Origin of the sequence: Porphyrobacter sp. LM 6 (assembly GCF_001720465.1) — a bacterium.
Lineage (GTDB): Bacteria > Pseudomonadota > Alphaproteobacteria > Sphingomonadales > Sphingomonadaceae > Erythrobacter.
This window is the reverse complement of sequence record NZ_CP017113.1, coordinates 902,248-959,918: the sequence shown is the minus strand read 5'-3', so window position 1 is coordinate 959,918 and position 57,671 is coordinate 902,248. Positions and strand designations below refer to the sequence as shown.

At 64.8% G+C, this 57,671-nt stretch carries 46 protein-coding genes and 1 tRNA gene (2 of these 47 only partly in view); 20 read left to right on the top strand and 27 right to left on the bottom strand.

Annotated elements, in window-relative coordinates; genetic code table 11:
• Positions 1–162, bottom strand: the beginning of a protein-coding gene (locus BG023_RS04610; RefSeq protein ID WP_069309414.1) for a sulfite exporter TauE/SafE family protein. Its footprint begins 600 nt before the window's first position; the window shows 162 of its 762 coding nt (coding positions 1–162); its start codon is at positions 160–162; its stop codon lies off the left edge, out of view.
• 19 nt (positions 163–181) lie between these two features.
• Positions 182–1,462: a metal-dependent hydrolase family protein gene (locus BG023_RS04605; RefSeq protein WP_069309413.1), complete on the bottom strand. Its 1,281-nt coding sequence runs from the start codon at positions 1,460–1,462 to the stop codon at positions 182–184.
• A 177-nt stretch (positions 1,463–1,639) separates the two neighbouring features.
• Between BG023_RS04605 and BG023_RS04600 the strand changes: the two genes are divergently transcribed.
• Positions 1,640–2,383 (top strand): DUF2059 domain-containing protein, encoded by a 744-nt coding sequence (locus BG023_RS04600; protein ID WP_069309412.1) that lies wholly within the window; start codon positions 1,640–1,642, stop codon positions 2,381–2,383.
• A 19-nt stretch (positions 2,384–2,402) separates the two neighbouring features.
• Here the strand turns inward: BG023_RS04600 and BG023_RS04595 are convergent, their stop codons facing one another.
• Positions 2,403–3,356, bottom strand: a complete 954-nt coding sequence (locus tag BG023_RS04595; RefSeq protein ID WP_190315810.1) for a MipA/OmpV family protein — start codon at positions 3,354–3,356, stop codon at positions 2,403–2,405.
• Between the two features lie 147 nt (positions 3,357–3,503).
• Between BG023_RS04595 and crtY the strand changes: the two genes are divergently transcribed.
• From crtY to BG023_RS04555, 8 genes are all read left to right on the top strand, one after another.
• Complete coding sequence (gene crtY / locus BG023_RS04590) at positions 3,504–4,766, top strand: lycopene beta-cyclase CrtY (RefSeq protein WP_069309411.1); 1,263 nt, start codon at positions 3,504–3,506, stop codon at positions 4,764–4,766.
• A gap of 11 nt (positions 4,767–4,777) precedes the next feature.
• Complete coding sequence (locus tag BG023_RS04585) at positions 4,778–6,325, top strand: phytoene desaturase (protein WP_190315833.1); 1,548 nt, start codon at positions 4,778–4,780, stop codon at positions 6,323–6,325.
• Complete coding sequence (locus tag BG023_RS04580; protein WP_069309410.1) at positions 6,322–6,738, top strand: hypothetical protein; 417 nt, start codon at positions 6,322–6,324, stop codon at positions 6,736–6,738. The genes BG023_RS04585 and BG023_RS04580 overlap by 4 nt, the downstream gene beginning before the upstream one ends.
• A complete protein-coding gene (locus tag BG023_RS04575) occupies positions 6,735–7,316 on the top strand; it encodes a TIGR00730 family Rossman fold protein (protein ID WP_069309409.1) in 582 nt (193 codons plus the stop codon). The genes BG023_RS04580 and BG023_RS04575 overlap by 4 nt, the downstream gene beginning before the upstream one ends.
• 11 nt (positions 7,317–7,327) lie before the next feature.
• Positions 7,328–8,293, top strand: coding sequence for a phytoene/squalene synthase family protein (locus BG023_RS04570; protein ID WP_069309408.1), 966 nt, complete (start codon positions 7,328–7,330; stop codon positions 8,291–8,293).
• A 116-nt stretch (positions 8,294–8,409) separates the two neighbouring features.
• On the top strand, positions 8,410–8,883 hold the full coding sequence (locus BG023_RS04565; RefSeq protein WP_069309407.1) for a nuclear transport factor 2 family protein: 474 nt from the start codon (positions 8,410–8,412) through the stop codon (positions 8,881–8,883).
• Positions 8,880–10,775: an acetyl/propionyl/methylcrotonyl-CoA carboxylase subunit alpha gene (locus BG023_RS04560; protein ID WP_069311128.1), complete on the top strand. Its 1,896-nt coding sequence runs from the start codon at positions 8,880–8,882 to the stop codon at positions 10,773–10,775. Before BG023_RS04565 ends, BG023_RS04560 begins: the two co-directional genes overlap by 4 nt.
• A gap of 117 nt (positions 10,776–10,892) precedes the next feature.
• Entirely contained in the window at positions 10,893–12,449 is a 1,557-nt protein-coding gene (locus tag BG023_RS04555) for an acyl-CoA carboxylase subunit beta (protein ID WP_069309406.1), read from the top strand.
• Here BG023_RS04555 and BG023_RS04550 read toward each other — a convergent pair.
• Positions 12,446–13,087, bottom strand: coding sequence for an NUDIX hydrolase (locus BG023_RS04550; protein ID WP_069309405.1), 642 nt, complete (start codon positions 13,085–13,087; stop codon positions 12,446–12,448). The two genes, BG023_RS04555 and BG023_RS04550, sit on opposite strands and share 4 nt — an antisense overlap.
• 103 nt (positions 13,088–13,190) lie before the next feature.
• On the opposite strand from BG023_RS04550, the gene BG023_RS04545 reads away from it, so the two are divergent.
• Together BG023_RS04545 and BG023_RS04540 are read left to right on the top strand one after the other, a co-directional pair.
• Complete coding sequence (locus BG023_RS04545) at positions 13,191–14,255, top strand: bifunctional nicotinamide-nucleotide adenylyltransferase/Nudix hydroxylase (RefSeq protein ID WP_069309404.1); 1,065 nt, start codon at positions 13,191–13,193, stop codon at positions 14,253–14,255.
• A 61-nt stretch (positions 14,256–14,316) separates the two neighbouring features.
• Positions 14,317–15,702 (top strand): nicotinate phosphoribosyltransferase, encoded by a 1,386-nt coding sequence (locus BG023_RS04540; protein WP_069309403.1) that lies wholly within the window; start codon positions 14,317–14,319, stop codon positions 15,700–15,702.
• A gap of 27 nt (positions 15,703–15,729) precedes the next feature.
• Here the strand turns inward: BG023_RS04540 and BG023_RS04535 are convergent, their stop codons facing one another.
• A complete protein-coding gene (locus tag BG023_RS04535; protein ID WP_069311127.1) occupies positions 15,730–16,974 on the bottom strand; it encodes a multidrug effflux MFS transporter in 1,245 nt (414 codons plus the stop codon).
• A 127-nt stretch (positions 16,975–17,101) separates the two neighbouring features.
• On the opposite strand from BG023_RS04535, the gene dinB reads away from it, so the two are divergent.
• The gene (gene dinB / locus BG023_RS04530) at positions 17,102–18,235 is read left to right on the top strand and encodes a DNA polymerase IV (RefSeq protein WP_069309402.1); all 1,134 of its coding nucleotides are present in this window, start codon (positions 17,102–17,104) and stop codon (positions 18,233–18,235) included.
• 110 nt (positions 18,236–18,345) lie between these two features.
• Here the strand turns inward: dinB and BG023_RS04525 are convergent, their stop codons facing one another.
• Genes BG023_RS04525 through BG023_RS04500 form a run of 6 tightly spaced genes read right to left on the bottom strand, consistent with a single transcriptional unit; the run spans position 18,346 to position 24,952 of the window.
• On the bottom strand, positions 18,346–18,819 hold the full coding sequence (locus BG023_RS04525; RefSeq protein ID WP_069309401.1) for an NUDIX hydrolase: 474 nt from the start codon (positions 18,817–18,819) through the stop codon (positions 18,346–18,348).
• The gene (locus tag BG023_RS04520; protein WP_069309400.1) at positions 18,819–19,472 is read right to left on the bottom strand and encodes a 6-phosphogluconolactonase; all 654 of its coding nucleotides are present in this window, start codon (positions 19,470–19,472) and stop codon (positions 18,819–18,821) included. The genes BG023_RS04525 and BG023_RS04520 overlap by 1 nt, the downstream gene beginning before the upstream one ends.
• Before the next feature lie 59 nt (positions 19,473–19,531).
• Positions 19,532–20,092 (bottom strand): hypothetical protein, encoded by a 561-nt coding sequence (locus tag BG023_RS04515; protein ID WP_069309399.1) that lies wholly within the window; start codon positions 20,090–20,092, stop codon positions 19,532–19,534.
• A gap of 11 nt (positions 20,093–20,103) precedes the next feature.
• On the bottom strand, positions 20,104–21,462 hold the full coding sequence (locus BG023_RS04510; protein ID WP_069309398.1) for an alkaline phosphatase PhoX: 1,359 nt from the start codon (positions 21,460–21,462) through the stop codon (positions 20,104–20,106).
• A 10-nt stretch (positions 21,463–21,472) separates the two neighbouring features.
• Positions 21,473–22,525, bottom strand: coding sequence for a phytase (locus BG023_RS04505; protein WP_069309397.1), 1,053 nt, complete (start codon positions 22,523–22,525; stop codon positions 21,473–21,475).
• Between the two features lie 24 nt (positions 22,526–22,549).
• Positions 22,550–24,952 carry a TonB-dependent receptor plug domain-containing protein gene (locus tag BG023_RS04500; protein WP_083234530.1) on the bottom strand — a complete coding sequence of 801 codons (2,403 nt, stop codon included), beginning with the start codon at positions 24,950–24,952 and terminating at the stop codon, positions 22,550–22,552.
• 236 nt (positions 24,953–25,188) lie between these two features.
• On the opposite strand from BG023_RS04500, the gene BG023_RS04495 reads away from it, so the two are divergent.
• The 4 genes from BG023_RS04495 to BG023_RS04480 all read left to right on the top strand — a co-directional run bounded on the left by BG023_RS04495 (position 25,189) and on the right by BG023_RS04480 (position 30,602).
• Positions 25,189–25,983, top strand: a complete 795-nt coding sequence (locus BG023_RS04495; protein WP_069309396.1) for an SDR family oxidoreductase — start codon at positions 25,189–25,191, stop codon at positions 25,981–25,983.
• A 35-nt stretch (positions 25,984–26,018) separates the two neighbouring features.
• A complete protein-coding gene (locus BG023_RS04490; protein ID WP_069309395.1) occupies positions 26,019–27,089 on the top strand; it encodes an NAD(P)-dependent alcohol dehydrogenase in 1,071 nt (356 codons plus the stop codon).
• 183 nt (positions 27,090–27,272) lie between these two features.
• Entirely contained in the window at positions 27,273–28,202 is a 930-nt protein-coding gene (locus BG023_RS04485; RefSeq protein WP_083234529.1) for a TorF family putative porin, read from the top strand.
• Between the two features lie 114 nt (positions 28,203–28,316).
• Positions 28,317–30,602, top strand: coding sequence for a penicillin acylase family protein (locus tag BG023_RS04480; RefSeq protein ID WP_233993076.1), 2,286 nt, complete (start codon positions 28,317–28,319; stop codon positions 30,600–30,602).
• A gap of 3 nt (positions 30,603–30,605) precedes the next feature.
• On the opposite strand, the gene glgX is transcribed toward BG023_RS04480, so the two are convergent.
• From glgX to BG023_RS04450, 6 genes are read right to left on the bottom strand one after another with little or no spacing between them, the layout of a single operon-like run.
• Positions 30,606–32,387: a glycogen debranching protein GlgX gene (gene glgX, locus BG023_RS04475; RefSeq protein WP_083234528.1), complete on the bottom strand. Its 1,782-nt coding sequence runs from the start codon at positions 32,385–32,387 to the stop codon at positions 30,606–30,608.
• Positions 32,384–34,018 (bottom strand): alpha-D-glucose phosphate-specific phosphoglucomutase, encoded by a 1,635-nt coding sequence (locus BG023_RS04470; protein ID WP_069309394.1) that lies wholly within the window; start codon positions 34,016–34,018, stop codon positions 32,384–32,386. Before BG023_RS04470 ends, glgX begins: the two co-directional genes overlap by 4 nt.
• On the bottom strand, positions 34,015–35,475 hold the full coding sequence (glgA, locus tag BG023_RS04465) for a glycogen synthase GlgA (protein ID WP_069309393.1): 1,461 nt from the start codon (positions 35,473–35,475) through the stop codon (positions 34,015–34,017). The genes BG023_RS04470 and glgA overlap by 4 nt, the downstream gene beginning before the upstream one ends.
• 3 nt (positions 35,476–35,478) lie before the next feature.
• A complete protein-coding gene (gene glgC / locus BG023_RS04460; protein ID WP_069309392.1) occupies positions 35,479–36,738 on the bottom strand; it encodes a glucose-1-phosphate adenylyltransferase in 1,260 nt (419 codons plus the stop codon).
• 34 nt (positions 36,739–36,772) lie between these two features.
• A complete protein-coding gene (gene glgB / locus BG023_RS04455; RefSeq protein ID WP_069309391.1) occupies positions 36,773–38,935 on the bottom strand; it encodes a 1,4-alpha-glucan branching protein GlgB in 2,163 nt (720 codons plus the stop codon).
• Positions 38,932–41,346 (bottom strand): glycogen/starch/alpha-glucan phosphorylase, encoded by a 2,415-nt coding sequence (locus tag BG023_RS04450; RefSeq protein ID WP_069309390.1) that lies wholly within the window; start codon positions 41,344–41,346, stop codon positions 38,932–38,934. The genes glgB and BG023_RS04450 overlap by 4 nt, the downstream gene beginning before the upstream one ends.
• Before the next feature lie 230 nt (positions 41,347–41,576).
• On the opposite strand from BG023_RS04450, the gene malQ reads away from it, so the two are divergent.
• Positions 41,577–43,544 carry a 4-alpha-glucanotransferase gene (gene malQ / locus BG023_RS04445; RefSeq protein WP_069309389.1) on the top strand — a complete coding sequence of 656 codons (1,968 nt, stop codon included), beginning with the start codon at positions 41,577–41,579 and terminating at the stop codon, positions 43,542–43,544.
• 12 nt (positions 43,545–43,556) lie between these two features.
• On the opposite strand, the gene BG023_RS04440 is transcribed toward malQ, so the two are convergent.
• The 7 genes from BG023_RS04440 to BG023_RS04410 form a co-directional block, all read right to left on the bottom strand.
• Positions 43,557–44,387 carry a 23S rRNA (adenine(2030)-N(6))-methyltransferase RlmJ gene (locus BG023_RS04440; RefSeq protein ID WP_069309388.1) on the bottom strand — a complete coding sequence of 277 codons (831 nt, stop codon included), beginning with the start codon at positions 44,385–44,387 and terminating at the stop codon, positions 43,557–43,559.
• Positions 44,384–44,932 (bottom strand): pseudouridine synthase, encoded by a 549-nt coding sequence (locus tag BG023_RS04435; protein WP_069309387.1) that lies wholly within the window; start codon positions 44,930–44,932, stop codon positions 44,384–44,386. The genes BG023_RS04440 and BG023_RS04435 overlap by 4 nt, the downstream gene beginning before the upstream one ends.
• Before the next feature lie 925 nt (positions 44,933–45,857).
• On the bottom strand, positions 45,858–46,763 hold the full coding sequence (locus tag BG023_RS04430) for an EamA family transporter (RefSeq protein ID WP_069309386.1): 906 nt from the start codon (positions 46,761–46,763) through the stop codon (positions 45,858–45,860).
• 205 nt (positions 46,764–46,968) lie between these two features.
• On the bottom strand, positions 46,969–50,064 hold the full coding sequence (locus tag BG023_RS04425) for an efflux RND transporter permease subunit (protein WP_069309385.1): 3,096 nt from the start codon (positions 50,062–50,064) through the stop codon (positions 46,969–46,971).
• Between the two features lies 1 nt (position 50,065).
• Positions 50,066–51,178: an efflux RND transporter periplasmic adaptor subunit gene (locus BG023_RS04420; RefSeq protein ID WP_083234527.1), complete on the bottom strand. Its 1,113-nt coding sequence runs from the start codon at positions 51,176–51,178 to the stop codon at positions 50,066–50,068.
• Positions 51,172–51,585: a hotdog fold thioesterase gene (locus tag BG023_RS04415; protein WP_069309383.1), complete on the bottom strand. Its 414-nt coding sequence runs from the start codon at positions 51,583–51,585 to the stop codon at positions 51,172–51,174. The genes BG023_RS04420 and BG023_RS04415 overlap by 7 nt, the downstream gene beginning before the upstream one ends.
• The gene (locus BG023_RS04410; protein ID WP_069309382.1) at positions 51,582–52,469 is read right to left on the bottom strand and encodes an alpha/beta fold hydrolase; all 888 of its coding nucleotides are present in this window, start codon (positions 52,467–52,469) and stop codon (positions 51,582–51,584) included. Before BG023_RS04410 ends, BG023_RS04415 begins: the two co-directional genes overlap by 4 nt.
• Before the next feature lie 74 nt (positions 52,470–52,543).
• Here BG023_RS04410 and BG023_RS04405 point away from each other — a divergent pair, with 74 nt between their 5' ends.
• Positions 52,544–53,017 carry a MarR family winged helix-turn-helix transcriptional regulator gene (locus BG023_RS04405; protein ID WP_069309381.1) on the top strand — a complete coding sequence of 158 codons (474 nt, stop codon included), beginning with the start codon at positions 52,544–52,546 and terminating at the stop codon, positions 53,015–53,017.
• 320 nt (positions 53,018–53,337) lie between these two features.
• Here BG023_RS04405 and BG023_RS04400 read toward each other — a convergent pair whose 3' ends face one another.
• The 3 genes from BG023_RS04400 to BG023_RS04390 all read right to left on the bottom strand — a co-directional run bounded on the left by BG023_RS04400 (position 53,338) and on the right by BG023_RS04390 (position 55,922).
• A complete protein-coding gene (locus tag BG023_RS04400) occupies positions 53,338–54,528 on the bottom strand; it encodes a tyrosine-type recombinase/integrase (RefSeq protein WP_069309380.1) in 1,191 nt (396 codons plus the stop codon).
• Between the two features lie 211 nt (positions 54,529–54,739).
• Positions 54,740–54,813 (bottom strand) — tRNA-Gly (locus BG023_RS04395).
• A gap of 137 nt (positions 54,814–54,950) precedes the next feature.
• Positions 54,951–55,922 carry a zinc transporter ZntB gene (locus tag BG023_RS04390; RefSeq protein WP_083234526.1) on the bottom strand — a complete coding sequence of 324 codons (972 nt, stop codon included), beginning with the start codon at positions 55,920–55,922 and terminating at the stop codon, positions 54,951–54,953.
• Positions 55,923–55,965: 43 nt separating this feature from the next.
• Between BG023_RS04390 and BG023_RS04385 the strand changes: the two genes are divergently transcribed.
• Together BG023_RS04385 and BG023_RS04380 are read left to right on the top strand one after the other, a co-directional pair.
• Positions 55,966–57,390: a M24 family metallopeptidase gene (locus BG023_RS04385; RefSeq protein ID WP_233993075.1), complete on the top strand. Its 1,425-nt coding sequence runs from the start codon at positions 55,966–55,968 to the stop codon at positions 57,388–57,390.
• Positions 57,391–57,491: 101 nt separating this feature from the next.
• On the top strand, positions 57,492–57,671 hold the beginning of the coding sequence (locus tag BG023_RS04380) for a CoA-acylating methylmalonate-semialdehyde dehydrogenase (protein WP_069311120.1). The gene runs 1,314 nt beyond the window's last position; the window shows 180 of its 1,494 coding nt (coding positions 1–180); it begins with the start codon at positions 57,492–57,494; its stop codon lies off the right edge, out of view.

The window sequence follows — 57,671 nt, the reverse complement described above, 5'->3', positions numbered from 1 at the left end:
CGCCGCTGCCGAGGTGCCGATCGCCACATGGGTATCGGCAACGCCGACGATGTAGATCAGCCACGGGGTCGCCAGCACCGATCCACCCCCGCCGAACAGGGTCAGCAAAAGCCCGACCAGCGCCCCGCCGAGCGCCGCCAGCGCAAGAGCTTCTGGTCCCATGCCGGCTGCCCCCTGTCCGCTATTCGATCACCCGCCCGCGCACCATCACGAAGTCGACATCCTCCAGCACAGTAACATCGGCGAGCGGGTTTCCGTCGACCGCGATGATGTCCGCCGAGAAGCCCGGCGCGAGGCGGCCGATCTGGCTGTCCATGCCAAGCACCTTGGCAGCGCCCGTCGTGGCCGAGGCGAGCACTTCGCGATCGGTCATGCCCTGCTTCTTCATCAGCGCCAGTTCCTCGGCATTGCGGCCATGCTGGTACACGCCCGCATCGGTGCCGAAGGCCACCGTCACGCCATATTGCCGCGCGCGCTTCACCAGCGTCGCCATCAGCGGCTGCACAGCGCGGATCTTGGCTTCCACCGTCGGGGTATAGACACCCTTACCCAGCCCTTCCGACACGCCTTCGAGCGCCATCAGCGTCGGTACCAGCACCGTGCCGTTTTCGCGCATCGCCTTGGCGGCAGCTTCATCGAGATAGGTGCCGTGCTCGATCGAATCGAACCCGGCCCGCGCCGCCTGCTCGATCCCGCGCGCGCCGTGGGCATGGGCCATTGCCTTGAGGCCGAGCGAGTGTGCGGTATCGGCGATCGCCTTCATCTCCTCAAAGGTGAAGTGCGCCTCGAGCCCGCGGCCCTGCTGGCTCAGCACCCCGCCGGTGGCGGTGATCTTGATCACGTCCGATCCGTTCTGGCTGGCGAGCCGCACCTTGGCCGCGCATTCGACCGCGCCGGTGCAGGTAAAGCCCGAGTCGAGCAGTTCGTTCACTTCGGAACGGAAGCCGTTGACGTCGCCGTGTCCGCCGATGATCGCCAGCGCCGGGCCGGCGGCGATGATGCGCGGCCCCGGAACGAGGCCCTCGGCGGTGCCGCGGCGCAGCGAGAAGGCGGTATCCTGACCGCTCCCTGCCTCGCGCACCGTGGTGAAGCCCGCCAGCGCAGTGAGGCGCGCGTTCTTGGCCCCCACAACCACGCCCCATTCGTCAGGCTCGGTCGCTTCCTTCCAGAAATCGCCGCCCGGATCGCCGGTCAAGTGGGTGTGGAGATCGATCAGGCCCGGCAGCACGGTCTTGCCCGAGAGGTCGATCTGGCGGTCGGCCGCGACGGGCGCGGTGCCGGGGGTTATCGAGACGATCTTGCCGTCTTCGATCAGGATGGTCGCCGGGCCGCTCGGCTCGCTCGCGGCATCGGTGATGACGCTGCCCGCGCGGATCGCCACGGTCTCGGCAGCAAGTGGTGCCGATAGCATCGTGCCGGCCAGCGCCAGCCCCGCAATCAGCCTGTTGTGCAATGCCCGCATGAACGTCTCTCCCTTTGCCTCTGGTGCTCTGGCAGGATTGATGGCCCTCCCGCGCGCCGGAGGCAAGCGCGCCTGCAAAAATCGCGCGCGATCATACATTTCGCTTGGGTGGCACCGGTGCGGAGGTTATGCTTCGGGCTAGAAAACCAGCGCCGGGGGTGCTCCGCAATGATCCGAATGTCCGCTCTGCGCCGCTACGGCGTTGCTCTTGCCCTGACGCTGGCTGCACCGGCGGTGTTCGCCCCCGCCGCACAGGCGCAGGACAAGCCGCCAGCCGCCCTTACGCAGCGTGATCACCCCGCCTACGCCGATCTCTACGCGGCGATGGAAGAGGCCGTCGATCAACGCCAGGTGATCGAAAGTGCGATGTCGGCCATGTCGGCCCAGTTTGCCGCCACGCCCGAATTCGCCCAGGCCGAGGCGGCCAGCCCCGGCGTGATCGAGGAGATCGTTAGCGGCCTTCGTCCGGTCTTCACCGCGCAGAGCGAGCGCGTACGGCTGCTCTACCGCCCGGCCAATATCGCGCTGTTCGCGCGCACCTTCACGCCCGAGGAAGCGACCACCGTTGCGGCGTTCTATCGCTCCGATCTGGGGCGCAAGCTGATGGGCAACCTGTCGCGCACCTATGTGCCGACCGATACGCTCGCCGCAGCCGGTTCGACCGGCACGGTCTCGCGCGACAATGTCGATGCCGATCTCGACCGCGCGGTCAATGCCGCAGTCGGCGGGATGACCGAGGAGGACATGATCGCAATGGGCAAGATGGCGCTCGCCAATCCGGCGCTGCTCAAGCTCAACCGGCTGACCGGCGCGGTGAAGGAAATCCGCGTTCAGATGGAAAACGAACAGCTCACCGCAGACGAGCAGAAGCAGATCGAAACCGTCATCATCGATGTGCTGACCCGGCGCTTCCAGAAGTAACGCCGGGTCCCGCGCACACTCAGAAGGTGTAGCCCACTCCCAGTCCGGTGATGAACTGGTTGGCATCGCCGCGCAGCGACGTGAACGGGGTGTCGGCGCTGTCGCCTACCAGCCGCGAATAGCCGCCCACGCCGTAAATGCTCCACCCGCCGTTGAGCGGATTGCGATCAAGATCGTAGGACAGGATCGCGGTGGTGCCGACGCGGTTCAGCCCGCCAGCGGCATTGAACTGCGGCAGGCCGGTCGCCAGCGCCTGCGCCGGGTTTACGGTGAAGTAATAGCGCGCGAAATTGTCGTCGACGAACTCGGCGCTCGCCTGCGCCTGAAGCACGAAGGCGCGGCCAATCGGGGCGCGGTAGCTCACCTGCGGCTCGACGATCATGCCCTCATGCGCGCCCAGCACATCCCAGCGCGCCTGCACCCCGATGGTGAGCTGATCGAACGGCTTGACCACGCCGGGGAAGCTGACCGCGACATTGCCGCCCACTTCCAGCGCCGCATCAAGCTTGCCCGCCCGCGCCACCACATCGTCGCTGATGCGGTTGTTGCGATCATTGCGGAAGCGGAACGCCGGGCCAAAGGCGATGCGCGCGCCCTTGCGCGGTCCGAAGGCGGGCTTGGGCGAATTGAGATCGAGCACAAAGCCCGGCCCGTTGGGGCTGATGCCAACGCCGCCCACCCGGCCCGCGATCAGCGGCAGCGGGAAGGCGATATAATCATCCGACCCCGCATAGCTCGGCACCATGCCCACCCCGAGACCGATGGTCGCCCAGGTCTCGTCGAACACCGGCTTGGCGAGCGTGAAGGGGCGCGGCGGCGCGGCAGGAGCAGGCGCAGGCTGGCTGTCCAAGGCGACCTCGGCAGTCTCGATGGAAGTTTCGGCATCCTTGCCCTCCCCCTCGGCCAGCGCCGGAGCGGCGGCAAATACGGTGAAGCCAAGGGCAAGCGACGCAGCAACGATGCGGGAGGTCATGATGCGATCCTGTGTTGTGGGGCCAGTCGGGAGGGGGTTTGAACAAGCCAATGCGTGCATCCCATATTGGTTTCACGATATGTTGCAACATTCTTTCGCAACCGCGAAGATTGCCGTTCGCCTCGCCCTCGCCTAGGGCACGAAACAATGGTCGATTCACCGACAAACCCCGGCACGCCCGAAGCTGCGCCCCACGACGTGATCATCGTCGGCGGCGGGCTCGCGGGCGGGCTGATTGCGCTCGCGCTGCACCGCCATGCACCGGACTGCCGTTTCCTTGTGATTGAGGCCGGACGCACCTTCGGCGGGCATCACCGTTGGAGCTGGTTCGAAACCGACATTCTCGCACACGAACGCGATCTGATGGCGGGCTTCACGCTGAACGGGTGGGACGAAGGCTATGACATCACCTTCCCGCGCCTCTCGCGCACCCTGCCGACGTCCTATCGCTCGCTCGCCAGCGCGGAATTCCACCGTGCGTTGACCGAAGAGCTTCCCGCCGATCGCGTGCGGCTGGGCACTAAGGTTGCCAGCCTCGATGCGGGCGGGGTCACGCTGGCGGATGGCACGCGGCTGGCTGCACGCAATGTGATCGATTGCCGCGCGTTCAAGTCGTCCAAGGCATTGAACGGTGGCTGGCAGGTATTCCTCGGCCAGCAGTTCCGCTGCGAAGAGCCGCATGGCCTGACCCGTCCGGTGATCATGGATGCGAGCGTCGATCAGGTCGCGCCCTATGGCAACGAGGCTGCCTACCGCTTCGTCTATGTCCTCCCCCTGTCGGAAACCGATGTGTTCATCGAGGACACCTATTACGCCGATCAGCCCAAGATGGACGCCGAAGTGCTCAAGGGCCGGGTCGCCGAATATGCCCGGCGCAACGGGTGGAAGGGCGAAGTGGTCGATCAGGAAGCGGGCATCCTGCCAGTGGTTTCCGGCGGCGATTTCAATGCCGCCCTCGCTGAAGTGGCGATCCCCGGCGTGGCACTGGCAGGCGCGCGCGGCGGATTCTCGCACCCGCTCACCAGCTACACCCTGCCCTTCGCGGTCGATAACGCGCTCGCCATCGCGCGGCTGATTGCAGCCCGGCCCGATGTTTCGGGCGCGGAGCTCGCCGCCTTCTGCCACCGCCGCGCCAAGCGCCACTGGCGGGCGACCGCCTATTACCGGGTTCTCAGCCGGATGCTGTTCCAGGCCGCCGAACCGCACAAGCGGGTGGTGGTGTTCGAACATTTCTATGCACTGCGCGGCGCGCTGGTGGAACGGTTCTACGCCGGTCGTTCGACCTGGCCCGATCGCCTGCGCATCCTTACCGGCAAGCCGCCCGTAGCTATTCCACGCGCGATGCGTGCGCTGTTTTTCCCGGGCAAACCGCTCGACACCAAGCCTTTCAAGATGGAGACTCCGGCATGAACGCCGACGTGATGATCAACACCGCCGGTGCAAAAGGAATCCACCCCGCCAATGCCGAACGCTATGCCGGTCGCAGCGCCTGCGTGATCGGATCGGGCTTCGGCGGCATGGCACTTGCCATCCGGCTGCAATCGGTCGGCATCGCCACCACCGTGATCGAAGCGCGCGACAAGCCCGGCGGCCGCGCCTATTTCTGGGAGCGCGACGGCTTCACCTTCGACGGCGGCCCGACCGTGATCACCGATCCGCCCTGCCTTGAAGAGCTCTGGCAGCTCACCGGCCACGACATTTCCGAAGATGTCGAGCTGATGAAGGTCATGCCCTTCTACCGCCTCAACTGGCCCGACGGCACCAACTTCGACTACTCGAACGACGAGGCGAGCCTCAATGCCGAGATCGCCAAGCTGAACCCCGCCGATGTCGCGGGCTATGCGCGCTTCCTCGAATATTCCGAACGTGTCTACCGCGAGGGCTATCTGAAGCTCGGCACCGTGCCGTTCCTCGATTTCAAGTCGATGCTCAAAGCCGCGCCCGCGCTCATCAAGGAACAGGCCTGGCGATCGGTCTATTCGATGGTGTCGAGCTATGTCGAACATCCCAAGCTGCGCGAGGCACTGAGCTTCCACACGCTGCTGGTGGGCGGCAACCCGATGAACACCTCGTCGATCTACGCCCTGATCCACAAGCTGGAGAAGGACGGCGGCGTATGGTGGGCGCGCGGCGGCACCAACCGCCTGATCGCGGGCATGGTGCGCCATTTCGAACGGCTCGGCGGCACGATGCGCGTCGGCGATCCGGTGGTGCAGGTACACACGCTCGGCGCCAAGGCCACCGAGGTCGAAACCAGGAGCGGCTTCCGCCAGCGGTTCGATGCGGTCGCCTCCAACGCCGATATCATGCATTCCTACAAGGACCTGCTGTCGGGCAGCGAACGTGGACGCCAGATGGCGAAGTCGCTGAACCGCAAGAGCTACTCGCCCTCGCTGTTCGTGGTGCATTTCGGGCTGGAGGGCACCTGGCCCGGCATCCCGCACCACATGATCCTGTTCGCCAAGCGCTACAAAGGCCTGCTCGACGACATCTACAAGAACGGCGTGGTGCCGGAAGATTTCGCGATCTACCTCCACCACCCGACCGTGACCGATCCGAGCATGGCCCCGGCAGGCAAGAGCACGTTCTACGCGCTTGTGCCGGTCAGCCACATGGGCAAGATGCCGCTCGATTGGGACGAGGTCGGGCCGAAGCTGGAAAAGATGATCCTCGACGAGCTGGAACGGCGCCTGATCCCCGACATCCATTCGCGGATCGTCACCAAGTTCAGCTACGCGCCCAAGGACTTCAAGGCCGATCTCAACGCCCACATGGGCAGCGCCTTCAGCCTCGAACCCGTGCTGTGGCAAAGCGCCTGGCTGCGCGGCCACAACCGCGATGACGTGATCGACAACTACTACCTCGTCGGCGCAGGCACCCACCCGGGCGCAGGCATCCCCGGCGTGGTGGGCAGCGCCAAGGCGACCGCCGGGCTGATGCTGGAGGATCTGGCGAAGGTGGGTGCGTGAAACGCCTTGCTTTCGCTTGCGGTTCGGCCCTGCTGCTGGCCTCGGGCGCCGTGCTGGCCGAGGACAAGACCGCGTGGTCCGAAATCGTCACCGCCGAAACGGGCGATGTCTATCTGCTCGACCCGGCCAGCATTGGGTCGAGCGACTATCTCGGCAATCCGGTGCGGAAGGCAACGATCCTCGTGCGGCAGTTCACCGGTCACCACGAAGTTGGTGAATTGTGGGGCGTCTATCTGGTCGATTGTGATGGGCACGCCTGGCGCCATGTCATGGCGATGGGCGAGAAGCGGGATAAATCGGGCTTGCTGGTGATGCCCGCTTTGCCCGAAGGCGAATTCCGGGTTGCGCCGGAGGCTTCGCCCATGCGCGCAGTGCTCGACAAGGTTTGCAGTTCAGAGATCAAGACACAATGAAACGTCTCGCCGTCTATTGCGGTTCGGCCTCGCCCGAAGATCCGCGCTATATCGAACTGGCCTATGAGGTCGGCGCGGAGCTGGCCCAGCGCGGCATCGGCCTCGTCTATGGCGGGGGCAAGCTTGGCCTCATGGGCGCGGTTGCGCGCGGGGCCAAGGAAGCGGGCGGCGAGGTCATCGGCATCATCCCCGAGCATCTGGTGAAGGCCGAAGTCGCCAACCACGATTGCGACGAACTCGTCACCGTCTCGGGCATGCACGAACGCAAGCAACGCTTCACCGACCTTTCCGATGGCTTCGTCACCATCCCCGGCGGGGTCGGCACGATGGACGAGCTGTGGGAGGCGATGAGCTGGTCGCAGCTCGGCTATCACACCAAGCCCGTCGGCCTGCTCAACGCCTTCGGCTTCTACGACCACCTGCTCGCCTTCAACGCCAAGATGGCCGAAGTCGGCTTCGTCCGCCCCGCGCACCAGAACATCCTGATCGCGGCCGATACCTGCGCCGAACTGCTCGCCAAGATGGAGGCCTATGTGCCCCACACCCCTATCTTCCACATGAAGGCCGAGGAGCTGTAGGGTCCCGCGCAATGGCCGTCGATGCAGCAACCCGCGCGGCTTTGGTCGAACACGCCCGCCTGACGATCAAGAAGGGCTCGCAGAGCTTTTCCGCCGCCTCGCAGCTGTTCGACAATGCCACCCGCGAACGCGCGTGGCTGCTCTATGCCTGGTGCCGCCGCGCCGATGACATTGCCGACAATCAGGACATGGGCGGGGTGCTGGGCGACCAGTCCGATCTCGGCCAGCGGCTCGCGCTGATCCGCCGCCTCACCGCGCTCGCCTTCGAAGGCAAGCCGACCGGCGATCCGGCTTTCGATGCCTTGGGCGTGGTGGCGCGTGAAGTGGGCCTTACCCCGCAGATGGCCGAGGACGTGATCGCCGGCTTCCAGCTCGACGCCGAAGACTGGCGCCCGCGCACCGAGGCCGACATGCTGCGCTATTGCTACCACGTGGCAGGCGCGGTCGGCGTGATGATGGCGGTGGTGATGGGCGTCTCGCCCGACGACCAGGAAACGCTCGACCGCGCGAACGATCTCGGCCTTGCCTTCCAGCTTTCGAACATCGCGCGCGATATCGTCGAGGATGATGCGGCGGGGCGGTGTTACCTGCCGGAAATCTGGCTGGTCGAACAGGATATCGAGCCCGGCCAGCACACCAAGCCGCACCACCGCAAGGAGCTCGCCGAAATGGCAGCGCGGCTGGTGGCGCTGGTGGAAAAGCACGAGGCGGCGGCGCGCGTGGGGGCGGCGAAGCTGCCCTTCCGCAGCCGCTGGGCAGTGCTCTCGGCTGCGCGCATCTACGGCGCGATCGGGCGCAAGGTGCGCGCGCGCGGGGCCGATGCATGGAACACCCGCACCTATGTGCCGAGGGGCGAGAAGGCGCTCTACGGCGTGCGGGCGTTCCTCTCGGCGGTGATCAACCGCGAGAAGATGCCCAAGGGCGGGATTGACTGGGGGATTGCGGACTATCGCCCTCCTTCTCCGCCCCGGGCCTGACCCGGGGCCCCGCTTCTCGGAGCGAGGGGAAAGGGAGCTGGGTCCCGGATCAAGTCCGGGACGGGGGGAATGTGAGACGGTTTCCTTTGCAACCAAGTCGGGCTAATCCCACTGGCATGAAAGCCATTTTCGCAATAGCCGCCGCGTTCCTCGCCGCCGCGCCGCTCGCCGCCGAACCTGCGCCCGCGCGCACTCCCGAAGAAACCGCCGTGCTCGCCACGGTCGAGGCCTTCATGCGCGGCCTTGCCGCCAGAGATGCCGCCGCGATGGAGGCGCAGGTTACCGAACCGGGTCTGCTCGCCATGGTCGAAGAGCGCGACGGAGCCGACCATGTCGAACTCGCGCCCTTGAGCGAAGCCATCGCCTCGATCGCCAGCATCCCCGTGCCCGTCGCCGAGCCGCTGCACGGCGAAGTCGTGACCGTCGATGGCCCCGTCGCAACCGTCCGCGCCGATTTCGACTTCTTTATCGACGGCAAGCGCAGCCATTGCGGGGTCGACATCTTCACGCTGATGCGGATCGATGGCGCGTGGAAGATCGCGACCATCACCTACAGCCACCTCACCTCCTCGTGCGGAGCGGCGCAATGATCACCAAACTCCTGATCGCCAATCGCGGCGAGATCGCCTGCCGGATCATGCGCACCGCGCGCGCGATGGGCGTGGCGACGGTCGCGGTCTATTCCGATGCCGATGCCAAGGCGCTGCACGTGCGCTCGGCTGACGAGTCGGTGCATATCGGCCCCTCGCCTGCGGCCGAAAGCTATCTGGTGGGCGCGAAGATCATCGCGGCAGCGCAAGCGACCGGCGCGGATGCAATCCATCCGGGCTATGGGTTCCTGTCCGAGAACGCCGACTTCGCGCAGGCGGTGATCGATGCGGGCCTGATCTGGGTCGGCCCCAAGCCCGCCAGCATCCGCGCGATGGGTCTGAAGGATGCGGCCAAGCAGCTGATGCGCGCCGCGGGCGTGCCGGTGACGCCGGGTTATGACGGCGCGGACCAGTCGGTGGAGCGCCTCACCGCAGAGGCCGAGGCCATCGGCTACCCCGTCCTCATCAAGGCGGTCGCGGGCGGCGGCGGCAAGGGGATGCGCAAGGTCGATGCGCCTGCCGATTTCGCCGCTGCGCTCGAATCCTGCCGCCGCGAGGCCAAGGCCTCCTTCGGCAATGACGAGGTGCTCTTGGAGAAGTGGATCACCTCGCCCCGCCATATCGAGGTGCAGGTGTTCGGCGATGCCCACGGCAACGTCGTCCACCTGTTCGAGCGCGACTGCTCGCTCCAGCGCCGCCACCAGAAGGTCATCGAGGAAGCCCCCGCCCCCGGCATGGACGCCGCCACCCGCGAGGCTATCTGCGCCGCCGCCGTGCGCGCCGCCAAGGCAGTCGATTACGAGGGCGCGGGCACGATCGAATTCATCGCCGATGCGTCCGAGGGCCTGCGCGCGGACCGCATCTTCTTCATGGAGATGAACACCCGGCTTCAGGTGGAACATCCCGTGACCGAGGAGATCACCGGCGTCGATCTGGTCGAATGGCAGCTGCGCGTCGCGAGCGGCGAGCCGCTGCCCAAGCGGCAGGAGGAGCTGTCGATCAACGGCCATGCCATCGAGGCGCGGCTTTATGCGGAGGATCCGGCGAAGGGGTTTCTGCCGAGCACGGGGCGGTTGGAATGTTTTACTCGTCGCGCGGCGGGCGCCCGGGTAGATACGGGCGTTGCGGAAGGCGATACCGTCTCTCCCTTCTACGATCCGATGATTGCCAAGCTCGTTGTCCATGAAGCAAACCGCCTCGCCGCCATCGATTCACTTCTCGAAACGCTGGCTGACATTAATGTCTGGCCTATCCGTTCGAATGCAGGCTTCCTTTATCGCGCTGCGAACGATGGCGACTTCAGGTCGGGTAGCATCGAAACGAGCTTCATTGAGCGCAAAGGCGCAGAACTGATCCCACCCGCCATACCCTCGCAGGAGGCATTGGGTGAAGCGCTCCATGTCCTCCAGTGGAATAGCAATAACTGGGAGGACGAACCGTGGAACGGCGGGTTGCACGGCTTTAGAGCGAACGCCGAGAGACGACGAAGCGCGCATGTTATGGTCGATGGCCAGCTTACGACTGCGCCTTTGGATCATGATGTTCCATCGGGCAGGCGAACAGACGAACCGATGCGGCATCTCGCTTTGGTCAACGAATTCGGACAAACATACGCTGTAACGGTTCCGCGCCACGACGGCACCGGCCAAGCCTCCGCCGCCGATGGCGCGATTATCGCGCCGATGCCGGGCAAGGTCATCGCGGTCGATGTTGCCGAGGGTCAGGCCGTCACCGCCGGGCAGCGGCTGATGGTGCTCGAGGCGATGAAGATGGAACACGCTCTTGCCGCGCCCTTCGACGGGGTGGTCGAGGGGCTGACCGTCAGCGCGGGTGGGCAGGTGCAGGTCGAGGCGGTGCTGTGCCGCGTGGTGCCTGCGGCTTCCGAAGAGTAACCCGTCACCCCAGCGAAAGCTGGGGCCTAGGGCCTGTTGGTGCGGTGCTTGCCGCACTAGGTCCCAGCTTTCGCTGGGATGACGAATGGCTTAGGTTTGCGCCTGAAGGGAGAGGGAATGACCTGGGCCAAGGAACTCGAAGAACTGCGCCAACGCGAGGCGCTGGCCGAACAGATGGGCGGCGCGGACAAGGTGGCGCGCCAGCATGGGCGCGGGAAGATGGACGCCCGCGCGCGGCTTGCGGCCTTGTGCGACGAAGGAAGCTTCCGCGAGATCGGCAAGATTGCGGGCAGCGCCAAGTATGACGCGAATGGCGACCTCCAAAGCGTAACCCCCGCCCCCTTCCTGTTCGGCAAGGCGCTGATCAACGGCCGCCCTGTCGTCGCCACCGCCGACGACTTCACCATCCGCGGCGGCGCGGCGGATGCGGGGATTGCGCGCAAGATGGTGCAGGCCGAGATGATGGCGCATCAATTGAAGATGCCGATCATCCGCATGATCGACGGCACCGGCGGCGGCGGCTCGGTCAAGACGCTCGAACAGATCGGCGCGACCTATATTCCCGCCGTGCCCGGCTGGGGCGATGTGGTGACCAATCTCGACACCGTGCCGGTGGTGGCGCTGGCGCTTGGCCCCACCGCAGGTCTCGGCGCGGCGCGCACGGTAGCGAGCCACTATTCGATCATGGTGAAAGGCCTCAGCCAGATCTTCGCCGCTGGCCCCGCCGTGGTCGATGGGCTGGGCGAGGCCTATAAGGACGGCTCCACCAGCCACGAGGAAGCCAAGGAGCGGCTCGGCGGGTCGGAGATCCACACCCGCAACGGGGTGGTCGATGACGAGGTCGCCAGCGAGGCCGAGGCCTTCGCCCGCGCGCGGCATTTCCTCAGCTTCATGCCCGAATATGTCGGCCAGCCCGCCCGCCGCTCGCTCTGCACCGATCCCGTCCACCGCAAGGAAGAGGCGCTGCTCAGCCTCGTCCCGCGTGACCCGAAGCAGGTCTATTCGATGCGCCGCTGCATGGAGATGGTGTTCGACAGCGGCACGGTGTTCGAGATCGGCAAGCACTGGGGGCGCGCGGCGATCACCGCGCTGGCGCGATTGGATGGCTGGCCGGTGTGCGTCATCGCCAGCGATCCGAGCTACCTCGGCGGATCGTGGGAGGCGAAGACCAGCGAGAAGGTCGAACGCTTCGTCCGCCTCGCCGATCAGTTCCGGCTGCCGATCGTCCACCTCGTCGACAACCCCGGCTTCATGATCGGGCGCGAGGCGGAAATGGCAGGGACGATCCGCTACGGCGTCAACGCCATGAACGCGATCTACCGCGCCACCGTGCCGCTCGCGTCCATCGTGCTGCGCCGCGCCTATGGCATCGCCGGAAGCGCGATGAGCAATGCCGAGCGGTATCAATACCGCTATTGCTGGCCGAGCGGCGACTGGGGGAGCCTGCCAATCGCGGGCGGGCTGGAGGTCGCCTACAAATCCGAGCTGGAGGCTTCGGACGATCCGGCGGCGCTGCTGGAGGATATCCGGGCGCGGCTGGCGAAAGTCACCTCGCCGTTCCGTTCTGCCGAGCGCTTCAACGTCGAGGACATCATCGACCCGCGCGACACGCGGCCCTTGCTGTGCGAGTTTGCGGGGCTGGCGTGGCGGCGGCTGGAGGCGGATCAGGCCTAGAGCTTGCGGCGGTAAAGCTCGGCCGGGCGGAAGTTCGTTTCGGTCTCGCGCTCGCCGGTCGCTGCGATCCAGCCGGTGTCGATCATCCGGCGGCGGAAGGCGGGCTTGTTGAAGCTCACGCCCATGATCGCCTCGTGCACAGCCTGGAGATCGCGCAGCGTGAACAGCTCGGGCAGCAGCGCAAGCGCGAGCGGCACGTAATCGAGCTTGCCCTTCAACCGGGCGTGCGCGGCGGCGATAATCGCGGCGTGATCGAAAGCGAGCGGGTCGGGCAGATCGATGACCGGGCCGAGCGTCAGATCGGCTTGCGCGGCCACCGCCGCCATCAGCCGCGCCGCGGGAAGCAGCGCGAAATAGGCGACGCTGACCGTGCGCATGCGCGGATCGCGCGACGGATCGCCGAAGGTGTAGAGCTGTTCGAGCCAGCCGCCTTCGCCGGCGGCGAACCCGGCCTTGTCGGCCAGCACCCGCCGCGCGGCGGCATCAAGCGGCTCGTCGATCCTCACAAACCCGCCCGGCAGCGCCAACGCATCCGCAAAGGGTTCGGCGGCGCGGCGTTGCAGCAGCACCATCAGCTGCTCGCCGATCACGGTCATCAGCACCAGATCGACGGTCACGGCAAAGGGCGGATGATTCATGGGGCAAACCTTATAGCTTGACTGCTTATATGCATATTAGATATATGTATCCCAACGAGTCGGGGAGTCCGCCTCGTCACGCACTTTCGAGGGAGCCTCGGACATGGACAAAATCGATTTCGGCGTCTTCATCGGGCGCTTCCAGCCGCTGCATCTTGGGCACGAGCATGTCATCGCACGCACGCTCGATCAGGTCGAGCGGCTGATCGTGCTGGTCGGATCGGCCAACGTGGCACGCGATCCGCGCAACCCCTTCACCTATGCCGAGCGCGAGGCGATGCTGCGGGCCGCCTTCCGGCACGAGGTGGCGCAAGGCCGGCTGATCATCGCCCCGCTCGACGATCACCTCTATTCCGATACCGCCTGGGTGGCGCAGGTGCAGCGCAACGTGCGCGCGCTGGTGCTGGAGCATGGCAATGGCCACGGCTTCCAGAACCACGGCCTTGCGGATTTCCGCGTGGCGCTGGCAGGCTATGGCAAGGATGCCTCGTCCTATTACCTCAAGCTGTTCCCCGAATGGGAGAGCCTCCAGGTCGACAGCCAGTATGGCACCTTCTCTTCGACCGACGTGCGCCAACGCTATTTCCAGCGCATCCCGGATGTGCCGCAGACGATCCTCTCGGCTGGCGTGGCGGAGTTCCTGCGCGCGTTCGCACTTGGCGAAACCTTTCGAGGATTGCTTGAAGAGGCGGAATACCTCGCCGCCTATCCGGCGCAGTGGGGCGCGGGACCGTTCGTCACCGCCGATGCGGTGGTGGTGCAGTCGGGGCACATCCTGCTGGTCGAGCGCGGACAGGTGCCGGGCAAGGGCCTGCTCGCGCTGCCCGGCGGCTTTGTGAACCCCGCCGAGCGCATCCGCGATGCGGCGATCCGCGAGCTGCGCGAAGAAACCGCGATCGGCGACGGCAAGGGCCAGATCCCGCCAGCCATGCTCGCCAGCTTCATCGAGGATGCGCGCACCCGCGTATTCGATGCCCCGAACCGCAGCTTGCGCGGACGGATCATCACCCACGCCTTCCTGTTCCGTCTGCCCGAACGGCGGAAGCTGTTCACGGTGAAAGGCGGCGATGATGCCGCCCATGCCCGCTGGTACCGGCTCGGCGAGATCTCCCCCGATATGCTGTTCGAGGATCACTGGGCGATCATCGAAGCGATGGCCGACCTCTGAAAACGCCCCCGCCGCGCAGGGGAGCCCTGCAAGCGGCTACCCATGTGAGGAGCTCACAGACATGACCGACAATCTCATTCTCGCGACCGACAGCTACAAGCACAGCCACTTCCTGCAATACCCGCCCGAAGCGCGCGCGATCAGCGCCTATATCGAGGCGCGACCCAATGATTTCGCCGAGGAGGTGCTGTTCTTCGGGTTGCAGCCGTTCCTGCTGGAGCGGCTCGGACGACCGATCACGCAGACCGATATCGACGAGGCCGAAGCGATCTGCGCCGCACACGGCGTGCCGTTCAACCGCGTCGGCTGGCAGATCATTCTCGACGAACACGGCGGGTTCCTGCCGATCGAGATCCGCGCTCTGCCCGAAGGCATGATCGTGCCTGCCGGCGTGCCGCTGGTCCAGGTCGAAACCACCGACCCGCGCCTGCCGTGGCTTGCGACCTTTATCGAGACCGCGCTGCTACGCGCGGTGTGGTATCCCACCACCGTCGCCACGCTTAGCCGCAAGTGCCGGTTGATCATCCGCGGAGGGCTGGAACAGACCAGCGAGGACCCGGACGGCCAACTTCCCTTCAAGCTCCACGATTTCGGCGCGCGCGGGGTTTCGAGCGGGGAGAGCGCGGCCCTTGGCGGGATGGCGCACTTGGTCAACTTCATGGGCACCGACACCATGGAGGGGCTGATAGCGGCACGGCGCTTCTACGGGGCCGATATGGCGGGCTTCTCGATCCCGGCAGCGGAGCACAGCACCATGACCAGCTGGGGCCGCGCACGGGAGACCGAGGCCTATGCCAATATGCTCGATGCCTTCGATGGCGAAGGGCGGCTCGTGGCGGTGGTCTCGGACAGCTACGATCTCGATGCAGCGCTGACCGGCATCTGGGGCGGGAGCCTTCGCGACAAGGTGCTCAGCCGGAAGGGCACACTGGTGGTGCGGCCCGACAGCGGCGATCCGGTCGAAACCCCGCTGCGCGCAGTCAAGGTGCTGTGGGACGCGTTCGGCGGTGCCATCAACGCCAAGGGGTTCCGCGTGCTCGACCCGCATGTCCGCGTGATCCAGGGGGACGGCATGACGCCGGGCACCATCGCGCGGCTGGTCGACCGCATGATCGAAGAAGGCTTCGCCATCGACAACATCGCCTTTGGCATGGGCGGCGGCCTGCTCCAGCTGGTCAACCGCGACACCCTGCGCTTCGCGATGAAGGCCAACGCGATGCGCGATGCGGCGGGCGTGTGGCACGATGTCGCCAAGGCCCCGGCGACCGATCCAGGCAAGGCAAGCAAGGCCGGGCGGCAGGCTGTCGTGCGGCAGGGCGACCGGCTGATCGCGCTGCGGCAGGACGCGCTTGGCGCAGCGGAGGACCTGCTTGTCCCCGTCTGGCGCAATGGAGCGATGCTGGTGCGCCACAGCTTCGAGGAGGTGCGGGCGCGCGCCGCAGCCTGATCCGGCCGGCGGCGGGTTGCAGTCAGCTCAACGCTGCAACTCCGCATCGCTCGGGCCGAACAGCTTGCCCTTCTCGCTCCACAGAACCAGCACGAGGCAGGCAAGGCCCGAGGCCAGCAGCGCAAGTGCGAGGGGGCGTGCGGTGCCGTCGTAGGCATAGCCGATCGCCCCGCCGAGCAGCGCGGCCATCGTCATGCGCACAAAGCCGTGGGCCGAGCTTGCCGCGCCCGCGATCGTGAAGAACGGGTTCATCGCGATTGCGCCGAAGTTGCTGCCGATAAAGCCGAGCAGTGCCATGTTGGTCGCCATCAGCGGGACGAAGTGCCACAACTCTTCGTGCGGCTGGAACGCGAACATCACCTGCACCGCGCTGACGATGATGAAGGCGAACATCGCGGTGTGGCTCACCCGCCGCGCGCCGAAACGCTCGACGATGCGCGAGTTCGACCAACTGGCGAGCGCCATCGATCCGGCGCAGATGCCGAATACCAGCGGGAAGATCTCGCCCGCGCCGAAGGTCTGGGTGATGAGCTGCTGCGAGGAATTGATGAAGCCGAACAGCGCGCCGAACACCAGCGCCGAACCGATCACATAGCCAGACACGCTCGGCAGGGTCAGCGCGCGGGTCATGTTGGCGGCGATGGTGCGTACCTCGATCGGCTGGCGGTTTTCGGGCGCAAGGCTTTCGGGCAGGCGAACGTGCACCCACACCGACATCGCCACGCCCAGCACCGCCATCACACCGAAGATCGCGCGCCAGCTGCCGAGCTGGAGGATCGCCTCGCCGATTGTCGGCGCGACGGCGGGAACCATCAGGAATATCACGAAGATCACGCTCATCATGCGCGCCATCTTGTCGCCGCCCACGCGGTCACGGATGATCGCGGGCGGCAGGGCAACGATACCCGCAGCAAAGAAGCCCTGCGCGGCGCGCACCGCGATCAGCGCGTCGTAGCTGGGCGCGAGCGCGCTCAGGATCGAAAGCACGATATAGACGAGGATCGACCCCAGCAGGATCGGCCGCCGTCCGAAGCGGTCGGCCAGCGCGCCCGGCACCAGCGATCCCATGCCGGCGGTGAGCAGGTAGACCCCGATCACGAACTGGCGATCATTGCCCGACACCGAAAGGTCAGCCGCGAGCGCATCGAGCGCAGGCAGAATCGCGTCGATTCCGAAGGCATTGAGCGCCATCAGCATCGCCATCATCCACAACAGCTCGGTCTCACCAAGCGCCTTGCGGGCAGGAACGGAAGGGGCGAAGGTCGTGGCCATCGCGGGGCCCTTGCCCATCGGTTCGCCGGAAGACCACTGTTCTTTTCGCATCTGCACAAAATGGCAGGACGGGTGAATTGTTCCAGCAACAGTTCCTTCCCGCGCGCCAAGGTTCTATTTCCCGTTCATGGCCATCCCGCCGCCCCTTGCCGATGATGAAGCGGCCCCGCGCCCGAGCGAGCTGGGCCTGCGGAAGATCATCCATGTCGATATGGATGCCTTCTTCGCCAGCGTCGAACAGCGCGACAATCCCGAGCTTAAGGGCAAGCCCGTCGCCGTCGGCGGGGCGGGCGGGCGCGGGGTGGTGGCCGCCGCCAGCTATGAAGCGCGCAAGTTCGGGGTGCGCAGCGCCATGCCCTCGATCACCGCGCAGCGGCTGTGCGCGGACCTCATTTTCGTGCGCCCGCGCTTCGATGCCTACAAGGAAGCCAGCCGCCAGATCCGCCGGGTGTTCGAGCATTATACGGCCGTGATCGAGCCGCTGAGCCTCGATGAGGCCTATCTCGATGTCACCGAGGACCGGCTCGGTATCGGCAGTGCCACCCGCATTGCCGAGCTGATCCGGCAGGAAATCCGCGCCAAGACCCGCCTCACCGCCAGTGCGGGAGTGAGCTACAACAAGTTTCTCGCCAAGCTCGCCAGCGACCAGAACAAGCCCGACGGGCTGTGCGTGATCCGTCCCGGTGAAGGCGCACAATTCGTCGCGGGGCTGCCGATCCGGCGGTTCCACGGGGTCGGCCCCAAGGCCGAGGAACGGATGCACAAGCTCGGCATCGCCACCGGCGCTGACCTCGCCGCCAAGGACATCGCCTTTCTGCGCCAGCACTTCGGCAGCATGGCCGATTACCTTTATCGCGCCGCGCGGGGGATCGATCTGCGCCCCGTCGCCGCGCACCGGGTGCGAAAATCCGTGGGCGGGGAGCGGACGTTCTCGGAAGACATCGGCAGCGGCGCGGCCTTGCGCGCAACGCTGGAGAACATCATCGATATCGTGTGGGAACGGATCGAAGCGAGCGGAGCCAAGGGCCGGACGGTGACGCTCAAGCTGAAGTTCACCGATTTCCGCATCATGACCCGCGCTGCATCGGTGCCGCACTGGGTCAGCGGCAAGGACGAGTTCGCCAGCCTCGCCCGCGGCCTGCTCGAAGCCGAATTGCCCTTGCCCAATCCGATCCGGCTGATGGGGCTAACGCTCGGCAACCTCGAAGGGGCCGAGGATGACAAGCCCGCGCGGGATGAGGCGCAGCTCAGCCTATTGTGAGCTCCGTTCGTGCTGAGCTTGTCGAAGTACCGTCCTCTTTCTCAAGCCTGAAAAGAGAAAAGCAGCCCTTCGACAAGCTCAGGGCGAACGGGCGTTGGTCGACGAGCGGCCTAACCCCTACCCCGCGCGCGCCAGGCGTCGATCCTCACGCGGGTGACGCGGCCCAGCGGTTCGGGCAGCGAGTGCGACGGGAAGAAGCGCGCCACCATCACCTCGCGCTGATCGGGACGGGGCAGCTGGTCGCAGGTCGCCGCAAAGATATGCGCGGTATGCGGCGCGCCCGACAGCACCTCCTCGATCACCGCCACCGGCTCGATCCGGGCCAGCGTTATGCCCAGTTCCTCGCGCACCTCGCGCTGGGCGGCGGCGATCGGGTCTTCGCCGGGGCGCAGGCCCCCTCCAGGCAGGCACCACACCTTGGGGCCATAGGAATGCTTGAGCAGCAGGACATCGCCCGAAAGGTTGCTCACCACCACGCTCACCCCCGCAATCGGGGTCTTGCGCCAGCGCCGCCAGTAATGCCGCACGCCATGCGCCAGCGGCATCAGCGCGCGGTGGAGCGGGGCGGGCAGGAAGGCGGACATCAGGTGAACACGGTGACCGGAATGTCGCGCGCCGCAGCCGCTTTCAGCAGGCGGGCGACGGGAAGATCATGCTCGCCGCGCATCGCCGCTTCGAACAGGGCGCGCTTTTCGTCCCCGCGGATCACGAACATCAGTTCGCCGGTGTCGAGCAGGGTCGGCAGTGTCATCGTCACGCGGTCGAACGGGGCGTGCGGAGGCAGCGGATCGGGGGTCAGCACCTTGACGGTCTGGGGATCATCCACCTGCGGATCGGTATTGGGGAACAGCGAGGCGATATGCCCGTCTTCGCCCATGCCGAGCCACACCAGATCGAAATGCGGCACGCCCATATCCTCGGCCAGGTCGACGACATGCGCGCCGCTGGGTTCGAACAGCGCACGGATCTTGCCGGTGTTGGAAGCCTCATGATCCTCGGGCACGATGCGGTCGTCATTCGGCCAGACGATCAACCGCGCGAAATCGACATCGCGGGTGAGCAGTTCGCTGAAGATCGGGAACGGGGTCGAACCGCCCGGCACAGAAATCACTACGGCATGGTGGCGCGGATCCTTCGGCGTCAGCGCCTGGCGCGCCAGCGCGGCGTTAAGGCTGCGCGCAAGCCAGTCGGCAATCGCTGCGCTGTCGGCGCCTTCGATGATGGAGACCTTGTGCATTGCCATAGGCATAGCAAACGCGCCGCTTCCGGCAAATGGGCGCCGCTCGCTGTGGATAGCTATGCGGCGGTGCGCGCATCGATCCCGATGAACAGCGCCGCCACCAGCAGCCCGGCGGCGAGCACGCGGCGCAAGGTCGGCAGCGGCCAGCGGCTGAGCACGCCTGTCCCCAGCGACCAGCCGAGCGCCATCGCTGCGGCTCCCCCCATCGCCCCGCCGAGACCAGCCGCGAAGGGCAGATGCGCCCAGGCGGCGAGCGCGAACACCACGAACCGCGCGCCGTCACCCACCTGCCGCGCCAGCAGCACGATCGCGAGCGCGCCGTGCGAACGGGTCGGCTCGCGCGGAGGCTCGGTGCGAACCGGCCATGCCAGCTCGCCCGCCGCCAGCAGCAGCGCGGCGGCGACCAGCATCTGTGCGGCGCGATGGGGCAGCTGCGCCGCTAGGGCTGCGCCGGCCCATGCCATCAGTGACGCAGCAATCACCGCGCAGGCCACGCCGAGCATCAACAGTCCCGCGCCGCGGCCCAGCGCATCAGCCCAGCGCGCGATCAGCCACTGATCACGCCCGCCCAGCGCAAGCGCGAAGACCAGCAGCAGCGATAACAAAAAGCCGTCCATCGGACCGCTGCCTAGACCGACCAGGGCCCCGTGATCGCCAGCGTCTTGGTCGGCGAATAGACATTCACGAACAGGACTTTGCCATCGGGCGAGAAGCATCCGCCCGCCAACTCGGTCTGGGCGGTCAGGCGCGCCAGATCATAGGCCTCACCCGCCGGCGTGATCCCGCGGATGTGGTTGTTGACCACGTCGGTGTACTGGTCCTCGCACACGATAAGATGGCCGTTGGGCGCAACGGTGAGGTTGTCGCCATAGTTGAACTGATCGGTGCTCTCGCTCTCGAACAACAGCTCGACCCTGTCGGACAAACCGGCAACGCCGGGCGTGAGCTTGAGGATCTGGCCCAGTTGCTTGACCCCGCCGCTGGTGCAGCACGCGAACACCGCATCGTCGCCCATGTGCAGCCCCTCGCCCCGCGCGACCAGCGCCGCGCCCTTGGCGACCGCGCGCTGGCGCAGATCGTCCTTGGGGGATTCCACGTCGTCCAGATCGACCCAGCTGACGCGGTAGGATTGGCGCACCGGCATCGCTGCGCCGTTCCAGTTGCGGGTATCGGTTAGCCCCTCGACCACCATCGCCTGCAAGCGCCCGCCCTCGGCCAGCTTGCCCGGCACCTTCGGCAGGAAGCGGTAAAGCACCCCATCGTCGCGGTCTTCGGTCATGTAGACGATGCCGGTCGCCGGATCGACCGCTGCCGCTTCATGGTTGAAGCGGCCCATCGCCTTCAGCGGCACGGCATCCACCAGCCCGCGCGCGCTGGCGGGGACTTCGAACACCCAGCCGTGGTTCTGCTCCAGCCCGTCACCATAGGGCTGTCCCGGCCCGGTCGGCGCTTCCTCGCAGGTCAGCCAGGTGCCCCACGGCGTAATCCCGCCCGAACAATTGCGGATCGTGCCGCCAAGACTGCGGAACTCGCGCTTCACCGCCAGAGTTTCGGCATCGAGGACGATGGTGGTGGTGCCGCCCGGCACGAAAGCGCCATTGCGTTTGCCGAAGCCCTTGGCAATCGGCCCGCCTGCATCATGGCGCGGTTGCAGTTCGTGATTGCGAACCAGCGCGATTTCGCCGTTGCCGAGGTCGAAACAGCCCATGCCGTCCGCGCGGTCGGGCACAGTGCCGCCGTCACCCATCGGCTGGCCGAGCCGCGAGATCACGCGATAGGAAAAGCCTTCCGGAAGGTCGAGCAGGCCAGCAGGGTCGGCCACCAATGGCCCATATCCGGCGAATGCGGCCCGTGCATCACTGGGGCCTTTGCTTGCGCCGGAGCTGCTGCGGAACGAACACCCGCTGGCGGCGAGAGCAGCAAAGGCGGTGGCGGTAGCGCCCAGGAAGCGGCGGCGATCGGGGGTGATGGCGATGGGATTGGTCATAACGCCAACCCTACTGCCGCTCCCCCAGCGCGGCAAGGATCGCATCCCAACGCGCAAACTTGAAGTTCTGCGCATCGGGCGCATTCACCCCGTCCTGCGCGATGAACAGCCCGCCGGGGAAGTCCGGCCCGAAATCGCGGTTGTCGAGCGTGATCCCGTCGGTTTCCTCGGTGCTGCCGAAGGCGCCAGCCGCGATCCGGAACCGGCCCACCGGCGTCATGTCGGGCAGGCGGAACACGGCATAAGCATTGTCGCCCTGCGAGGAGGCGACGAGGTAGCCGCCGTCTTCGCCTTCGGGCGCGATGGCGAGCCCTTCGAGATCGGCAACGAGCATGGTGTTGTCGATCGGAGCAACCAGCTTGCGGTTCTCCGGCCCGCCTTCGAATGTCCCGAACATCGCCCAGATGCCGGCGCGTTCCTCGCCGATATAGAGCATTCCGGTGCGCGGATCGTAGACGCAGCCTTCGGGCTGGGTCGGCACGCGGCCCAGCGGTTCGGACTGGTCGGCCAGCTCGCTGCCCATAAATTGCAGCGCTGTGCGGTAGATCACCCCGTTCTTGGGCACGCTGTAGACGGTGAACGATCCATCCGCTGCGACCTCGCCGGTGCAGATGCCATAGCCCTCGCCCGCGCCCACCGTCACGCGGGTCACGAAGGACAAGGTCGCGGTGCGGGTATCGAGCCGGCTGACATGGATTTGCGCCATCGCCAGATTGCTGCGGTCGCTCGCCAGCGCCAGCACGGTGCCATCGGGCAGTTCGACCAGATCGACATTGTTGAGCCCTGGCGCAGGCAGAAAGCTCTTCTGCGCGCCCTTCAGGTCATAGACGTAAAGCCCGCTCTTCTTGTCGGTGCCGACCACAAGGCTCGCCCCCGGATTGGCCGCGTTGCGCCAGATCGCCGGATCATCGGCCGCGTCCGCGTTGGCGGTGCCGACCGGAGGCGTCTGCGCGGTTGCGGTCACGCTGACCGCCGGACTGCCCGTGATCGCCGGCGGCACTGTCTCGCAGGCCGCGGCGATCACGAGTGGAAGCAGGCAAGCCCCCTGAAGCAGTCGATTCATGGCAGCACCGCCTCCTCAGCCCGATTAGAACGCGTAGCGCGCGACAACCTGGAACACCGGCCCGGCGCGTTCGCTTTCGAGCTCGTATTCGTCGAAGTCGCGGGCCACCTGTTCCCCGACCGTGTTAAACTTGTTGAAGTCCTCGTCCTTTGTCCCGTCAAGCAGGTTCGATCCGACCGCACGGATGGTGAAGCTGTCGCCGAAACGCTTTTCGATGAACACTTCAAGGTCGGCGCCGTAGCGGGTGAAGACCTCCTGACCGACCACACGACCAAACGCCTCGCCCTGCTTGCGGTAAGTCGCGCCGAAGGCTGCGCCGAAATCGGGCAGGTTCTGGATCGCGCCGAAGTTGTAGACGTACTTCGACTGGTCATTGAAGCGCCGCTCGCCGAATTCGTCGGTGATCTTGCTGTCGAGCAGCGCGACGTTCCCGAACACGCCCGTATCGGGCAGGCCGATAAAGGCGAGGCTGAACGAAGCGTCGAATTCGATCCCGTAGACTTCGCCGTTGCCGGTGTTGCGCGGGGTGAGGATGAAGGTGCCCGGCCCTTCCGATCCTTCGACCGGTGCCCCGGTTGTATCGAGGACGGTAGCGAGCTCGGTCAGGTTGCTGACATCGCGGTAGAACACATTGACCCCGACGATGCCGGTCTTGCCGATCTTGTGTTCATAGCCAAGATCACCGCCCCACGCGGTTTCCGGCAGCAGCAGCGGATTGCCCAGGAAGTCGTTGTCGCCGAATTCCGCTTCGAGCAGGCCCGGGGTGAGGAAATCGAAGCGCGGCCGGCGCAGCGTGCGCGCGCCTGACAGCGTGACCCGCCCCTTGCCCAAGTCGAGCTTCACCGAGGCCGAGGGCAGGAACTCGTCGTAGTCATTGGTGAAGGCGGTCGCGCCCGGCGTGAACAGATCGAGGATCCGCACATCGGTGTTTTCCCAGCGGATGCCGACTTCGAAGGTCAGGCTGTCATACTCGCCTTCGACCAGCGCGTAGAGGTCGCTGCGCTGTTCGCCGATGCGGGTGGTGATCGCGCCCAGCGGGGGGAAGGTGGCGGGTGCGAATTCGCCCGGATTGCGGGTGAACTGGTTATACCCCTCGCGCGCGGCAGCGGTCAGATTGAACCGGCTGCGGACGGTTTCGAGGATGGTGTCGCGGTCCTTGTCCTGGATGAAACCGCCGATCGCGAATTCGAGGTTTTCGCTCAGTTCGAATTCGTGTTCGAGGTTGAGGAACATTTCCTTGTCGCTGATATCGAGCACCGTCAGATCGCCGGTGAAGCGCGGCGTCGTCCGGTCGAAATCGACTTCGTATTCGAGCTCGTCCTGGAAATCGCTGAAGCTGGAATAGCCCACGCGCAGCTGGGTTTCCCCAAGGCCCCATTCGTGATCGAGCTTGCCGATCAGCGACCAGCTGGTGGTGGTGATGTCGTTCACGTTGGCATTGTCGGTCAGCAGATTGCCGGCCGGCGTGGTCGTGGTCCGCACCGGGCCGTTGATCGCGGTCTCGTCGTTGTATTCGAAGGAACGCTCATCCTCCACACGCTCGGTGCGGACGAAGTTGGCGAGGATTTCGACCTCGGTGCTCTCGGTCTCGATCCCCCAGCTGGCGTTGAAGGCATAATCGGTGCCGTCGCGCACGTCGGTCTGGTCTTCGCGGTTATCGAAATCGTCGGCAGCGAAGTTGGGGTTGTTCTCGGGGCTGTCGCCGTAGCGCAGGCTCGACTTTTCCTTGGGGTTGTAACGGCCCTGCACGTTGGCACCGATCAGCACGCGCCCGCCGGCCAGTTCGCCGCCGTAGTAGAAACCACCCGAAGGCTTGATCTCGCCATCGTCGAAGAACAGCCCGCCTGCGCGCAGATAGCCGCCATCGAGCGCGAAGCCATCGCGCAGTTTGATGTTAAGCGAACCCGCCACCGCATCACCGGTGCGGCGGGCGGAGGAGGAGCGCACGATTTCGACCTGTTCGATCAGTTCGGCGGGGATGCGATCAAGGAAGAAGGAGCGGTCGGACTGGCCGCCCGGGACGCGCTCGCCGTTGATGAGGATCTGGGTGTAGCCCGGATCAAGCCCGCGCAGCCGCGCACCATCGCTTTCGATCACGTCCGACAGGAAGGTTACGCCCGGCACCCGCTTGAGCGCATCGCCAGCCGTCAGCGGCTCGAAGCGCTGGAAGTATTCCTCGTCATAGACCAGCACCGGCTCGGCCGCGTCGGAGCGGTTGCGGAAGCCGATCGATCCCTGCACCACGATTTCCTTGGCGCTCTGGACCTTGTCGTCCTCGCTCTCCTCGGTCTCGGCAATCGCCCCGCCCGATTGCACGCTGGCGGCGAGCGTCTGCGGATCGTTGGTTTCGGCGGCGAAAGCAGGCATGGCGATGGTCGCGGTCAAGGCCGATGCGGCGGCGCCAAGCAGAAGTCGGGTGCGGATCATGGCTGTGGTTCCCCTGTGGTGCGCCGCAGTTGGGCGGCGCGTTCCCGGGGCGGTTAGACAGCAGCCATGACATGCCGACGACCGCGAGATGACCCGCACGCGACCGGGGCATGACGATTGCGTGACGGTTCGTCATACGGCCCACAGGCCTGCGCCAATTGAACAGGTGGCGCGGCGGCGGCGAAGCGCCTAGCAATCGGGGAAACAGGCACAAAAGTGTACAGGAGAGTGATCGCATGAAAATCGAACCCGGCATGGCAGCGGTGGTGACCGGCGGGGCGAGCGGACTGGGCAAGGCCAGTGCCAAGGCCTTTGCCGATGCGGGCATGAAGGTCGCCATTTTCGACATCAACGACGAAGCGGGCGAGGCCCATGCGCGCGATATCGGCGGCACCTTCCACCATGTCGACATCATGGACGAGACCAGCGTCGAGGCCGGCTTTGCCGCCGCCCGCGCCGCCCATGGTCAGGAGCGCGTGACGCTCCACTGCGCGATGGCCTCCCGCCGTGGCAAGACGCTCGGCTGGGACAAGGAAATCGGCCAGTACAAGCGCCTCTCGACCGAGGATTACGCCTTCGGGGCCGAGGGCATTCTGGTTGCCAGCTACCGCGTTGCCTCGATCTCGGCGCTGGGGATGGCGAACGCCGATCCAGTCAATGACGATGGCGAGCGCGGGGCAATCATCCTCACCGCCAGCGTCGCCGCGCAGGACGGGCAGATCGGACAGGTCATCTACGGCAGCTGCAAGGCCGGGGTGAACGGCCTCGTCCTGCCGATGGCGCGCGACCTGATGGACTTAGGGATTCGCGTGAACTCGGTCATGCCCGGCATCTTTGCCACGCCGCTGATGCTCGGAATGAAGGACCGCAACCCGCCGATGTGGGCGCAGCTCAATGCCAGCGTGCCCTTCCCCAAGCGCCTCGGCGAGCCAGAAGAATTCGCCTCGCTGGTGCTCGAAATTGCCCGCAACAGCTACATCAACGGCCACCAGTTCCGGCTTGACGGGGCGATCCGGATGCCGCCCAAGTAAGCACCATCACGCCGCCAACTGCGAGGAGAGAGCGCATGGCCACTGCTACCAACGAGTACCCCACCAAGGCCTATGGCGCGACCGCGCCCGACAGCGGCGTCGGCCCGATGCAGATCACCCGTCGCGGCCTGCGCCACGACGATGTGCTGATCGAGATCACCCATTGCGGCATCTGCCATTCCGACCTGCACTCGGCGCGTAACGACTGGGGCTTCACCACTTATCCGATCGTGCCGGGCCACGAGATTGTCGGGATCGTCAGCGCGATTGGCGAGAGCGTCACCCGCCACAAGGTCGGTGACCGGGTGGCGATCGGCTGCATGGTCGATAGCTGCCTCGAATGCGCGCATTGCGATGCGGGTTACGAACAAAGCTGCCTCGATGGCGGGATGACCGGCACCTACAACGGCAAGGATCGGCGCGACGGCAGCCTCACCTTCGGAGGCTATTCCGAACGGATCGTGTGCCGCGAAGAATTCGTCCTCAAGGTGCCCGACAGCCTGCCGATGGCCGAGGCCGCGCCGCTGCTGTGCGCGGGGATCACCTCCTACAGCCCCTTGCGGACGTGGAAGGTCGGCCCGGGCAGCAAGGTCGCGGTCGCAGGGCTAGGCGGGCTCGGCCACATGGGGGTCAAGCTCGCAGCAGCGATGGGCGCGGAGGTGACGGTGCTTTCCCGCTCCGAAAGCAAGCGCGCCGATGCCGAGAAGCTCGGCGCCCACGCCTTTCTCAACACCGACGACAAGGCGGCGATGAAGGAGAAGCGCGGCTATTTCGACATGGTGCTCAACACCATTCCGGTGCGCCATGACGTCACGCCTTATCTCCACATCCTCAAGATCAACGGCGTGCAGGTGCTGGTCGGCATGATCGACATGATGCCCGAGATGCACACCGGCGTGTTCCTCGGCCGCAAGGTGCTCACCGGCAGCGGCATCGGCGGGCTCGCCGAAACGCAAGAGATGCTCGATTTCTGCGCCGAGAAGGGCATCCTGCCCGATATCGAGATGATCCGGATGCAGGACATCCAGACCGCCTATGAACGGATGGAAGCAAGCGACATCAAATATCGCTTCGTGATCGACATGGAGAGCCTGCGCGACGGGTGAAGCGACTGATGCAAGTTTGCAACGCAATAAACGCAATGCACGCGCAGCTTGTCGCAAAAGATTTGTGCCAAAAGGCCGAATCTGCCACGTCATGATCCGATTGTGACGGATGCCCGCTGATAAAGAGAGGCGCCGCACAACACGCAGGTGGAACGATCCAAACCTCTCAATGGAGCGTTCCTTATGAATATTCGTTTTGTCTCGGCTGCCTCGGCCGTTGCCCTCATGGCCTGCCTTTCCGCGCCCGCATTCGCTGCCGAGTCGGAAGGCGCCGAGATCACCGTCACCACCGAAACCGAAGATGCTGTCGCGCTGCGCGCGATCGAGCCGATCGATCTCGAGAAGGCCAACCGCGCCGAGGAAGAAGAAACCCCGGCCATCACCATTTCGGGCGCTGCCACGCTGACCTCGGACTACCGTTTCCGCGGCGTGTCGCAGTCGGATGAAGGCATGGCCGTCCAGGGCGGCATCACCATCAGCCACGAAAGCGGCCTGTATGTCGGTGCCTGGGGTTCGAACCTCTCGGGCTGGGGCACCTTCGGCGGCGCCAACATGGAACTCGACCTGATCGCCGGCTTCAAGCTGCCGGTCGGCGAAGGCACGCTCGACACCGGCGTGACCTGGTACATGTATCCGAGCGGCGCCAGCGAAACCGACTTCGCCGAACTCTACGCCAAGCTGTCGGGCACCGTCGGCCCGATCGGCCTGACCGGCACCGTCGCCTACGCCCCGCAGCAGCAAGCACTCGGCAACTGGTTCCCGGTCGGCGCCCCGGCTGATCCGGGCGACAAGGAAGACAACCTCTACCTCGCCGGCGATGCAACCTACGCCCTCGCGGAAACCCCGCTGACCCTCAAGGCCCACATCGGCTATTCGGACGGCAACCCCGGCCTTGGCCCGAACGGCACCAGCGTGGCTCCGACCGGCACCTATTTCGACTGGTCGATCGGCGCAGACCTCGTCCCGACCTCGGGTCTGACCCTGTCGGTCGCCTATGTCGATACCGACATTTCGGAAGCCGAAGCCAACCTGATCCGTCCGAACTTCGCCACGCTCGATGGCAATTCGATCTCGGATGCGACCGTGGTGTTCTCGATCACCGCGTCGTTCTGATCGGCTGATTTAAGCAGGAAGGGGCGCTCCGGCAGGTTGTCGGAGCGCCCTTTTCTTTTGCCCACCCGCCCGATAGGTTTCACCCTACAACCCGAAACGGGTGACGGGAGAGAGATGATGAAGCGGATTGCGGTTCTTGCGGCAGCCGCCGCTGCGCTGGTGGCGGTTCCGGCAAGCGAGGCACTGGCGGGCAAGCGCTATTCCGCGACCATCACCCGCACAACCTTCGGCATCCCGCATATCGAGGCGCGCGACTGGCGCGGCGTGGGCTACGGGGTCGCCTATGCCTATGCCGAGGACAATTTGTGCCTGCTGGCGGAAGAGTTCGCCACGGTGGCGGGCGAACGCTCGAAGCACTTCGGGCCCGAGGCCAAGGCCGTGCTCGGCTTCGAGGAGGTCGACAATCTCTCGTCGGACGTGTTTTTCCGCGCGGTGATTGATCTCCCCGCCTTGCGCAAGGGCATGAAGGCTCAGCCTGCGCGCGTAACCGATCTGATGGCGGGCTATGTCGCGGGCTATAACCGCTTCCTCAAAGATGCCGGCGCGGATGGCATCCCCGCCGAGTGCCGCGGCAAGGCGTGGGTGCGACCGATCACGGCAGACGATATGCTGCGCCTCAATGAAAAGCAGATGCTGCTCGCAAGCTCGCTGAACCTCGCCCCGGCCATTGCCAATGCCGCCCCTCCCGGTACTGCTGCGCCCAAGGTCGCGATCACCCTGCCCGATCCCAAGGAACTGGGCATGGGCAGCAACGGCTGGGCGTTTGGCGGCGATGCCACTGCGAACGGGCGCGGGATGGTGATCGGCAATCCGCACTTCCCGTGGAAAGGCCCCAACCGCTTCTGGCAGATGCACGTCAAAGGGCCGGACGGTTACGAGGTGATGGGCGTTGGCCTTGCGGGCACGCCGATGCCGACGCTCGGCTTCAACAAGGATGTCGCCTGGACCCATACCGTCACCGAGGCGCGTCATTTCACGCTCTACCAGCTGGCGCTCGATCCGGCTGATCCGACCCGCTACATGCTCGACGGCAAGAGCGAGGCGATGACACCGCAGACTGTCACGGTCCCGATGCCCGAAGGCACGCCTGCCGTCACCCGCACGCTCTATACCACCCGCTTCGGCCCCGTCTTCGTGGTGCCCGCACGCGGGATCACCTGGACCGCACAGAGCGCCTTTTCTCTGAAGGATGCAAACCGCGGCAACCAGCGCGGGATCGACACCTGGCTGCGGATCGGATCGGCGAAGAACGTCGGCGAGATCAAGGCTGCCGTCAGCGAGACCCTGGGCATTCCGTGGGTCAATACCATCGCATCCGACCGCTTCGGCGACGCGCTCCATGCCGATGTTACCGCCGTCCCCAATGTCTCGGCAGAGAAGGCCAAGTCTTGCGCCACGCCGATCGCGGGACTGTTTGCCGAATTTGCGATCCTACTCGATGGCAGCAAATCGGCCTGCGACTGGAATGTGGCGTCAGACACCCCCGCGCCCGGACTGATGCCGGCGCGCGATCAGGCGGCAACGATCGTCAAGAGCTGGCTCACCAATTCGAACGACTCTTACTGGATCAGCAATCCGGCGATCCCGCACCGCGAGCTGTCTCCGGTGCTCGGCAAGTATGCGACCGCACGGAGCCTTCGCACCCGCTCGAACTTCACAGAAACAGCAGCGATGCTGGCGGGCGGCAAGGTCGATCATGCCCGCGCCAAAGCACTCGCCTTCGCCAACAAGAGCCTCGCGGCAGACATGGCGCTGGACGAGATCAAGGTGCTGTGCGTGATGGCCGAGAGCCCCGCAGACGCGCTGGTGCGGGGCTGCGAGGCGATGGCGGGCTGGGACCGCCGCTTCGAGGCCGACAGCCGCGGCGCAGCGCTGTTCCGCGCCTTCTGGGCCAAGGCCGGACGCTTGCCCGGACTGTGGCAGGTGCCGTTCGATCCCGCAGACCCGGTCAACACACCGCGCGCACTGGCGATCGATGGGACCAAGGGCGAGAAACTACTCGCCGCGTTCACCGAGGCGGTGGCCGAACTCGACAAGGCGGGCATCGCGCTCGATGCGCCGTGGGGCGAGGTGCAGCGCGTCATGGCGGGCAATGAAGCTATCGCCATTCACGGCGGCCCGGGCACGCTCGGGATCCTCAATATGCAGGAATCGCGCCCTGCACCCTGGGGCGGGCTGATGCCGATGCATGGGACGAGCTACATCCAGATCGTCGGCTTCGACGAGAACGGTCCGGTCGCCGACGCGATCCTGAGCTACTCGCAATCGACCAACCCGGCCTCGCCACACTTCGCCGACCAGACCCGCGCCTATGCCGCCAAGCAATGGCACCGGCTGCCGTTCCACGCGGCAGAGATCGCCGCCGAGCGGATCGGCGAGCCCAAGCGTATCAGGGAGTAAAGCTCAACCGCCGGTCGAAACGCTGGGCGCATTCCGGTCGACGCGCAGGACGGGCCAGTCCCCGCCCGGCGGCGGTTCATGGATGAAGCCAGAGGACGCAGAGTTCTCCCAAGCCCCCGCATCGAGCGGCTCGCCGCCGAGCGACAGCCAGCGCCCGCCCTCGGGGAAGCGCGTGAACCTGTCGAGCCGCCGGGCACGCTCGGCCGACAGGCTCGCGACGTGATCCTCCAGCGCCGCATCACGCGCAGCCCAATCGATCGGAAAATCCTGACAATAGGCATTGTTGTTGCCGTGCTGCGTGCGCCCGAATTCGTCGCCGGCGGTCAGCATGATCGTTCCGGTCGAAGCGAACAGCGTGCCGAGCAGCGCGCGGGCATCGGCGGCGCGGCGCGCCAGCACTTCCGGATCGCCTGACGGCCCTTCAGCCCCGCAATTCCACGAATGATTGTCGCTGTGCCCGTCGCGGTTGTCTTCGCCATTGGCCTCGTTGTGGCGCTGTTCGTAAGCGAGCGTGTCAGCCAGCGTGAAACCATCGTGGGCGGCGAGGAAATTGACGCTGCGGCAGTCGTAACCGAACAGATCGGATGAACCGGCCATCCTCGTCGCCAGCACATTGATCCCCGCATCGCCCCGCCAGAAGCGGCGGACATCGTCGCGGAAGCGGTCGTTCCATTCGAGCCAGTTCGGCGGGAAATGGCCGAGCTGGTAGCCGCCGGGGCCGATATCCCACGGTTCGGCGATCATGATCCGGTCGGCCAGCAGCGGCTCGGCGGCAAGCTCGGCGAAGATCGGGGCCTGCGGATCGAAGCCCGGGCCGCGTGCGATGACGGGGGCGAGGTCGAAGCGGAAGCCGTCGATCCCGCAATGGCGCACGAAATGCGTCAGAGCATCGATCATCAGTCGCCGCACATTGGGGCTGGCAAAGTCGAGCGTGTTGCCGCAGCCGGTATCGTTGATCAGCGAGCCGTCCGGTGCGTGGGCATAGGCTGCGGCATCCAGCCCGCGCAAGCTAAGCGTCCCGCCGTGCACGTCGCTTTCGCCGCTGTGGTTGAACACCAGATCGAGGATCACCCCGATCCCGGCCGCGTGGAGCGCGGCGACGGTTTCGCGCAGTTCTGCGACCCCGCCCGGACACAGGCCCGGATCAAGCGCCATCATCGCCACCGGATTGTAGCCCCAGTAATTGGCAAGGCCGAGCGGGGGCAGGTGCCGCTCGTCGATCCAGGCGATGATCGGCATCAGCTCGATGGCGCTCACATGGAGCTTCCTGAAATGCGCGATCACCGCCGGATGGGCGAGTGCGGCGATGGTCCCGCGCTGCGCTTCGGGCACATCGGGGTGGAGCGCGGTGAAGCCCGCGACATTCAGTTCATAGATCAGCCCGCCGCGCTGAAATCGGGGTGGCTGTTGCGGCACCTGCGGCAACGGCCCCGGCACGATCGCGCGCGGAACGATGTCGGCGGTGTCCTCGCCATAGGCGGCAAGGCGCGGATGCTGGATGAAACGGCGATCGAGTTCCAGCGCGTAAGGATCGACCAAGAGCTTGGCGGGATCGAACCACAAGCGCTTTCCAGGGTCGTAGGTTCCATGGGCGCGGTAGGCATAGCGCGCGCCGGCCAAATCGCCGGGCAGTTCCGCTTCCCAGACCTCGCCGGCACGGGCCATGGCATGGCGGGTTTCAACCTCGCCATCGAACAGGCACAGCGCGACACCATCCGCCAAGGGCGCGCGCACGGCGAAGCGGGTCACCCCGTCCGCGACATGGGCGCCCAGTCTTCCGGTCACGTCACCACATCGGGCGCGGTGCGGCCCGTGTGTGCGGCAATTCCGGCAATCGCTTCGGCGGCAGCGACCAGATCGGCGAGCATCGCGGGCGTCTCGGCATCAAGCACGCCGTCGGCGGCTTCGTAACGCTCCAGATAGACCCGCAAGGTCGCGCCTTCCGTGCCCGTGCCCGACAGCCTGAAGACGATCCGCGAACCGCAGGCGAACATCACCCGCACGCCTTGATTGCGGCTTTCCGACCCATCCACCGGATCGATATAGGCGAACTGGTCGGCGGCGCTCACGACGAGCGTGCCGAAGCTCTGCCCCGGCAGCCCCGCGAGCGAGGCTTCCAGCGCTGTCATCAGGGCGTTCGCCCGCGCGGTTTCGATCGCTTCGTAATCGTGGCGGGCGTAGTAGTTGCGCCCGAAGCGCGCCCAGTGCTCGGTGGCGATCTGCAGCACCGGCTTGCGCGTCACGGCGAGGATATTGAGCCACAGCAGCACGGCCCACAGCCCATCCTTTTCGCGCACGTGATCGCTGCCGGTGCCGGCGCTTTCCTCGCCGCAGATCGTGGCCTTTCCGGCATCGAGCAGCGTTCCGAAGAACTTCCACCCCGTGGGCGTTTCCCACGCGGGAATGCCCAGCGCTTGGGCCACCCTGTCTGCCGCAGCGCTGGTCGGCATCGAGCGGGCAATGCCTTTGAGCCCGCCGGCATAGGCAGGGGCGAGGTGCGCGTTCGCCGCCAGCATCGCCAGCGAATCCGAAGGCGTGATGAAGACCCCCTTGCCGATGATGAGGTTGCGGTCCCCGTCACCGTCCGACGCCGCGCCGATCGTGGGCGCATCAGCCGACATCATCAGGTCGTAAAGTTCCTTCGCGTGGACGAGGTTGGGATCGGGGTGATGCCCGCCGAAATCCTCAAGCGGCATGCCATTGCGAACCGTGCCAGCCGGAAAGCCGAGCCGCCCTTCGAGAATGTCGCGCGCATACGGCCCCGTCACCGCATGCATCGCGTCAAACGCCATGGTCAGCGCGCGGCTCGCCACGGCTGCGCGGATCGCGGGGAAATCGAACAGCTCTTCCATCAGTTCGGCATAGTCGGCGACCGCATCAATCACCTCGACCACCATGTCGCCGACCTGCGCGGTGCCGATGCGGTCAAGATCGACCTCGTCCCCGCCTTCGACCATCATCCAGCGGTCGATCGTACAGGTGCGCGCGTAGATCGCCTCGGTCACGCTCTCGGGCGCTGGGCCGCCGTTGGCGATGTTGTACTTGATGCCGAAGTCCTCGTCCGGCCCGCCGGGATTGTGGCTGGCCGAGAGGATCAGTCCGCCGCTTGCGCCATATTTGCGGATCACGTGGCTGGCCGCCGGGGTGGAGAGGATGCCGCCCTGCCCCACCAGCACGCGGCCATAGCCATTGGCAGCCGCCATGCGGATCGCTTTGCGGATCACCGTGCGATTGTGGAACCGCCCGTCGCCGCCGATCACCAGCGTCGATGCGGGCGGACGCTCGGCGACGTCGAACACCGATTGGATGAAACTCTCGGCATAGCCCGGCTGCTGGAACACCCGCACCTTCTTGCGCAGGCCCGAGGTGCCGGGCTTCTGCCCGTCAAAGGGCGTGGTGGCGACAGTCGTGATCATCCCTGTTCCTCAAGCAATTGGCGGTAAAGCGCGGCATAGGCAGCCCCGCTGGCGCTCCACGAGAAATCGGCTTTCATGCCGTTGGTCTGAAGCCGCTTCCATTCCTTCGGGCGGTGATAGAGCGCGACCGCCCGGCTCACCCCCATCGCCAGCGCACTGGCGTTGACGGCGTTGATCTGGATGCCAGTCGCGACCCCTGCGGCGAGCGCCGCCGGATTGGCATCGATCACGGTGTCGGCAAGGCCGCCTGTGCGCGAGACCACCGGCACGCAAGCGTAGGCAAGGCCGTAAAGCTGGGTCAGGCCGCAAGGCTCGAACCGGCTGGGGATGAGGATCGCATCGCCCCCGCCCTGCAAACGGTGCGAGGCCGCCTCGTCATAGCCGAGCTTGACCCCAATCCGGCCCTTGTGGCGCGCGGCGGCCGCCAGAAAGCGCTGCTCGATCTCGCTATCGCCTGCGCCCAGCAGCGCCAGCCGCCCGCCGATCCCGACGAGGTGATCGAGCACCTCGACCAGCACATCCATGCCCTTTTGCCACGTCAGCCGGCTGACCACGATGAACAGCGGGCCATCGTCACGATCAAGCCCGAAAGCCTGTTCGACCGCGCGCTTGTTCTTGCTGCGGGCGGCAAGCTTGGATGCGGTGTAGTGGGCCGCAAGGTGCGGGTCATGCGTTGGATTCCATTCGGCGGTGTCAATGCCATTCAGGATGCCGTGGACCCGGTTCGAGCGGGCGAGCACCAGCCCTTCCAGCCCCATCCCGAATTCGAGGCTGCGGATTTCGCCCGCATAGGTCGGGCTGACGGTGGTGATCGCATCGGCCAGCTGCATCCCGGCCTTGAGGAACCCGACCCCGCCGTAGCTTTCGACCCCGTCGACCGTCCATGCCGAGGCCGGCAGCCCAAGCTTGGGGAAGACCTCGCCCGGATAATAACCCTGAAACGCCATGTTGTGGATGGTGATGACGCTCGGCACGGCGCGCCCGCCTTCCAGCGGGGCAAGCCGCAGATAGGCCGGCACCAGCCCTGCCTGCCAGTCATGGACGTGGACGAGATCGAAACTCCGCCCCTTCACCGCACCGCCTGCAATATCGGCGGCGGCGCGGGCAAAGGCGGCGAAGCGGCGCCAGTTATCGTCCCAGTCGCGTCCCGAAGCATCGGCGTATGGCCCGCCTTCTCGTGCGAACAGCCCCGGCGCATCGAGCACCAGCAGCGGATGATCGCCAATCTTGCCCGCCAGCAGCCGCGCTTTCTCTCCGAGCAGCACGTCCCAGTTGTGGATCGCTTTGGCCTTTTTGCCGAGCGCCGCCAGCACCGACGGATAGCCGGGGATGAAGGTCGTCACCGCCACGCCTTGTGCAGCAAGCGCGCCCGGCAGCGCGCCCGCCACGTCAGCCAGCCCGCCGGTCTTGACCAGCGGCACCGCCTCCGATGCGACCGAGAGGACTTTCATCGCCATGGCTTAAAGGCGCGCCATCATGTCGCGGGTGACCAGCACCACGCCTTTCTCCGACACCCGGAACCGGCGCGCATCAAGCTCTGGGTCCTCGCCGATCACCATGCCTTCGGGGATGCGGACGCCGGAATCGATGATCACGCGGTTGAGCCGCGCACCGCGTCCGATGTTGCAATAGGGCAGGATCACCGCCTCGCGCACATTCGAATAGCTGCCGATCTTGACCCCGGTGAACAACAGGCTGCGATGCACTTCGGAACCCGATACGATGCAATCGCCCGACACCAGCGAGGAGACCGCAAAGCCACGCCGCCCGTCCTCGTCATGAACGAATTTTGCGGGGGCCGCGACCACCGCGTCGGTCCAGATCGGCCAGTCGCGGTCATAGAGGTTGAGCTTGGGCACTGTGTCGGTGAGGTCGAGATTGGCCTCGAAATAGGCGTCCAGCGTGCCGACATCGCGCCAGTATTCCTCGATCTCCTCGGCCGCGCGGATGCAAGAGTTGGTAAAGCGGTGGGCGACCGCTTTACCGTGCTTGACGATGTAGGGGATGATATCGCCGCCGAAATCGCGCTTGGAAGCCGGATCAGCGGCATCGCGGCGCAGCTGTTCGAACAGGAAATCCGTGTTGAACACGTAAATCCCCATCGAGGCGAGCGCCATGCCTTCGTTGCCCGGGATGCCCGGCGGATCCTTGGGCTTTTCGACGAAGGCGGTAATGGTGTCATTGGCATCGACCTGCATCACGCCGAAGCCGGTCGCATCCATGCGCGGCACGACAAGGCAGCCCACGGTCACATCCGCGCCCGAATTGACGTGCTGCTGGAGCATCAATTCGTAGTCCATCTTGTAGATGTGATCGCCCGCCAGGATCACCATGTACTTGGGCGCAAGGCTAGCGATGATGTCCATGTTCTGGAACACCGCATCGGCCGTGCCTTCGTACCACTGGTTTTCCGAGACGCGCTGGCTCGCGGGCAGGATGTCGAAGCTTTCGTTACGTTCGGGGCGCAGGAAGGTCCACGCGCGCTGCATGTGGCGGATCAGCGAATGGGCCTTGTATTGCGTCGCCACCCCGATGCGGCGGATGCCCGAATTGATCGCGTTCGACAGCGCAAAGTCGATGATGCGCGACTTGCCCCCGAAATAGACCGCGGGCTTGGCGCGGCGGTCGGTCAGTTCCATCAGCCGGCTACCACGTCCGCCTGCCAGCACATAGGCCATGGCGTCACGCGCCAGCGGCCGGCCCGAAGTCCTCTCGATCATCCCACTATCTCCCCACGTATTGTGTTTTGGTACTCTATCCCTTGAATTGCAGCATTATCGTGGCGAGCGGCGGCAGCACGATGTGCGCCGCGCCGCCTTCGACCTGAACGCTGCCCATGTTGCCTTGTCCGCTGCCACCATAGATCGTCGCATCGCTGTTGAGCACTTCGGCCCATGTCCCGTCCTGCGGTAAGGGCACGCGGTAAGCCTCGTGCAGCGCGGGCGTCATGTTGGCGATTACCGCCACCGGCGCTTCGCCGGGTGCCATCCTGATCCACGCGAAAACCGAATTCGCGGCATCGTCGGCGATCAGCCAGCCGAAGCCCTCGCCCTCGCAATCGCGGGCGTGGAGCGCCGGGGTTTCGCGGTAAAGCCGGTTGAGATCGCGCACCAAAGCCTGCACCCCGCGATGGGCGGGCGCATCGAGCAGATCCCAATCGAGCGCGCGCTCCTCGCTCCATTCGCGGCGCTGGGCGAACTCCTGTCCCATGAACAGGAGCTTCTTGCCGGGATAGCCCCACATCATCGCATAATAGGCGCGCAGATTGGCGAATTGCTGCCAGTCGTCGCCGCACATCTTGCCCAGGATCGTGCCCTTGCCGTGCACCACCTCGTCATGGCTGAGCGGCAGGACGAAGTTTTCGCTGAAGGCATAGACCAGCCCGAAGGTGATCTCGTTATGGTGGTATTTCCGGTGGATCGGATCACGCGCCATGTATTGCAGCGTGTCGTGCATGAACCCCATGTTCCACTTGAACCCGAAGCCCAATGACGTGCGCGGGCCTTCGGCAAAAGCGGGGTGCGAGACACCGGGCCACGAGGTCGATTCCTCGGCGATGGTCATGATCCCCGCGTGGCTGCCATAGAGCGCCTGATTGGCGGCGCGCATGAATTCCACCGCCTCCCAATTCTCGCGCCCGCCCTCGGCATTGGGGATCCACTCGCCCTCTTTGCGCGAGTAATCGCGGTAGAGCATCGATGCGACCGCATCCACGCGCAGCCCGTCGACATGGTACTGCTCGGCCCAGAACAGCGCATTGTTGACGAGGAAGGAGCGCACCTCGCGCCGCCCGAAATTGTAGATCGCGGTGTTCCAGTCGGGGTGGAAGCCGAGGCGCGGGTCTTCGTGTTCGTAGAGTGCCGTGCCGTCGAAGCGGGCAAGGCCGTGCTCGTCGACGGGGAAGTGGGCAGGCACCCAGTCGATCAGCACGCCGATCCCGGCGCGGTGGGCTCCGTCGATGAAGCGGGCGAAGCCCTCCACATCACCGAAGCGCGCCGAGGGCGCATAAAGCCCGGTGGTCTGGTAGCCCCAGCTCGGATCATAGGGGTGTTCGGAGACGGGCAGGAACTCGATATGGGTAAAGCCCATCTCGGTCGCATAGGGGATCAGCCGCGCGGCCATTTCGTCCCAGGTCAGGAACCAGCCGTTATCGTCGCGCTGCCATGATCCGGGGTGAACCTCGTAGATCGAGATCGCCTCGCGCCGGGGATCGACGCTGGCCCAATGCGCGCGGTGGGCGGCATCGCCCCATTCGCGCTTGCCGGGGCGGGCGACGATCGAGGCGGTCTTGGGCCGCAGCTCGCTGGCGAAGGCGAAGGGATCGGCCTTCAGCGGTTGCACCGTGCCATCGGCTGCGGTGATGCGGTACTTGTAGGCCGTGCCTTCGCCGATGTTGGGGATGAAGATTTCCCACACGCCGATATCGACACGGCGGCGCATCATGTGGGCGGCACCGTTCCAACCGTTGAAATCGCCGACCAGATTGACGCTGCGCGCGTTCGGCGCCCACACCGCAAAGTGCACGCCGGACGCGCCCTGATGCTGAATCACATGGGCGCCCAGCTTGTCGAACAGGCGGAAATGGGTGCCTTCGGCGATCAGGAAATCGTCCATCGGGCCGAGCACGGGACCGAAGGAATAGGGATCGGTCACCCACCATTCGTTGCCAAACCCGCGGCAGCGATAGCGGATCGGCTTCGCTTTGCCGCGCAGCTTGCCTTCGAAAAGCGGCCCATCGACGCGGGTCATGCGCCCCAGCCGCCCGCCCTTGAGCGAGAACGCCTCGGCCTCTTCCGCCCCATGCAGGATCGCACGGGCGAAGGTGCCCTCCGGCCCCTCGTGCGGGCCAAGCAGCGCGAAGGGATCGGCGTGAGTCCCGTCCAGCAGCGCAGCAATGGCCTCTAGCGGTGGTTTCACAGCACGCCCCAGATCTCGCGCGCATATTCGCCGATCGTGCGGTCCGAGGAGAACCAGCCGACATTGGCGATGTTCATGATCGCGGATCTGCGCCACGCCGCGCGGCTCTGCCAGCGCGCATCCACCTCGCGCTGGGCGGCAGCATAGCTATCGAAGTCAGCCGCCACCATGAACCAGTCGGAATGCATCAGCGCGTCCATGAGGCCCTGATAACGGGTCGGCTCGTCCGGGCTGAACACCCCGCTGGCGATCGAATGCACCGCCTGCGCCAGTTCGCGGTTGCCTTCGATCACTTCGCGGGGATTGTAGCCATCGGCCCGCTTGGCCGCGACTTCCTCTGCAGTGAGGCCGAAGATCACGATATTCTCGCGCCCGACGTGCTCCATGATCTCGATATTGGCACCATCGAGCGTGCCGATGGTGAGCGCGCCGTTGAAAGCGAACTTCATGTTGCCCGTGCCGGATGCTTCCATCCCGGCGGTCGAAATCTGTTCGGACAGGTCCGCGGCCGGAATGATCCGCTCGGCGAGGCTGACGTTGTAATTGGGGACGAACAGGACCTTCAGCACCTCGCCCACGCTGGGGTCGGAATTGATCCGCCGGGCGATGTCATTGGCAAGTTTGATGATCAGTTTGGCGTTGTGATAGGTCGGCGCTGCCTTGCCGCCGAAGATCTTCACACGCGGCACCCAGTCCTTTTCGGGATGGCTGCGGATCTGGTCGTAAAGCGCCACGGTCTCGATAAGATTGAGCAGCTGGCGTTTGTATTCGTGGATGCGCTTGATCTGCACATCGAACAGCGCGTCGGGATCGAGCCGGATACCGGTGAGCTCGCGCAGGTGGTTCGACAGATCGACCTTGTTGGCGCGCTTCACTTCATCGACCCGCTCGCCCAGCGCCGCGTCGCCCGCCATCGCGGCGAGATCCGCCAACTTCTCGGCATCGGCGATGAAACCATCCCCGATCGCTTCGCGCACCAGCCCCGTCAGGCGCGGGTTCGACTGGTGCAGCCAGCGGCGCGGGGTTACGCCGTTGGTCTTGTTGTTGATCCGGCTCGGGTAAAGCTTGTGGAGGTCGGCGAACACCGTCTCCTTCATCAGCCCGGTGTGGAGCGCGGCGACACCGTTGATCGAATGCGCGCCGACGAAGGCAAGGTTCGCCATCCGCACGCGCCGCTCGCCATGCTCGTCGATCAGCGAGATCGCGGCAATCGCTGCGTCATCCAGCCCCGCCTTGCGGGCCTCGCGCAGCACCTTGGCGTTGATCGCATAGACGATCTGCATGTGGCGCGGCAGCAGCCGTTCGAACAGCGGTAGCGGCCAGCTTTCCAGTGCCTCGGGCAGCAGGGTGTGATTGGTATAGGCGATGGTCGCGCGGGTGATATCCCATGCCTCGTCAAAGATGAGGTGGTGCTCGTCCATCAGGATCCGCATCAGCTCGGCCACCGCAACCGATGGGTGCGTATCGTTGAGCTGGATCGCCGCCTTGTCGGGCAGACTGCGGATATCGCCGTAATACTGGATGTGCCGGCGCACGATGTCCTGGATGCTGGCCGACGAGAAGAAGAACTCCTGCCGCAGCCGCAGTTCCTGCCCGGCGGGGGTGGAATCGGCCGGATAGAGCACCCGCACCAGCGTATCGGCGCGCACCTGCGCGGCCAGCGCGCCCACATGGTCGCCCGCGTTGAACGCGGCAAGCTGGATCGGATCGAGCGCATTGGCCGTCCACAGCCGCAACGTGTTGACCCGCTTGCCGCGCCAGCCAACCACCGGGGTATCGACCGCCGTCGCTTCGATCTTTTCGCCCGGGTTCCAGTTGATCATGCCGTTCTCGCTCGTCACCTCGCCGCCGAAGCCGACGAGATAGGAGCTTTCGCGCCGCTCGAACTCCCACGGGTTGCCGTGGGCGAGCCAGGTTTCGGGCAGCTCGACCTGCCAGCCTTCATCGATGCGCTGGCGGAACATCCCGTTGATGTAGCGGATGCCATAGCCGAAGGCGGGAATATCGAGGCTCGCGAGGCTTTCCATGAAGCACGCCGCCAGCCGCCCCAGCCCGCCATTGCCCAGCGCGGCATCGGGTTCGAGCTCTTCCAGCCGAGCCAGATCGAACCCGTGTTCGCTCAGAGCCTGTTCCATTTCACGTGTGCAGCCGAGGTTCGACAGGGCATCGCGCAGCAGGCGGCCGATCAGGAATTCGAGGCTGAGGTAATAGACCCGCTTGGCCCCGGCCTCGTGTGCGCTGGAGGTGGAGGCGAACCAGCGGTCGATAATGTCATCGCGCAGCGCGAGCACCGTGGCATTGTACCAGTCGTGCGGCTTGGCGGCGCGTTCGGTTTTGCCGACGCGGTGGCGCAAGGCCCCGAGGATGCGCGCTTCGAGATCCTGCGACTTGCCGGTCGGGCTATTGCTCACGAGAGGCCACACTCCTTGCTGAAACCCCCGAGAAGCAATGGCCAGAATGCAGGACCGCCCGCACGCTTCACCCCCCGGCTGTAGAATGCACACTAATCAGTTGCGCCGCCGCGCAGCAATCGCAGAAGTGGCCCGACAATCGTATTCATGCCTGCTTTTGGGGCGATATCGGCAAGAGGCCGCTTGTCAGATCGCCCGAAGCCCCCGATGCGTGGCGCAAGGAGGCGGCGATGGAGCAGTTGCACGCGCTGGCACGGGCGGCCGGATTGCAGCGCGAATGGACCGATGTCGAAGGCCGCTGCCAGACGGTCAGCGATGCGGCGCTGGCGGCAGTGCTGCAAGCGCTTGGCCACGACGCGCAGAGCGAACGCCAGATTGCGCGTAGCCTCGCCGCGTTGCAAGAACGCCGTGCCGCACTTCCCGCGATGCTGGTGGCGGATTGCGGAGCGACACTCAGCCTGCCCTTCGTCCCCCGCCGCGCCGAGGCAACCGGCGAGGACGGGATCACGCGCCCGCTTGTGTCAGATGGTCCGCACCTGATCGCGCCCGATGCTCCGGGCTATTACGACCTTGCCCTTGATGGCCGCACGGCCAAGCTCGCGGTTGCACCGGCGCATTGTCCGCTTCCGGCGCAGGGGCGGCGGCGGCCCTGGGGCGTGTCGGTGCAGATACCGGCCTTGCGCGCCGATCAGACCACCGCCTTCGGCACCTTCGTGGAGCTTGCCAAAACCGCGCAGGCACTGGGGTCCGCCGGGGCCGATGCGCTGGCAATCAATCCAGTCCACGCGCTGTTTCCGGGGCATGGGACAGGCTACAGCCCCTATTCTCCCTCAAGCCGCCTGTTCCTCAACGGTGCGCTTGCCGATCCGGTGCTGGTGGGCCTGCCCGGGTTCCCGCCCGAGGCTGGCGAACCGCTGATCGACTGGGCCACGGCGCTCCCGCAGCGCCTTGCACAGCTGCGCGCGGTGTTCGCCGCGCTAGACCCCGACCGGCGCGCCGCGATGACCGCGAGCGATGATCCGATGCTGCGCCGCCACGCGCTGTTCGACGCGCTCGATTGCCACTTCCGTCCGATGGGCGCGCATGGCTGGCGCGATTGGCCCGCGGCCTTTCATGATCCGGCGGGCGAGGCGGCCGCGCGCTTCGCCGCCGATCATCCGGACGAAGTGGCCTTCCACATCTTCGTGCAGGACCTTACGCGGCAAGGGCTGGAGGCTGCGGGCGCGGCGGCGCGCGATGCGGGCATGGCCATCGGCCTGATCGGCGATCTTGCCGTGGGGGTCGATCCATCGGGCAGCGATGCCTGGTCGCTGCGGCACACGATGCTGGATGGGCTTACCATCGGCGCACCGCCCGATCCGCTCGGGCCACTGGGGCAGAACTGGTCGATCACCGGCTTTTCGCCCGATGGCCTGCGCGAAAGCGGCTATGCCCCCTGGATCGCGATGATCCGCGCGGGGCTGGCGGCGGGCGGGGGCCTCAGGATCGACCATGCCTTCGGGCTCGCGCGGCTCTGGGTCATCCCCGCAGGCGCGGCCACGCAGGACGGCGCCTATCTTTCCTATCCCTTCGACGATCTGGTCCGGCTGGCGACACTGGAAGCGCACCGCGCCGGCGGGCTGGTGATTGCCGAGGATCTCGGCACTGCCCCGCACGGGTTCACGGCCGCCGTTACCGAGCGGCGGATGCTGGGCATGCAGGTGCTGTGGTTCGAACGCGCTGCCGATCACGGCTTTGTGGGGGCGCAGGATTACACCCCGCTCAGCGCCGCGATGAGCGGTACGCACGACACGGTGACAGTGGCGGGATGGTGGCGCGGGCGCGATCTCGATTGGGCAGAGCGCCTCGGCCGGCTGCCCCCCGGCATGACCCGCGCCGAGGCCGATGCGATCCGCGAATGGGATCGCGGCCTCTTGTGGTCAACGCTGGACCATCATGCCGAACGCCCCGCGCCGGACGACACCGACCCGGTGGTCGATGCCGCAATCGCGCATCTCGCCCGCACCCCTTCGTGCCTTGCGCTGGTGTCACTCGAAGACCTGATCGGGCTGGACGAACAGCCCAATTTGCCGGGCACAGTCGATACCCATCCCAACTGGCGGCGGCGACTGGATGCCCCGATCAGCCGCTTGCTGGCGGACGCACGCGTGGAGCAACGCTGCGCCACTCTAACGCACATCCGCGCGCAAGACGCGTGATGCAGGCTGCGCTCAATCGCGCAACCATTGGGCCGAGATCTGGCCCCGGTGCCCTTCCGGTGCCAGCACTGCACGCAAGGCTTCCAGCAGAGGCGGCAGGTCTTGCGTGAAGGCATAGGGCGGGTTGATGATGAACAGGCCCGCACCGTTCCGGATGTCGGACTGTTCGGCATCGTAGAGCCAGTGCTCGACGTTCAGGAACTTCGGGATGCCGAGCTTGCGGAGCTGCTGCTTCCACCGATCATGCGTCGCGCGGTCTTTCAGCGGATACCAGATCACCGTTACCCCGTGTGCCCATTTGCGGTGCGCGGCGGCGAGTGTAGCGGTGATGCGGGCGCGTTCGTCGGTCTGCTCGAAAGGCGGATCAACCACCACGACGCCGCGCGGGGTGCGGGTCGGCAGCAGCGCCAACCATAGCTCGTAGGCGTCACGCTCATGCACGGCAGCGGGGGTGCCGCGCATCGCGCCGCGCAGGGCATAGGCGTCTTCGGGGTGCTTTTCGTTGAGGATCAGGGCGTCCTGCTCCCGCAGATGCTGCGCCAGAATGCGCGGGCTTCCGGGGTAGAGGCGCGGTTCGGCCCCTTCGTTCACCGCCTGCACGGCCGAACGGTAATCGTCCAGCAGGGGGTTCGGATCGGCGAAGACCCGTAGCACACCCTGCGCAGCCTCGCCGGTGCGTTGGGCCTGATCGCCCTCAAGGTCGTAAATCCCGCAGCCGGCATGGGTGTCGATCAGGGTCAGCGCCGAGGGTTTGAGCTGCAAGGCCCGCACAAGGGCAATCAGCAGGCTATGCTTCACGACATCGGCATTATTGCCGGCATGGAAGGAATGGCGATAGTTCATGCCGTGATGTCCGCGAACTGGCCCGGCGCGATTCCGGCGAGCGTCCAGTCGCCGATCGACCAGCGCACCAGCCGCAAAGTGGGCAGGCCCACCGCCGCCGTCATGCGGCGCACTTGCCGGTTGCGCCCTTCGCGCAGGGTGATCTTGAGCCAGCTGTCGGGGATGGACTGGCGCACCCGGATCGGCGGATCGCGCGGCCAGAGATCCGGCGCGTCGATGCGAAGGGCCTCGGCCGGCAGGGTCAGACCATCCTTGAGCCGGACGCCTAGCCGCAAGCGCTCGAGCTCCGGTTCCTGCGGATCGCCTTCCACCTGCACCAGGTAGGTCTTGGGCAGCTTGAAGCGCGGATCGGCAATGCGCGCCTGCAACCGCCCGTCATCGGTGAGCAGCAGCAGGCCCTCACTATCCCGATCCAGCCGCCCGGCGGGATAGACGCCTTTGACCGTGATGAAATCCGACAAGGTCGCACGCTCCGTGGGCGAACCGCGGTCGGTGAATTGCGACAGGACGCCGAAGGGTTTGTTGAACAGAATAAGTCGGGCCATCCGGGGCTCATATCGCGCACTTGAAGCGATGTCTGCATTCCCAGTGGGCTGGAGCGGGTGGAAGCGAAGCGCGCAGCGCGAAGCTGACAGAGCGCAGCGAGGGCAACGGAACCGAACCCGCGTAACGCCCCCAAGGGCGTGGAGCGGGTGAAGGGAATCGCAAAACCAATGCATTTAGCTGATATTGAGCGAGTTTATTGATTGCTGCGCGCCCAGTACCCCCAAACATACCCCCAGAGCAACGCGCTAGCCGGCTGTTCGGGATCGAAGTCCGCCCGCACGGCGAGGTCCTGCTTATCGACAACGGCAGAAGCGCCAGGTGGATGACAGGGCCATTTTCCGGTCCGGGGCTGGCAGTGTGGAAGATACACACCCTACGCGACGGATCGCAGCATCTATTCTCGCAGATATGCTTTGCGTAACAGCGAGATAACCAGCATCTCCATAGATGGCAGCTTCCAAATCAGGTTCGGATAGGCCGAAATTTGCCAATCAGATCCGAGTGAAGCGCACTAAGCCCCTTGAAACGACGAGGCATTTTTGCGAGCGGCTGGCAAATCGGTTTTGATTGACTAGGTGGCTGCAAACCGGAGGTCGGCAACCGCTAAGCTGCATGGATCGCCTTCAGCCACACACCCCGCCCGAGCATCGTAACATCAAATCGCCGCAGGTCCGGCACCCGTAGCCATGTCGGTCCCTGCCAGCATCAACCTCGCGCCTCATGCTTGATCACAGATCATTCCCGCCAACCACGATACACCTGACCTCAATGGCCGGGTTTGGGACAAAGCCGTCGTTCCTAAACGGCATGCCGAATGACTGGGATTGCCAGAAGCGGACACAATCCTGCTCGGGAGTTTTGATGGCGGCTATTCAGGTTCGCTTCCTGAAATCCGACACGCAGGAACCGACCCCAGGGCGGACGTCAAAAATGTAAGGGCGTGGCTGCGAGCAAAAGCATCAGCATTCCAATAGCCACCAATATTAGGCCTGCCAGTTCATGCCCAAACATCTTCTTCCCTGTAAGCTTTCCAGAAAGAAGTGCGGCTAAAGGCATTTCGATAAGAGCAAGCGTACGAACATTTGCCGCTGGCGTCAGTGATAATGCACAGAACAAACATGCTGACGAAAGAGCACCCAGAAATCCTGCTCCAATGCTTCTGCGCCATTCCACAAGAGACCCGGTAAACGCAGTTCGATCGCGCCATGCGAGCCAGACCCCGAGTAAAAAAGTCTGAATGATCAATGTGATCGTGACCATAAGAATTGATCTTACGATAAAGCTGCCTTGCGGAACATTCTCAATCGCTGCACGGAAAGCTACGGCCGACAAGCCGAAAAGGCCTCCAGAAACTAGGCCTGCGACGATCATTGCTCGCTCATGCAACAGCTTAGTGAACTCGCGCGGTGGGACCGAGGCGACCAGCACTCCCATCGTAACCACCAGAACCGCAGCCCAGCCTAAGGCAGAAAGCCGATCCCCAAGGAAAAGAAAGCCCATGATGGCGACAACCACCGGCTCGGTCTTGATGTAAGCATAGGCGACCCCGAAGGCGCGGCGATGCATTACCAGAAGCATGAGAGCAGTCGCCCCAATCTGGCTTACCGCTCCAACGAAAGCCCAAGATAGTGAAGCCGTGGTGATCTGATGTACAGTTTCGTCAAAAATGTACAGAGACAGGATAAAGAACAGAATTGAGAAGGGGAGCCCAAAAACAAACCGAACTTGGGTGGCCCCCAATGTGCCAATCTTACTTGTTAAAGACGCCTGCGAGCCATTGCGCAAGACTTGTGCCAGTGAGGCAAACAAGGTGATTGGTATCCAAAGCATCGAGGGCGGCTACACTTCCGATTGCGCAATGACAAGGAATGGCGCCACTAGCCGTCTTTCCCACCCAGTCCCCGCCATACCCGGCTGTCAAGCTCCATCCCAAAAGCCCTATGGCAGCTTCGACCAACCTTCTGCCAGGAGCGGAATTTCTTGTCTCGACCCCATAGCCGTCATCGAGAGTGCTCGCCTCCAGGCGAGAAGCGGTTCAGCGATGCAGCCTGTCTCGAGCCACGGTGCGAAAACGCCCAGCTAGGCCTCTCAGATCACCCGCCGCAGAGTAAGCGGCTGGCACAACCAGCAACGTTAAGAATGTGGAAGTGGTCAATCCGCCGATGATGATAAATCCCATTGAATTGCGCCATTCAGCTGCATCCGATTGAGCAAGCGCAACCGGCAGCATCCCGAAGATTGCCGCCAGCGCTGTCATCAGGACGGGTCGCAGGCGTTCGGGCGCTGCCTTGCGCATCGCCGAGGCGGGATCCATGCCTGCGTCCCGATACTGGTTGGCGAGATCGACCAGAAGGATGCCATTCTTCATCACAATCCCCATCAGTGCAATCATGCCGATCTGAGCAAACAGGCTCATTTCCTGTCCTCCTGCCCACATGAGAAAATAGGCTCCTGAAAAGGAAAGGGGCGCGGTGAGCATGATGATGATCGGCTGCCCGAAGCTGTTAAACTGGCTTGCCAGGACGATGTAGAGCGCCACGATTGCCAGGGCGAACGCGAAGACAATTGCCTGCCCCGTCTCGGCCAGTCTTCGCGCTGTGCCCTCGGTCTGGATCGAAAGTCCAGGCGGCGGCGGGTTTGACGCAAGGAGGTTCTCGACCTTCGTAACCGCGACGCTCAGCGCTACGCCGGGGGCTGTATTCGCCTGCACTGAAATCTGGCGCGATCGATCAATACGGTCGATCTCCGCGGCGCTTAATGCCACTTCGACATCGGCGATTGCTGCCAGATCGACCAGCGTGCCTTGTCCGGTTCTGAGTGGCAGTGCCTGAACATCCGCGAGGGTCTGCCGATTAATTTCGTCGAGGCGCACGCGGACATCATAGCGCCGCCCGTCGGCTTCGAACGTTCCCGCATCACTGCCTCCGACCAGTGTGCGGGAGGCCGCGGCAAGGCTGCGAGCGGATATACCGAGGTCCGCTGCGCGGTCACGATCAAGCACGATCTGCAATTCGGGTCGGCCGCCCTCATAGGTGGAGCGGACGTCGACGAAATCGGGCCGGGCGGCGAGTTCACCTTGTAGCCATTGGGCATAATCGTTGATCGCCGCAGTATCACTTCCGGTGATGATAAGCTCGATGGCAGCTTGCCCAACACCTCCGCCGGACACCCAGGGAACCTCCGCCACAGATACCTCGCGCGCTCCGGCGACACCTTCACCAAGGGCGTCGCGCGCGAAGGTCATCAGGTCATCTTGCGACAGGTCACGGGTCCGCTTGGGGGTCAGCCCGACATAGATATCGATTTCGTTGACCTTGGGATTCGTGCCGCTTCCCGCGCTCGCAAACACCAGTTCGACCTCCGGGTTTTCACGCAGGATGACATCAGCTTGCTGGGCTGCATCCCGCGCTCCGGTGATCCCTGTGCTTAGGGGCAGTTTGACCGTTGCGAGAAATTCCGACCGGTCAGTGGTGGACATAAATGTGCTCGGCACAAGCCCGGCAAAAAATCCGCCGACAAGAACGCTCGCCAGAGCGCCGGCGAGCACCACATACCGTCTGCCAATTGCCCAGCTGACGAGTCGTTCGTAGCGCAAGCGCATCCCCACATGAAATCGCTCTATACGTCCCAGCCAGCCATCTTCCGGATGTTCCGGGCGCAGCAATCGGGCCGACAGGGCTGGCGTCAACGTGAAGGCAACCAGCATCGAAACGCTGACGGAAAACACGATCGCCAATCCATATTGGAAGAAGAAACGCCCGACGATGCCCTCCATGAAGGCGATCGGCACGAAGACCGCCAGCGTTGCAAATGTGCCTGCCAGCACCGCCAGTGCGACGCGCTTGGTTGCCGCATGTGCCGCCTCGGTTGCATCCACGCCGGCATCGACATCATTCTGGACTGCTTCTACCACCACGATGGCATCATCCACCAACAGACCAATCGCCACAGTGAGTGCCAGCAGGGTGATCATGTTGATGGTGAAATCAAATGCGGCGAATGCGACGAAGGTGGAAACGATCGAGGTCGGAATGGCGAGTAGAACGATGATCGTCGCGCGCCAGCTCAACAGGAACAGAAAGGTTACGGCCACCACCAGCAACACCGCGATGACAAGATCGAACAGCACGTCCCCGATTGCCTGTTCGATGAAGCGCGATGTATCGCGTGCGATAACGAGTTCGACCCCATCCGGTGCGCTTGCGCTTATGTCGTCGATTGCGGCCCGGATCTGCTCTGCGACTGCGACGGTGTTTTCACCACTCTGTTTGCGCACTTCGAGCACCACACCAGGCTTGCCATCGAGCTGCGCATAGCTGGTTTCATCTTCGACCGAATCTTCGACGCGGCCGACATCGCCTATACGGACGGTCTGGCCATTCGGGCGATAGGCAATCGGAATCCTCGCGAACTCGGCTGCGCTCGCCGCTTCGGCGAGTGTGCGGATGCCGAATTGGCGTGTCCGCCCCTCCGTCACCAGCCTTCCGCCCGGAAGCTCCGCGTTTTCACGCTGGATTGCCGAGAGCACATCGTCTGCCGTTATGCCGCGTGCACGCATGGCGGACGCATCCAGCCATATGCGCATTTCGCGTTCGCGCCCTCCGACCAGTTCGACCGAGCCGACCCCCGGAACGCGCTGCAATCGTTCCTTCACGTCCTCGTCCGCAAAGGTGGTCAGATCGCGGATCGGCATATCGCCGGACAAGAGAACTGACAGGATAGGCGCAGCGTCGGGATCAACCTTTTCGATCACCGGCGGCTCCGCATCGGCGGGCAGATCAGCACCAAGCCGCGACATCTTGTCACGGACTTCCTGGGCCATGAGGTCGGCGTCCTGTTCGAGCTCAAACTCGAGATTGACGATGCTCACCCCTTCGGCGCTGACAGAACGCATCTGACGCAGGCCCGCGATGGTGTTGAGCTGCTCTTCGACGATATCGGTGACTTCTGTCTCGATCGTCCCAGGCGACGCGCCGGGCAGTGTGGTGGTTACCGACACGTAGGGGAATTCGACTTCGGGAAACAGATCGACTCCGAGGCGACCGAAGGAAACAAGGCCAAGCACGACGAGCGAGACTATCAGCATCGTCGCAAAGACCGGACGCCTGATCGAAACGTCGGCCAGCCACATATTACTTCTCGCCGGTCGTGCGGCGCGGCTTGACCTGCTCGCCGTCGCGCAAGGTTGCCGGAGGATCGATGATCACTTCCTCGCCTGCGGTCAGGCCTGACCGTAGCCGCACCCTGTCGAGGTCGATGCTGTCGAACCTGACCTCGCGGCGCTCAGCCTTGCCATCACGGATGATAAAAAGATGGGCGGCGGAGCTGTCGCCGAGAATTGCCGTTCGGGGCAGAATGATGGCTGGCTCCGGCGGGATCTGGATCTCGGCTCGCGCTGCAAGGCCGGAGCTAATCCGGTAGTTCGGATTGGCTATCGGCAGCCGCAATTCGACCATCCGGCTTTCAGGGTCGACCCGGTTGTTGATGATGTAGACGATGCTCTCGAACGGCGCGTCGAACCCTTCGATGAAAACGCGCGCGGGCATGTCTCGCCGCAGCATGTCGACATATTCCTGCGGCGCGTTGACAATCGCCGCGACGGTGCCGAGCTCCTGCAATTGAAGGGCCGCCGACTGGCCGCCTCCCGAGAATCGATTGTTGAGATAGACTCCTTCATCGACCAGGCGCGCGGTCACGACGCCGTCATAAGGAGCGCGGGTAATCGTATCACTCAGGGCTTGCTGCGCGGTGCCGAGTGCGGCAACCGCCTGCGCCTTTTGCGCGCGCGCGACGGCAAGCTGGGTCTCAACCGCATCGACCTGCGCTTTAGAAACGAAACCCTTCGGCGCAAGAGCTATCACGCGTTCATAGCGCCGTTCGGCTTCAATCGCTTGAGCATTCGCAAGATCGACCGCAGCTTGTGCCTCTGCAACGTTCCGCTGATAGTCGGCTTGTCTGATACGAAAGAGCGGCTGTCCGCGTGACACCCTGTCACCGACTTTCACAAAGATCCGCTCGACCGGGCCTTCGGTGAGCGCTCCGATTGCACTGCTTTGTTTGGCAGCGATAGTTCCGAATGCTTTCACCGGCTCGGTGAGCAATTCGGTCTGGGCGATCGATGTCTGAACCTCACGCGGGCCTTGCGGTGCTTCTTTTGCGGTCTGGTCCTCAGCCTCGCCGCCTGAACAGGCAGGCAGCAACAGAGCGACGGCTATCAACGCAGGCACAGAAAGGCGAACTAGCATATGTAGGCGCCTCTGCCGCTCGCCAAAAGTTTGTCGTCAGGCCCAAAAATGCGGGCTTCGGCGACACTGATCTGACGTCCGGTTTTGACAACCTGTCCACGCGCAATGAGCGGGCCAGCGGTCGCGGGCCGATGATAATCGACCCTGAGGTCGGCCGTGGCCGTGGCCCGGGTGCCCAGTATAACCAAAGCGTAAAGGCCTGTGAGATCGATCAGCGCCGCAAGCACGCCGCCATGCGCCGCGCCAAGCACAGGGTTGGAGACGATTTCCTCGTGCCAGGGCATCGTGAGTTCAAGCCCGTCTTCCGAGCAGGATTGGATTTTCAGGCCGAGCCATTGATGGAAGGGCGCAATGTCGAGCATGTCTTGCAAGCCCGCCCGGTCAAGCACCATTGGCTGTTCGCTCATTGCCCCAATCCTGCCGGGCCGTGGTGGCGATTCAGAAAAACGAGGATTGCATTCGAAAATGCATCATTGGCATCGCCCACGACCATATGGGTGGCGTCTGCGATGTCGGTATATTCCGCATGGGGAGCGACTTGACGCAGGTGTACAACGGCTTCTTCGGAAACAAGGTCGCTCGCCGCGCCGCGAATGAGATGAAGCGGAAGATCCAGACTGGCCGCCGCGTGGCTGAGTTCCTGAAACTGATGCTCCTGATTTTCGGGATTGCTCCGTTTGGCGGCCATGATGTTGCGGATGAACGCTGGATCCCAGTGCCAGTAAAAGCGGCCATCATCCTTTTGCCGGAGATAATGGCGCAGGCCAGCGCCAGCGCCGCGCTTACCGCGATGTGGCATGTAGCGTGCGATAACTTCCGCCGCTTCATCAGGTGACGCAAAGCCGGTTTCGACATGCTGTTCCATGAAGCCCACGACCCGCATTACGCCCTCTGGCTCCATGCGCGGTGCGACATCCACCAATGTGAGCGACGCGAAGCTGCCTTGGGCGAGCTCTCCTTCAGCAAGCAACCCTGCCAGCCCACCAAGCGATGCCCCGACCAGCGCGGGCTTGCGATCCATTTGGGATGCGACCGCGACAAGATCGGCCGCAAAGTGACGTATCTCATATGCGCCGGTATCCGACCACGCGCTGTCGCCATGGCCACGCATGTCAAAAGCAATTGCGCAGAACCCGGCATCGGCAAGATCGCTCGTGACGCGCTTCCACGCTCTCCGGGTCTGTCCACCTCCGTGAGCGAGCAAGACCGGCATCGCGTCAGGCGCGCCGGTGATCTCGGCGGCGAGTTCGATGCCGCCGGCTCCCTTGATGCTGGTTGGTATTGTGGCCATAGCAATTCGGTATACTGTAAGGTGCCTTACAGTAAATATCTTTATTCTCGTTTTGGGGAAGCTATGACCGGATCATGGTAACGCGCTCGGATCAGGCTGCAGATAAAACCGCTGCGAATTTTCTGACCGACACGGATCGGCTCGTCTTTCTTATGGAAGAGGTGACGCGCCGGCTGCGACGCACATTCGATACGTCCTTCGAACAATTCGGGCTCACCCGCACCCAATGGCGCGCATTGGCATATCTTTATCGAACGCCGGGCATGACGCAAACCGAACTTGCCCGGGAGCTTGAGCTGGAGCGAGCAAGCGTTGGTCAGGCCATTGACAGGCTTGAAGAACTGTCGCTCGTTGAGCGACGTAGCGCGGTGAACGACCGGCGCGTATGGCACATCCACCTTATGCCTGCTGCGGTTGAGCTATTACCGAAGCTTAGAGCCGAGGCCGACGCGGTCTACGGACGCCTGCTTGTCGGAACGGACATCGGTGAGCTGGACAAGTTAAGTGCGCTATTGGCCGCGATGCAGGACAATTTGGACCGCAATTAACCCGGTTCGATTCTAGATATGTCTAGGGATGGTTGCGACGACGAAAGTCAGGTTTCCACCCATCATCGGTCATGAGCAGGGCCGATCCGGGATCCTGAAAGCAGCGTGGCGGATTTTGGCGGAACCAGACATTCAACTCGGTGGCCGGGAGTGACCGGGTCTGGGTCGGGAGCTGCATTTGCTGTTGCGATTGGCAATTCGCCAAAGCAGGTTGCACCTTATCGATGCTTCCGAACACATCCCCGATCACCAGAAGCTTTTCGATAGTTCGTCACAGCTTAGCCCGAAGTCCGGTTGGACATCCGCACCACGTCCCCGCCCTAGCGCAGCTGGTCCAGATGATCGCTCCACCATTGCGCCATCGCCACCCGTTCATCCCAATGCGCGCCGCGATGATAGGCCGCGCGCACCTTGTCGGTGTCGCCATGCGCCAGCGCGCGCTCGATCGCATCAGGGTTCCATTTGCCGCTATCGTTGAGAAGCGTGGAGGCCATCGCGCGGAAGCCGTGCGCGGTCATTTCATCGGTAGCATAGCCCAGCCGCCGCAAACCGGCATTGATAGTGTTTTCGCTCATGGGGCGGGTGCGGGTGCGCACGGACGGGAAAACGTAGCCGGTCGGCCCTGTCACTGCCCTGACTTGCCGGAACAGCTCTACAGTCTGCCGCGATAGGGGGACATGGTGCGGCTTGCGCATTTTCATCTTGCCCGCCGGGATGATCCAGAGCGCCCCGTCCAGATCAATCTCGCTCCACTCGGCATGGCGCAGCTCGCCGGGGCGGACGAAAACGTGGGGGGCAATCTGCAAGGCCAGCTTGGTAATGCCGCTGCCCTCGTAATCATCGATCGCGCGCAGCAACTCGCCGACCTTCTTGGGATCCGTTATCGCGCCGTAATGCGTCACGGTGGGGGCGGTAAGCGCGCCGCGCAAATCTCGGGTAGGGTCCGACGCAAGCCGCGCGGTGGCGACGGCATAGCGAAACACAGCGCCCGCCAGTTGCAAGCTGCGCCGCGCGCTTTCGAGCTTCCCCTTACCTTCGATCCGGCGAATTGCTGTCAGGACGTCCATCGGCTCGATTTCGCCGATAGGCAGGTGGCCGATCGAACCGCACACCAGTGACAGCAGATATTCGCTGCGAGTGGCGGTGGCCGGTGCCCAGCCCTTCTGTCCATCCCGCCTACGCTTCTGGCAGAATTCATCGCTGATCGCCTTGAACGTATCGGCGGCTTGGATGCGAGAGCGCAGCTTTTCGCGCCGCTTTTCTCGCGATGGGTCTTTGCCCAGAGCGATCATTTCGCGGGCTTCCTCGCGGCGGCGGCGCGCTTCGCCCAAACTGATCTCGGGGTAGGCCCCAATCGCCAGCAGCTTTTCGCGCCCATCAATTCGATATTTCAGTCGCCAGAGCTTGCCCCCGGCTGGGGTGATCAGCAGGTGCATCCCGCCCCCATCCGCCAGTTTGACGGGCTTGGGACCGGGCTTGGCCTTGCGGATCGCAACGTCTGTCAGCGCCATAGTAGCATCCAGCCTTTCCGGGGCTTGCCCCCGCGATACCCCCAAGCGTGGGGGTATCGAGTTGGCCGCTTTGGCTAGAACCCCCAGCCATACCCCCACTCGCCAACGGCTAAATGCGGAAACGAGTGAACGCTTGCGGCACGATATCCGCTGAATACCTTGGACTTTAGGGAGTTGTCCAGACGCATGTGGATGCTGGCGGACAGGGAAGTGGAGCGGGTGAAGGGAATCGAACCCTCGTCGTAAGCTTGGGAAGCTTCTGCTCTACCATTGAGCTACACCCGCATTGGCCCCGCTATCGGCGAATGTTCCACGTGGAACATGGGGTCAAGGCGCACCTGGAGGGGGTCTAGGCACCCTCTAGGCGGGGCGAGCCACTGCCACGATTACGCCCGCCCGGTCAAGCCTGCTCGCAAGCCGGCTCAATCCCCGAGCCAGTGGCGCCGCGAAAACCAGCCCACGATCACCAGGGTGATCGCCAGACACAGGCTGAACACACCCCAGAACGCCCACGGCTCGCCCGCATAGGGGATGCCCTCGACATTCATCCCCAGGAGCCCGGTGATGAAGGTCAGCGGCAGGAAAATGAAGGCCACCACCGCAATCGCGAGGCTGCGCTGGTCGACCTTCTCGGCGCGCAGATCGGTGAGCTGTTCGTGGATCAGCGCCGCACGTTCGCGCACCGCCTCCAGCTCTTCGGCCATGCGGGCGAAACGGTCCGCCGCCTCGCGCAGATGCAGCCGGTCATCCTTGCTGATCCAAGCGAAGGGTAGTTGCGCCATCGCGCCCAGCGCATCGCGATCGGGCGCGACGAACCGCCGCAGCGCAATCGCCTGCGAGCGCAGCCGCGCGATCCGGCGGCGCATGTCGTAGATGTCGCCGGTATCGAGCATCGCTTCGCATTCATCGAGCCGGTCGCCCAGATCGGCCACCTGCGGATCAAGCTCGGTGCTGATCGCCTGCGCCAGCACCGAGACGAAATCGCCCCCGTCGCGCAACTGGCCCGAACGCATCGCCGCCTCGACCGTGGCCAGCGCGGCCATCGGGTGACGGCTCACCGAAGTCACACGCCGCGCCTCGACCCAGATGCGGATCGAGACCAGCCCGTCGCTGTCACCGGTCGGACGCTCGCCAGCACCGCGCAGGTTGATGAGGGCGGCATCATCCACTTCGTCGCAGCGCGGGCGGGTTTCGCCGGCCAGCAACGCGCTTGCGGCCATTTCGGGGACATAGCCCGGCAGATCCATGCGCTGGCCATGCCCCACGCCATCGACGTGCAGCCAGACGAAGCCCGGCCCGGCAAAGCCTGCCACCTCTTCGGCTGCGATTTCGCGCACCGCGCCATTGTGTACCAGCAGCGCCCTCAAGGCGATCGGATCGGTCCGCATATCCATAAGCGCCTGTGTTAGCGCCCCTGCGCGCGGCGGCAAGCGCTTGATGTCGGCTGCGGCCTGCGCCACTGTCGCCGTGCAACTGGCAGGGGGTATGGGCGTGATCGGACAGCGGATTCTTGCAGCAGCGATGCTGGCAGTGGGTGGGCTTGCGGCCAGCGGACTTGCCGCCCCGGCGACGGCGCAGGCCCCGCTCGGCCTCAGCGAAGCCGAAGTCGCCGCCCCCGCGCTGCCCACGATCCTGCCCCCGCGCGCCCGCGCAGCGCTGGAAAACCGCATCCTCGGCGAACGGCTCGATACCATCATCCCGCAGATCATGCGCGAGGAGGGGATCGACCTGTGGCTGCTGGTCGCGCGCGAATATTTCGAAGAGCCGGTGGTCGCCACCATGCTCGATGCCGAGAACATGCATGCGCGGCGGCGCACGATCCTGATCTTTTACGATCCGGGTGAAGGCCATCCGATCGAACGGCTGACGGTGAGCCGCTACGGGCTTGGCGGGATGTTCGCGCCGGTGTGGAACCCGGACGAGCAGCCCGACCAGTGGCAGGCGGTTGCCGACATCATCGCGGCGCGCAGCCCGAAGACAATCGCGATCAATTCCTCCGATCTCTACCAGTTCGCCGACGGCATGACGCTGAGCCAGTATGATCGCTTCATGGCCAAGCTGCCCCCGGCGCTGCACGAGCGGGTGGTGAGCGGCGAGACGCTCGCGATCCGCTGGCTCGAAACGCGCCTGCCTTCGGAAATGGAGCTCTATCCCAGCGTCGTCCGCATCGCCCATTCGGTGATCGGGGAGGCGTTCTCAAGCAAGGTGATTACGCCGGGGGTGACCACCGCCGAGCAGGTGCAGTGGTGGTATCGCGACCGGCTGATGCAGCTTGGCCTCACCCCGTGGTTCCACCCCTCGGTCGCGATCCAGCGGCAGGGCGTGAAGGGCATGATCGAAGGCGAGGAAGTGATCCAGCCGGGCGATCTGCTGTGGACCGATTTCGGCATCACCTATCTGCGCCTCAACACCGATACCCAGCACCTCGCCTATGTGCTGAAGCCGGGCGAGACCGAGGCTCCGGCGGGCCTGCGCGCAGGTTTGGCGAACAGCAACAAGGTGCAGGATTTCCTCACCCGCGCCTTCAAGGTCGGACGCAGCGGCAACGAGGCGCTCGCTATCGCCCAGGCAGATGCGATTGCGGCGGGGCTCGATCCGTCGATCTACACCCACCCCATCGGCCACCACGGCCACGGCGCCGGGCCTTCGATCGGGTTCTGGGACAACCAGAAGGCCGACGTGCGCGGTAGCGGCCCGATCCGCGCCAACACCGCATGGTCGATCGAGCTGACCTCCTACGCCAACGTGCCCGAATGGGGCGGCCAGCGGGTCGATTTCCGCACCGAGGAAGATGCCTTCTTCGACGGCGAAACCGTGCGCTTCATCGATGGGCGGCAGACCGCGATCACGCTGATCCCTTAGGGCGGGTAAGCACTTTTGAGGGGATGCCTGCCCCTTGCATGGGCGGGCCTTGGGGGGCATGGGGAAGCCAGACAGGAGACCCTTTCCCCATGACTCAGACCCTGCGTCAGATCGACCATTTCATCGTCGGCGAGCCCCCCGCTCCGACCCGCAAGCACGCCATCTGGAACCCCTCGACCGGCGAAGTGCAGGCCGAGGTTGCGCTGGGCGATGCCGCGCTGCTGGCCCGCGCGGTAGAAACCGCCAAGCGCGTCCAGCCCGCCTGGGCCGCCACCAATCCG

Excerpts from the sequence above, each read along its gene's own strand:
- BG023_RS04605 (WP_069309413.1), bottom strand. The coding sequence starts at position 1,462 with ATGCGGGCATTGCACAACAGGCTGATTGCGGGGCTGGCGCTGGCCGGC.
- BG023_RS04600 (WP_069309412.1), top strand. The coding sequence starts at position 1,640 with ATGTCCGCTCTGCGCCGCTACGGCGTTGCTCTTGCCCTGACGCTGGCT.
- BG023_RS04595 (WP_190315810.1), bottom strand. The coding sequence starts at position 3,356 with ATGACCTCCCGCATCGTTGCTGCGTCGCTTGCCCTTGGCTTCACCGTA.
- crtY (WP_069309411.1), top strand. The coding sequence starts at position 3,504 with ATGGTCGATTCACCGACAAACCCCGGCACGCCCGAAGCTGCGCCCCAC.
- BG023_RS04585 (WP_190315833.1), top strand. The coding sequence starts at position 4,778 with ATGATCAACACCGCCGGTGCAAAAGGAATCCACCCCGCCAATGCCGAA.
- BG023_RS04575 (WP_069309409.1), top strand. The coding sequence starts at position 6,735 with ATGAAACGTCTCGCCGTCTATTGCGGTTCGGCCTCGCCCGAAGATCCG.
- BG023_RS04570 (WP_069309408.1), top strand. The coding sequence starts at position 7,328 with ATGGCCGTCGATGCAGCAACCCGCGCGGCTTTGGTCGAACACGCCCGC.
- BG023_RS04565 (WP_069309407.1), top strand. The coding sequence starts at position 8,410 with ATGAAAGCCATTTTCGCAATAGCCGCCGCGTTCCTCGCCGCCGCGCCG.
- BG023_RS04560 (WP_069311128.1), top strand. The coding sequence starts at position 8,880 with ATGATCACCAAACTCCTGATCGCCAATCGCGGCGAGATCGCCTGCCGG.
- BG023_RS04555 (WP_069309406.1), top strand. The coding sequence starts at position 10,893 with ATGACCTGGGCCAAGGAACTCGAAGAACTGCGCCAACGCGAGGCGCTG.
- BG023_RS04550 (WP_069309405.1), bottom strand. The coding sequence starts at position 13,087 with ATGAATCATCCGCCCTTTGCCGTGACCGTCGATCTGGTGCTGATGACC.
- BG023_RS04545 (WP_069309404.1), top strand. The coding sequence starts at position 13,191 with ATGGACAAAATCGATTTCGGCGTCTTCATCGGGCGCTTCCAGCCGCTG.
- BG023_RS04540 (WP_069309403.1), top strand. The coding sequence starts at position 14,317 with ATGACCGACAATCTCATTCTCGCGACCGACAGCTACAAGCACAGCCAC.
- BG023_RS04535 (WP_069311127.1), bottom strand. The coding sequence starts at position 16,974 with ATGGCCACGACCTTCGCCCCTTCCGTTCCTGCCCGCAAGGCGCTTGGT.
- dinB (WP_069309402.1), top strand. The coding sequence starts at position 17,102 with ATGGCCATCCCGCCGCCCCTTGCCGATGATGAAGCGGCCCCGCGCCCG.
- BG023_RS04525 (WP_069309401.1), bottom strand. The coding sequence starts at position 18,819 with ATGTCCGCCTTCCTGCCCGCCCCGCTCCACCGCGCGCTGATGCCGCTG.
- BG023_RS04520 (WP_069309400.1), bottom strand. The coding sequence starts at position 19,472 with ATGCACAAGGTCTCCATCATCGAAGGCGCCGACAGCGCAGCGATTGCC.
- BG023_RS04515 (WP_069309399.1), bottom strand. The coding sequence starts at position 20,092 with ATGGACGGCTTTTTGTTATCGCTGCTGCTGGTCTTCGCGCTTGCGCTG.
- BG023_RS04510 (WP_069309398.1), bottom strand. The coding sequence starts at position 21,462 with ATGACCAATCCCATCGCCATCACCCCCGATCGCCGCCGCTTCCTGGGC.
- BG023_RS04505 (WP_069309397.1), bottom strand. The coding sequence starts at position 22,525 with ATGAATCGACTGCTTCAGGGGGCTTGCCTGCTTCCACTCGTGATCGCC.
- BG023_RS04500 (WP_083234530.1), bottom strand. The coding sequence starts at position 24,952 with ATGATCCGCACCCGACTTCTGCTTGGCGCCGCCGCATCGGCCTTGACC.
- BG023_RS04495 (WP_069309396.1), top strand. The coding sequence starts at position 25,189 with ATGAAAATCGAACCCGGCATGGCAGCGGTGGTGACCGGCGGGGCGAGC.
- BG023_RS04490 (WP_069309395.1), top strand. The coding sequence starts at position 26,019 with ATGGCCACTGCTACCAACGAGTACCCCACCAAGGCCTATGGCGCGACC.
- BG023_RS04485 (WP_083234529.1), top strand. The coding sequence starts at position 27,273 with ATGAATATTCGTTTTGTCTCGGCTGCCTCGGCCGTTGCCCTCATGGCC.
- BG023_RS04480 (WP_233993076.1), top strand. The coding sequence starts at position 28,317 with ATGATGAAGCGGATTGCGGTTCTTGCGGCAGCCGCCGCTGCGCTGGTG.
- BG023_RS04470 (WP_069309394.1), bottom strand. The coding sequence starts at position 34,018 with ATGATCACGACTGTCGCCACCACGCCCTTTGACGGGCAGAAGCCCGGC.
- glgA (WP_069309393.1), bottom strand. The coding sequence starts at position 35,475 with ATGGCGATGAAAGTCCTCTCGGTCGCATCGGAGGCGGTGCCGCTGGTC.
- glgC (WP_069309392.1), bottom strand. The coding sequence starts at position 36,738 with ATGATCGAGAGGACTTCGGGCCGGCCGCTGGCGCGTGACGCCATGGCC.
- malQ (WP_069309389.1), top strand. The coding sequence starts at position 41,577 with ATGGAGCAGTTGCACGCGCTGGCACGGGCGGCCGGATTGCAGCGCGAA.
- BG023_RS04440 (WP_069309388.1), bottom strand. The coding sequence starts at position 44,387 with ATGAACTATCGCCATTCCTTCCATGCCGGCAATAATGCCGATGTCGTG.
- BG023_RS04435 (WP_069309387.1), bottom strand. The coding sequence starts at position 44,932 with ATGGCCCGACTTATTCTGTTCAACAAACCCTTCGGCGTCCTGTCGCAA.
- BG023_RS04430 (WP_069309386.1), bottom strand. The coding sequence starts at position 46,763 with ATGCTTTGGATACCAATCACCTTGTTTGCCTCACTGGCACAAGTCTTG.
- BG023_RS04425 (WP_069309385.1), bottom strand. The coding sequence starts at position 50,064 with ATGTGGCTGGCCGACGTTTCGATCAGGCGTCCGGTCTTTGCGACGATG.
- BG023_RS04420 (WP_083234527.1), bottom strand. The coding sequence starts at position 51,178 with ATGCTAGTTCGCCTTTCTGTGCCTGCGTTGATAGCCGTCGCTCTGTTG.
- BG023_RS04415 (WP_069309383.1), bottom strand. The coding sequence starts at position 51,585 with ATGAGCGAACAGCCAATGGTGCTTGACCGGGCGGGCTTGCAAGACATG.
- BG023_RS04410 (WP_069309382.1), bottom strand. The coding sequence starts at position 52,469 with ATGGCCACAATACCAACCAGCATCAAGGGAGCCGGCGGCATCGAACTC.
- BG023_RS04405 (WP_069309381.1), top strand. The coding sequence starts at position 52,544 with ATGGTAACGCGCTCGGATCAGGCTGCAGATAAAACCGCTGCGAATTTT.
- BG023_RS04400 (WP_069309380.1), bottom strand. The coding sequence starts at position 54,528 with ATGGCGCTGACAGACGTTGCGATCCGCAAGGCCAAGCCCGGTCCCAAG.
- BG023_RS04390 (WP_083234526.1), bottom strand. The coding sequence starts at position 55,922 with ATGGATATGCGGACCGATCCGATCGCCTTGAGGGCGCTGCTGGTACAC.
- BG023_RS04385 (WP_233993075.1), top strand. The coding sequence starts at position 55,966 with ATGTCGGCTGCGGCCTGCGCCACTGTCGCCGTGCAACTGGCAGGGGGT.